Origin of the sequence: Arthrobacter sp. 9MFCol3.1, assembly GCF_000620385.1 — a bacterium.
Classification (GTDB): domain Bacteria; phylum Actinomycetota; class Actinomycetes; order Actinomycetales; family Micrococcaceae; genus Arthrobacter.
In genome coordinates this window covers 57,672-115,342 of the sequence record NZ_JIBJ01000010.1, presented here as the reverse complement: position 1 = coordinate 115,342, position 57,671 = coordinate 57,672, and the positions used below count along the sequence as shown (strand labels likewise).

General features: G+C 67.6%; 45 protein-coding genes (2 of these 45 cut by a window edge). 17 read left to right on the top strand and 28 right to left on the bottom strand.

What is annotated here, in order from left to right; genetic code table 11:
* From C560_RS0112270 to C560_RS0112235, 7 genes are all read left to right on the top strand, one after another.
* A protein-coding gene (locus tag C560_RS0112270; RefSeq protein WP_026538434.1) for a hypothetical protein crosses the window boundary here: on the top strand, positions 1–728 show its 3' portion. The gene continues 523 nt to the left of window position 1, outside the view; only the last 728 of its 1,251 coding nucleotides appear in the window; its start codon lies off the left edge, out of view; it ends in the stop codon at positions 726–728.
* Between the two features lie 123 nt (positions 729–851).
* Positions 852–1,604 carry a glycosyltransferase family 2 protein gene (locus tag C560_RS0112260; protein WP_043423040.1) on the top strand — a complete coding sequence of 251 codons (753 nt, stop codon included), beginning with the start codon at positions 852–854 and terminating at the stop codon, positions 1,602–1,604.
* A complete protein-coding gene (locus C560_RS0112255; protein WP_026538433.1) occupies positions 1,604–1,978 on the top strand; it encodes a DUF2304 domain-containing protein in 375 nt (124 codons plus the stop codon). Before C560_RS0112260 ends, C560_RS0112255 begins: the two co-directional genes overlap by 1 nt.
* Positions 1,979–1,987: 9 nt before the next feature.
* Complete coding sequence (locus C560_RS0112250) at positions 1,988–2,875, top strand: glycosyltransferase (protein ID WP_026538432.1); 888 nt, start codon at positions 1,988–1,990, stop codon at positions 2,873–2,875.
* A complete protein-coding gene (locus C560_RS21700; protein WP_231494331.1) occupies positions 2,872–3,807 on the top strand; it encodes a glycosyltransferase in 936 nt (311 codons plus the stop codon). The genes C560_RS0112250 and C560_RS21700 overlap by 4 nt, the downstream gene beginning before the upstream one ends.
* A gap of 76 nt (positions 3,808–3,883) precedes the next feature.
* Complete coding sequence (rfbA, locus tag C560_RS0112240) at positions 3,884–4,747, top strand: glucose-1-phosphate thymidylyltransferase RfbA (RefSeq protein ID WP_026538431.1); 864 nt, start codon at positions 3,884–3,886, stop codon at positions 4,745–4,747.
* 12 nt (positions 4,748–4,759) lie between these two features.
* Positions 4,760–6,748, top strand: coding sequence for a DUF6541 family protein (locus C560_RS0112235; RefSeq protein WP_155855775.1), 1,989 nt, complete (start codon positions 4,760–4,762; stop codon positions 6,746–6,748).
* Positions 6,749–6,826: 78 nt separating this feature from the next.
* On the opposite strand, the gene C560_RS0112230 is transcribed toward C560_RS0112235, so the two are convergent.
* The 5 genes from C560_RS0112230 to glf all read right to left on the bottom strand — a co-directional run bounded on the left by C560_RS0112230 (position 6,827) and on the right by glf (position 13,907).
* The gene (locus tag C560_RS0112230; protein WP_026538429.1) at positions 6,827–8,986 is read right to left on the bottom strand and encodes an acyltransferase family protein; all 2,160 of its coding nucleotides are present in this window, start codon (positions 8,984–8,986) and stop codon (positions 6,827–6,829) included.
* A gap of 130 nt (positions 8,987–9,116) precedes the next feature.
* Entirely contained in the window at positions 9,117–9,842 is a 726-nt protein-coding gene (locus C560_RS0112225; RefSeq protein WP_018775222.1) for an ABC transporter ATP-binding protein, read from the bottom strand.
* On the bottom strand, positions 9,843–10,724 hold the full coding sequence (locus C560_RS0112220) for an ABC transporter permease (RefSeq protein ID WP_018775221.1): 882 nt from the start codon (positions 10,722–10,724) through the stop codon (positions 9,843–9,845).
* 1 nt (position 10,725) lies between these two features.
* Entirely contained in the window at positions 10,726–12,723 is a 1,998-nt protein-coding gene (locus C560_RS0112215; protein ID WP_018775220.1) for a glycosyltransferase, read from the bottom strand.
* On the bottom strand, positions 12,720–13,907 hold the full coding sequence (gene glf / locus C560_RS0112210) for a UDP-galactopyranose mutase (protein WP_026538428.1): 1,188 nt from the start codon (positions 13,905–13,907) through the stop codon (positions 12,720–12,722). The genes C560_RS0112215 and glf overlap by 4 nt, the downstream gene beginning before the upstream one ends.
* Before the next feature lie 296 nt (positions 13,908–14,203).
* On the opposite strand from glf, the gene C560_RS21695 reads away from it, so the two are divergent.
* Positions 14,204–18,634 carry an FtsK/SpoIIIE domain-containing protein gene (locus C560_RS21695; RefSeq protein ID WP_051533132.1) on the top strand — a complete coding sequence of 1,477 codons (4,431 nt, stop codon included), beginning with the start codon at positions 14,204–14,206 and terminating at the stop codon, positions 18,632–18,634.
* On the opposite strand, the gene C560_RS0112200 is transcribed toward C560_RS21695, so the two are convergent.
* Positions 18,602–19,162 carry a hypothetical protein gene (locus C560_RS0112200; protein WP_231494330.1) on the bottom strand — a complete coding sequence of 187 codons (561 nt, stop codon included), beginning with the start codon at positions 19,160–19,162 and terminating at the stop codon, positions 18,602–18,604. The two genes, C560_RS21695 and C560_RS0112200, sit on opposite strands and share 33 nt — an antisense overlap.
* Positions 19,163–19,401: 239 nt before the next feature.
* Between C560_RS0112200 and C560_RS0112195 the strand changes: the two genes are divergently transcribed.
* Complete coding sequence (locus C560_RS0112195) at positions 19,402–19,650, top strand: WhiB family transcriptional regulator (RefSeq protein WP_003804966.1); 249 nt, start codon at positions 19,402–19,404, stop codon at positions 19,648–19,650.
* Positions 19,651–19,798: 148 nt separating this feature from the next.
* Here the strand turns inward: C560_RS0112195 and C560_RS0112190 are convergent, their stop codons facing one another.
* Genes C560_RS0112190 through C560_RS0112175 form a run of 4 tightly spaced genes read right to left on the bottom strand, consistent with a single transcriptional unit; the run spans position 19,799 to position 28,188 of the window.
* Positions 19,799–21,268 carry a sensor histidine kinase gene (locus C560_RS0112190; RefSeq protein ID WP_018775216.1) on the bottom strand — a complete coding sequence of 490 codons (1,470 nt, stop codon included), beginning with the start codon at positions 21,266–21,268 and terminating at the stop codon, positions 19,799–19,801.
* 36 nt (positions 21,269–21,304) lie between these two features.
* Positions 21,305–26,164 (bottom strand): NAD-glutamate dehydrogenase, encoded by a 4,860-nt coding sequence (locus C560_RS0112185; protein WP_026538427.1) that lies wholly within the window; start codon positions 26,162–26,164, stop codon positions 21,305–21,307.
* 57 nt (positions 26,165–26,221) lie between these two features.
* Positions 26,222–27,547, bottom strand: a complete 1,326-nt coding sequence (locus C560_RS0112180; protein ID WP_026538426.1) for an AAA family ATPase — start codon at positions 27,545–27,547, stop codon at positions 26,222–26,224.
* On the bottom strand, positions 27,544–28,188 hold the full coding sequence (locus C560_RS0112175) for an SAF domain-containing protein (RefSeq protein ID WP_026538425.1): 645 nt from the start codon (positions 28,186–28,188) through the stop codon (positions 27,544–27,546). The genes C560_RS0112180 and C560_RS0112175 overlap by 4 nt, the downstream gene beginning before the upstream one ends.
* A gap of 152 nt (positions 28,189–28,340) precedes the next feature.
* Here C560_RS0112175 and C560_RS0112170 point away from each other — a divergent pair, with 152 nt between their 5' ends.
* Positions 28,341–28,562, top strand: coding sequence for a helix-turn-helix domain-containing protein (locus C560_RS0112170; protein WP_018775212.1), 222 nt, complete (start codon positions 28,341–28,343; stop codon positions 28,560–28,562).
* Between the two features lie 14 nt (positions 28,563–28,576).
* Here the strand turns inward: C560_RS0112170 and C560_RS0112165 are convergent, their stop codons facing one another.
* The gene (locus C560_RS0112165; RefSeq protein ID WP_026538424.1) at positions 28,577–29,146 is read right to left on the bottom strand and encodes a hypothetical protein; all 570 of its coding nucleotides are present in this window, start codon (positions 29,144–29,146) and stop codon (positions 28,577–28,579) included.
* Positions 29,147–29,327: 181 nt separating this feature from the next.
* Here C560_RS0112165 and C560_RS0112160 point away from each other — a divergent pair, with 181 nt between their 5' ends.
* Positions 29,328–30,137, top strand: coding sequence for a LysM peptidoglycan-binding domain-containing protein (locus tag C560_RS0112160; RefSeq protein ID WP_051533131.1), 810 nt, complete (start codon positions 29,328–29,330; stop codon positions 30,135–30,137).
* 185 nt (positions 30,138–30,322) lie between these two features.
* On the top strand, positions 30,323–30,808 hold the full coding sequence (locus C560_RS0112155) for an Rv3235 family protein (RefSeq protein ID WP_026538422.1): 486 nt from the start codon (positions 30,323–30,325) through the stop codon (positions 30,806–30,808).
* 253 nt (positions 30,809–31,061) lie between these two features.
* Here C560_RS0112155 and secA read toward each other — a convergent pair whose 3' ends face one another.
* The 7 genes from secA to mtrA all read right to left on the bottom strand — a co-directional run bounded on the left by secA (position 31,062) and on the right by mtrA (position 41,613).
* Positions 31,062–33,800 (bottom strand): preprotein translocase subunit SecA, encoded by a 2,739-nt coding sequence (gene secA / locus C560_RS0112150; protein ID WP_026538421.1) that lies wholly within the window; start codon positions 33,798–33,800, stop codon positions 31,062–31,064.
* 103 nt (positions 33,801–33,903) lie between these two features.
* Positions 33,904–35,121, bottom strand: a complete 1,218-nt coding sequence (locus tag C560_RS0112145; protein WP_026538420.1) for a winged helix-turn-helix domain-containing protein — start codon at positions 35,119–35,121, stop codon at positions 33,904–33,906.
* 33 nt (positions 35,122–35,154) lie between these two features.
* The gene (hpf, locus tag C560_RS0112140) at positions 35,155–35,880 is read right to left on the bottom strand and encodes a ribosome hibernation-promoting factor, HPF/YfiA family (RefSeq protein ID WP_018775207.1); all 726 of its coding nucleotides are present in this window, start codon (positions 35,878–35,880) and stop codon (positions 35,155–35,157) included.
* Between the two features lie 156 nt (positions 35,881–36,036).
* On the bottom strand, positions 36,037–37,002 hold the full coding sequence (locus C560_RS0112135; protein WP_026538419.1) for a ComF family protein: 966 nt from the start codon (positions 37,000–37,002) through the stop codon (positions 36,037–36,039).
* Positions 37,003–37,185: 183 nt separating this feature from the next.
* Entirely contained in the window at positions 37,186–38,904 is a 1,719-nt protein-coding gene (locus C560_RS0112130; protein WP_026538418.1) for an LpqB family beta-propeller domain-containing protein, read from the bottom strand.
* The gene (gene mtrB / locus C560_RS21690; RefSeq protein ID WP_231494329.1) at positions 38,901–40,829 is read right to left on the bottom strand and encodes an MtrAB system histidine kinase MtrB; all 1,929 of its coding nucleotides are present in this window, start codon (positions 40,827–40,829) and stop codon (positions 38,901–38,903) included. The genes C560_RS0112130 and mtrB overlap by 4 nt, the downstream gene beginning before the upstream one ends.
* Before the next feature lie 109 nt (positions 40,830–40,938).
* Positions 40,939–41,613, bottom strand: a complete 675-nt coding sequence (gene mtrA, locus C560_RS0112120) for an MtrAB system response regulator MtrA (RefSeq protein ID WP_026538469.1) — start codon at positions 41,611–41,613, stop codon at positions 40,939–40,941.
* A gap of 180 nt (positions 41,614–41,793) precedes the next feature.
* Here mtrA and C560_RS0112115 point away from each other — a divergent pair, with 180 nt between their 5' ends.
* Entirely contained in the window at positions 41,794–42,510 is a 717-nt protein-coding gene (locus C560_RS0112115; RefSeq protein WP_026538417.1) for a DUF4166 domain-containing protein, read from the top strand.
* Positions 42,511–42,573: 63 nt separating this feature from the next.
* Here C560_RS0112115 and C560_RS0112110 read toward each other — a convergent pair whose 3' ends face one another.
* The 7 genes from C560_RS0112110 to mnmA all read right to left on the bottom strand — a co-directional run bounded on the left by C560_RS0112110 (position 42,574) and on the right by mnmA (position 51,202).
* The gene (locus tag C560_RS0112110) at positions 42,574–43,617 is read right to left on the bottom strand and encodes a hypothetical protein (protein WP_026538416.1); all 1,044 of its coding nucleotides are present in this window, start codon (positions 43,615–43,617) and stop codon (positions 42,574–42,576) included.
* Positions 43,618–43,619: 2 nt separating this feature from the next.
* Entirely contained in the window at positions 43,620–44,036 is a 417-nt protein-coding gene (locus tag C560_RS0112105; protein ID WP_026538415.1) for a chorismate mutase, read from the bottom strand.
* A gap of 196 nt (positions 44,037–44,232) precedes the next feature.
* Positions 44,233–45,936 (bottom strand): ABC transporter ATP-binding protein, encoded by a 1,704-nt coding sequence (locus C560_RS0112100; RefSeq protein WP_026538414.1) that lies wholly within the window; start codon positions 45,934–45,936, stop codon positions 44,233–44,235.
* Entirely contained in the window at positions 45,933–46,946 is a 1,014-nt protein-coding gene (locus C560_RS0112095) for an ABC transporter permease (RefSeq protein ID WP_026538413.1), read from the bottom strand. Before C560_RS0112095 ends, C560_RS0112100 begins: the two co-directional genes overlap by 4 nt.
* Before the next feature lie 2 nt (positions 46,947–46,948).
* Positions 46,949–48,040: an ABC transporter permease gene (locus C560_RS0112090; protein ID WP_026538412.1), complete on the bottom strand. Its 1,092-nt coding sequence runs from the start codon at positions 48,038–48,040 to the stop codon at positions 46,949–46,951.
* Positions 48,041–48,174: 134 nt separating this feature from the next.
* Positions 48,175–49,803 carry an ABC transporter substrate-binding protein gene (locus C560_RS0112085; protein WP_026538411.1) on the bottom strand — a complete coding sequence of 543 codons (1,629 nt, stop codon included), beginning with the start codon at positions 49,801–49,803 and terminating at the stop codon, positions 48,175–48,177.
* Positions 49,804–50,089: 286 nt separating this feature from the next.
* The gene (gene mnmA, locus C560_RS0112080; protein ID WP_081801692.1) at positions 50,090–51,202 is read right to left on the bottom strand and encodes a tRNA 2-thiouridine(34) synthase MnmA; all 1,113 of its coding nucleotides are present in this window, start codon (positions 51,200–51,202) and stop codon (positions 50,090–50,092) included.
* A gap of 267 nt (positions 51,203–51,469) precedes the next feature.
* Here mnmA and C560_RS0112075 point away from each other — a divergent pair, with 267 nt between their 5' ends.
* Complete coding sequence (locus C560_RS0112075) at positions 51,470–52,708, top strand: NAD(P)/FAD-dependent oxidoreductase (protein ID WP_026538409.1); 1,239 nt, start codon at positions 51,470–51,472, stop codon at positions 52,706–52,708.
* A gap of 41 nt (positions 52,709–52,749) precedes the next feature.
* On the opposite strand, the gene C560_RS0112070 is transcribed toward C560_RS0112075, so the two are convergent.
* Complete coding sequence (locus C560_RS0112070; protein WP_026538408.1) at positions 52,750–53,991, bottom strand: cysteine desulfurase family protein; 1,242 nt, start codon at positions 53,989–53,991, stop codon at positions 52,750–52,752.
* Positions 53,992–54,138: 147 nt separating this feature from the next.
* On the opposite strand from C560_RS0112070, the gene C560_RS0112065 reads away from it, so the two are divergent.
* Positions 54,139–55,140 carry a DMT family transporter gene (locus C560_RS0112065; RefSeq protein WP_026538407.1) on the top strand — a complete coding sequence of 334 codons (1,002 nt, stop codon included), beginning with the start codon at positions 54,139–54,141 and terminating at the stop codon, positions 55,138–55,140.
* On the opposite strand, the gene C560_RS0112060 is transcribed toward C560_RS0112065, so the two are convergent.
* Positions 55,082–55,852 carry a helix-turn-helix transcriptional regulator gene (locus C560_RS0112060; protein ID WP_026538406.1) on the bottom strand — a complete coding sequence of 257 codons (771 nt, stop codon included), beginning with the start codon at positions 55,850–55,852 and terminating at the stop codon, positions 55,082–55,084. The genes C560_RS0112065 and C560_RS0112060 overlap by 59 nt on opposite strands.
* Before the next feature lie 92 nt (positions 55,853–55,944).
* Between C560_RS0112060 and C560_RS0112055 the strand changes: the two genes are divergently transcribed.
* A complete protein-coding gene (locus C560_RS0112055) occupies positions 55,945–56,373 on the top strand; it encodes a hypothetical protein (RefSeq protein ID WP_026538405.1) in 429 nt (142 codons plus the stop codon).
* A 57-nt stretch (positions 56,374–56,430) separates the two neighbouring features.
* Here C560_RS0112055 and C560_RS0112050 read toward each other — a convergent pair whose 3' ends face one another.
* Complete coding sequence (locus C560_RS0112050) at positions 56,431–57,324, bottom strand: diacylglycerol/lipid kinase family protein (RefSeq protein ID WP_043423037.1); 894 nt, start codon at positions 57,322–57,324, stop codon at positions 56,431–56,433.
* A 141-nt stretch (positions 57,325–57,465) separates the two neighbouring features.
* Between C560_RS0112050 and C560_RS0112045 the strand changes: the two genes are divergently transcribed.
* On the top strand, positions 57,466–57,671 hold the beginning of the coding sequence (locus C560_RS0112045) for a J domain-containing protein (RefSeq protein ID WP_026538403.1). 778 nt of this gene lie beyond the right edge of the window; 206 of the gene's 984 nt are visible here — the first part of the coding sequence; the start codon lies at positions 57,466–57,468; the stop codon falls past the right edge of the window.

Sequence of the window (57,671 nt, the reverse complement as noted above, 5' to 3'; positions counted from 1 at the left end):
TTACGACGCTGGTGGCATTGGTCGCGTTCCACCGCCGGTTCGGCGAACCCCGGACCTGGCTGCCCCGGAGCCCGCGGAAGGTCGTGCGGGAGATCGTCCCCACCGCGGGCACGGCAGGCATCAACTTCACGGGAAGCGCCTACGGCTCGTCCCCGGTTCCGATCGCCACCGCGACGGTGCCGTCCGCCGCAGCCACGGCCGGTTTCGCCTCGGCGGACGCCATCTACCGCCTGGGGCTCTTCACGATTGTGGCGCTCGGCAACACGTTCCAGGGCTGGACCCTGGAGCACGACGCCGCCGACCCGCGGCGCCGCCACTTCGCGGCCATGGCCGCCCACGCGGGCCTGGGGCTTGGGGGCGCGATTTTCCTGACGCTGTTCGGCCCGTGGGTCTCCGGGGTGATGTTCGGCGAAGCCGTCCGCGCGGACACCCTGACCTGTCTGTTCTACGGGGTGTCCTTTTTCTTCATCTCCTCATCAACGCCCCTGATCCGGAACCTGCTGATCCCCGCCCAGCGCCAGAAGTCGGTGCTGATGTGGACCGCGGTTTCCGCCGTCGTCGGCGTGCTGCTCATGATGGCAGCCGGACTGGCGGCCAACGTTCCCGGCGTCGCCCTGGGCATGGCCGTGAGCGAAGCCCTCCTGTTCCTTGGCCTGCTGCGTCCCTCCCTCCGGATCCTGCCCGCGGGCGCCCGAGGCCGGGGCCGGAAGGTAGGATCAGCAGCGTGATCGACAGATGCCCGCGCCCGGTCGCCGCCGTCAACGCCGCATTCCGCAGGGTGATCACCAATCCCGAACCGGACGCCGCCCACTCCGTCAGCCGCCTCCGGGCCGTTGATATATTGGAGAACTATGAAAATTCTTGACTCGACCCGTGTGCTGGTCATAATGCCGGCGTGGAACGAAGCCGAGTCCGTGGGGAACACCGTCCGGGAAGTGCTTAGTGTCGGCCGGCCCTACGATGTCCTGGTGGTCAATGATGGCTCCACGGATGCCACCGCGGCGGTCGCGAAAGACGCTGGCGCCACCGTCCTGACGCTGCCGTTCAACCTCGGGGTCGGCGGCGCCATGAGGGCCGGCTTCAAGTACGCCCAGCGCCTCGGTTACCAGCGCGTGATCCAGGTGGACGCCGACGGACAGCACGATCCCCGCAATATCCACGAGGTCCTGGCAGGCCTGGAGCACGCCGACATCTCCATCGGCGCCCGCTTTGCCGACCGCGGCGACTATTCGGTCAGCGGCCCGCGCAAGTGGGCCATGCAGCTCCTCGCCAAGGTCATCTCAGCACTGGCCAAGACCCGGCTCACGGACGTGACCAGCGGCTTCCGGGCCGCGAACGGGCGCGCCATCAACCAGTACCTGGACCACTACCCCGCGGAGTATCTGGGCGACACCATCGACTCCCTGGTGGTGGCGATCCGCTCCGGCTGCCGGGTGACCCAGGTCCCGGTGGAAATGCGCCCGCGCCAAGGCGGTACTCCCAGCCACAACCCCGTCAAGTCCGCCGTCTACCTCGGCCGGTCCGTCTTCGCCCTCATGTTCGCCCTGACCCGTAAGCGGTCCACCATTTCCGACCCCGCGCTGGCCGCCAAAGGAGCCGTCTAATGGGCAACTGGCCCGCCTTTTTCCTTGCCCTGGCGATCGTCGGCGTCGTCTTCGAGATGCTCCGCCGGAAGAAGCTTCGCGAGAAATACGCAGCACTCTGGCTCTTCGTCGGAATCGGCACGCTGGTTCTGGCCGCATTTCCGAGCCTGCTGACGATCGTGGCCGAACGCGTCGGCGTCCAACTGCCCTCCAATCTGCTGTTCATCATCAGCATCCTGCTGCTGCTCGGTGTCTGCCTGCACTTGTCCTGGGAACTGTCCGTGGTGGAGGACGAGACGCGCACCCTCGCGGAGGAAGTGGCCATCCTCCGGACCATGGTCGAGGACATGTCCGCCCAGGACGGCGACGCTCCGGCGACGCCGACGACGAAGTAGGAGGCCCCGGTGGCACTGGACATCTTTATCCCCTACTGGGGCGACGTTAACTACATGAAACAGGCCGTCGACAGCGTCCTGGCCCAGACCAGCCCGGACTGGCGCCTGACGGTGGTCGACGACGCCTACCCGGGCGACGACGTCAGACGCTACGTCGAAGCCGCGGACGACCCCCGGATCACCTATATCCGCAAGGAAAAGAACGAGGGCATCACCGAGAACTTCAGGACCTGCGTCTCGCTGGCCAGCCAGGACGTCCTGGTGGTCATGGGATGCGACGACCTTCTGCTACCGAACTTCGTGGACGTCGTGCTGCGCGCCCACGCCGAATTCCCCGACGCCTGGATTATCCAGCCCGGCGTCCAGATCATCGACGAGGACGGCAAACCCTCCGTCCCCCTGGTGGACATCGTCAAACAGCGGCTGGTCAAGCCGCGCGGCACCGGGTCGCGGCTTGTGGGCGGCGAGCGGCTGGCGGTAAGCCTCCTGCACGGCGACTGGCTCTACTGGCCCTCCCTGGCCTTCCGCCGCGACCGGATCCGGGACTACGACTTCCGTGATGGCTTCCCCGTGATCCAGGACCTCGCCCTCGTCATGGACATGGTGCTTGGCGGGGCCGAACTGTTGATCGTCCCCGATATCTGCTTCGAATACCGCCGGCACACCAGCAGCGCGTCGTCGGCGAAACTCGTCGACGGGTCCCGGTTCGTCGGTGAGCGCGACTTCTTCGACCTGGCCGCGGCGCTGTGCACGGCGAAGGGCTGGCGCAAGGCGGCCCGCGCCGCCCGGCTGCGGCTCACGTCCCGGGCCCACGCACTCCTGATCCTCGCCGGCACGCTCCGGCAAAGTGCCTCCGGGACGCTCGGCATCCTCCTGCGGCACTCCTTCGGAAAGTGAGCGATCCCCACGTGACTGGCGAGTCCTCCGTCCCTGCCACGGGCGCCACCGGCGTCACCGGCGTCGTCACCGCATTCCGGCCGACGCCGGCGCTGATCGGCAACGTCGAATCGCTGCGGAAGCAGGTGGACGCCGTCGTGGTGGTTGACGACGGCGGCGGCCCCGGCTACGAGCCGATCTTCGCCGCGCTGGCCGCGGCCGGCGCAGAAGTGGTGCGCCTCCCGCAGAACGCGGGCATCGGCGCCGCCTTGAACGCCGGCATCCGCACGGCCCGCCGGCACGGCAACCCGGACTACATCCTGACCTTGGACCAGGACTCGCTGCTGCCCGCGGGCTACGTTCAGGCCCTGCGCCGCGCCGCCGCGGACGCGCGGGCCGCCGGCGTCGAGCCCGGCCTCATCTCCCCGTCCAGGATCCACGGAAACCCGGTGCTGCGCGCCGGGACCCGGAACGGCGTCGCCCTGGGCCGGGAGCCGATCCAGTCGGGCCTCCTGATCCCGGCCGGCACGCTGGACGTCCTTGGCGGGTTCTGGGAAGAGCTCTTCATCGACCTGGTCGACACCGAGTACTACTACCGCGCACTCGCCGCGGGCCTGCCCACCGTTCTCGCGGCGGCAGAGTTCGACCACTCCCTCGGAACGATGGTGGAGGCCAAGGTGTTCGGCCGGCCCGTCGCGGCGGGCGGCCGCCCGCTGCAGGTGCGCACCGCCGCGACCTGGCGCTACTACTACATCTTCAGGAACCGCCTCGTCACGGGCCGCCGGTACGCGGTCCGGTATCCCGCCTGGGTGGCCGCCGGGATGTGGGGCGATCTGCGGCATCTGCTGATCGTGACCCTGCTGGCGCCGGGCCGCTCCGCCCGGCTCGGCTCGGCGCTCCGCGGCACCGCCGACGGCCTCCGCGGCCGGACCGGGCGCCGGCATTCGGCCTGACACAGCCCAGGACCCGGGGCCACCGGGCCCTCCACGGGTTTGGCCGAGTGCAGACCGGTAGGGGAGGATGTATACCATGCGCGGAATAATTCTTGCCGGCGGGACCGGCTCTCGTCTCCATCCCATCACCCACGGCATCAGCAAGCAGCTCGTCCCGGTATACGACAAGCCGATGATCTACTACCCGCTGTCGACGCTGATCCTGGCCGGCATCCGGGACATCCTGATCATCACCACCCCGCATGACGCCGAGCAGTTCAAGCGTCTCCTCGGCGACGGTTCACAGTTCGGCATCAGCCTGACTTATGTCCAGCAGGCGTCCCCCGATGGACTGGCGCAGGCCTTCATCCTCGGCGAGGAGCACATCGGCAACGAGACTGTCGCCCTGGTGCTGGGTGACAACATCTTCTACGGCCAGGGGATGGGAACCCAGCTGCGGAAGCACAAAGACATCGACGGCGGCGCCGTCTTCGGCTACTGGGTCAAGAACCCCAAAGCCTACGGCGTCGTGGAGTTCGACGACGCCGGCCAGGCCGTCTCGCTGGAGGAAAAGCCGGAGCGGCCCAAGTCGCACTACGCCGTCCCCGGCCTGTACTTCTACGACAACGACGTCGTCGGGATCGCCAAGGATCTCAAGCCCTCGCCCCGCGGCGAGCTGGAAATCACCGACGTCAACCGGACCTACCTCGAAAGGGGCAGGCTTCGCGTCGAAATCCTGCCCCGCGGCACGGCCTGGCTGGACACCGGAACCTTCGATGACCTCAACGACGCGTCGAACTTCATCCGCACGGTCGAGAACCGGCAGGGCCTGAAGATCGGCGCCCCGGAGGAGATCGCCTGGCGGCAGGGCTTCCTGAACGATGACGAACTCCGCCAGCGCGCCGAGCCGCTGGTCAAGAGCGGGTACGGCGCGTACCTCCTCGAACTCCTGGAGCCGTAACCCTCCATGTGGATGTCCGTCTTACCGCAGGTCCTGATCGCCTGCGCTGTCTTGATCCTGCCCGGGCTGATCATCTCCGTTGCCCTGCGGTTCAGGGGATTCAGCGCCCTGGCGCTTGCCCCCGCGTTGACCGTCGGAGTTGTGGTTATCACCTCCACGTTGGCCCCGTTCCTGAAGGTGAGGTTCGGGCTGCTTCCCGTGGCCGCGGTGGCGGTGGCTCTGTCCCTGCTCGGTTTGTGGGCGGCGCGGTTCCGTCCCTCCGGCCCGGCCGCAGCCGGCCTGAACCCGCTGAGGGTGACGGATGTCCGCGGCGACCTCACGGCGCTGGCCGGAGCCGTCATCGCCGGAGCGCTCCTCGCCGTCCACAGCGTCCACCTCATCGGCAGCCCGCAGGCCATTTCCCAGACGTATGATGCCGTGTTCCACCTGAATTCGGTCAGGTTCGCCCTGGACACTGGCCAGGCGTCGTCGTTGACCCTCGGTGCCATGACCGGCGGCGGCGCCTACCCGGCCGGCTGGAACGCTGTAGCCACCCTCGTCGCCATGGCGACGGGCGCGAGCGTCCCGCTCGCCGTCAATATCACCAGCATCGTCCTCGCGGCCGTCTTCTGGCCGTTGGGGTGCCTCCTGCTGGCGCGGTCCGTGGTGGGGGGACGCCCGGCCGCCCTGGTCGCCGCAGGCATTGCGGCGGCGTCGCTGGGTGCCTTCCCGCTGCTTATGATGGACTTCGGGGTCCTGTATCCCAACCTGCTGGCCATTAGCGTCCTGCCCTCCAGCGTCGCCCTGGCAGCGGCGTGTGCCGGGTTGACGCCCGGACTTGTCCGCCGCGATCTCGCCTCGATACTGGCCCTGCTGCTGGCGCTCACCGGCCTGATTGTCGCCCATCCCACGACGTTCATGGCCTGGCTGACGTGGACGCTGCCCATGGTGGTGACGCTGGTGTGGCGCTCTGCGGCTGCCCTTCGGCGGAAGCAGGCCCGCGCCCGCTCGTATGTTTTGAGGCTGGCGCTGCCGGTCGCCGGGTACGCCGTCGCTTTCGACCTGCTGTGGACCAATTTGCGCCCACCACCCGAGGCGTCGTTCTGGGGCCCGTACCAGAGCATTCCGAAGGCCATTGGCGAAGCCGTGACCATCTCCCCCGACGGCCTCGCACTGGCCTGGCTTGTGGCACCGCTCGTATTCCTCGGCCTCTGGGCCTGCTTCCAGGACCGCTGGCAGCGGGTGTGGATCGCAGGCGTCTTCGCATTGTTCACCTACCTGTTCGTTGTGGTCTCCGGCTTTACCAAGTCGGAAACCCGGGACTTCCTCACCGGCGTCTGGTACAACGACAGCTACCGGATTGCCGCCCTGCTGCCGCTGGTTGCGGTCCTGCTGGTCGCCGTCGGCGTTGACTGGGCAGGGCGCCGCATCCTGGCGATGCGCGGCCGGTCGAAGGCCATCGGGCTGGCCCTGGACGGCTCTCCGCGCTGGGGGCGCGCCGGAACGGCAGCCTACCGGTCCGTGGGCATCGCCGCCGTCGTGCTGGCCGCCATCGCCCTGGGACAGCAGGGCGGCCTGGAGCTGGAGGTCGAGCAGGGCTCAAGAAACTACAGGCTCGCCGCCGATTCGCCGCTGGTCTCCACCGACGAACTCCAGCTCATGAAGCGCCTGCCCCAAACTGTTCCCGAAAATGCGCTGCTGATCGACAACCCGTACACCGGTGCGGCGCTGTCCTACGCGCTGGGCGAGCGCAAGTCCGCCCAGCTCCATGTCATGAGCTACGTCTCCCCGGAGGTGAAGCGGATCTACGATTCGATGGGCAACGTGACGACGGACGCCAGCGTGTGCCAGGCGGTCCGCGCGGCGAATGCCTACTACATCCTGGACTTCGGCCCGGTCGAGGTCCACGGCGGAGACCACACTCCCGCCGGGCTGCGCAATCTCGCAGCGAACCCCGGCGTGCAGCTCATCGACAGCCAGGGCGAGGCGAAGCTCTACAAGGTCACTGCCTGCGGGAACTGAACCCAGCAGCCTGCCCTGCCGCCGCGGGGCAGGTTCCGCAGCCTGCCCCGGCGCCTACCCCGCGGCCGTGGCCGTGACCTAGAAGCTGAGCTGCCGGGCCAGCGCCGGTGCCAGCGTCTTGGCAAAGGTGTTGGTCATATGGTTGTCCCGGTACACGAGCACGTTGCCGATGACGGCCGGGCAGATCCCCTGCCGGCAAAAGTAGGCGGACATATCGAGAACTTCGACGCCGGGCACGAGTGCTCCGGCCAGCTGCAGGGGGTCTGCGGCGGCGTCGGGTGCCGTGAACTGGCACTCGGGCGCATCCCGTCCGTTGACCTGAACGCAGTCCGGCGCCGAAAAATCCGGATACGGCGTGTCAGGCACCACAGCCACGCGGATCCCGGCTTCCCGGAGCGGCTTCAAGAGCTGGACATAACCTTTGACGAGTTCTTCCGGGCTGCCCCACGTCCAGTTGAGGGCTTCGCGGTAGCCGGCCGGCGCCATTCCCGATACCACCACCAACCGCGGCCGCACCTGCAGGATGCGCTGCAACGTGGCCTTGTTCTGTTCGGAGCAACTGCGGTGCACCGTGGCGCCATTCATCGCCGGCGCTGCCGTGAAGGGGCACCCGTTCCGGACCATGGCCTGCACCTTCCAGCCCCCGGCTGCGCCGGCAATCACGAGCGGATCCACGTACTGCGCGGCGTGTGAGTCCCCGACGACGACCACCGTTTGGGTGGCGTCCGGCGCGCCGAAAACGCATTGGTCAGCCCCGGTGACGGCCGGATTGAATTTCCCGCACGTCTCCGTCCAGGTCAGGGGCACATCCTTCATGGCGACGGCGGGATCGGGCCGGACGGGCACGCCGTCGGGGACGGCGGCGGGCCGGACGGGATCAAACGCCGTGGCGCCAGGATAGTCGCGCAAATCCAAGGCCCCGTTCAGCTGCTGCGACTTGGCTTCGACGACGCCCCACGGCACCGCAGCCGCCACCGTCGACGCAACGAGCAGTCCTGCCGCCAGGACGAAGGCGTTCCGGCGCAGCAATCCCCGCCGTCCAGGCCGCGGCGACGGCCCCTGGACGGCCGGCGCGTGCCGGAACTTCTGCTCGACGAGGTGGTACGAGGCGGCCGCCAGCGCCAGGCTGACGGCCACCATCGCGGTGCCCTGGAAGACGCCCGGAGCCCGCCCGAGGTGGAAGACGTAGAACACGACGACGGGCCAATGCCACAGGTACAAGGAGTAGGAAAGATCACCGATGTAGGTCACTGGCCGCAGGCTGAGGACCCGGCTTGCCGAGTAGCCGACCGGGCTGCCCGGGGTGGCCGGTCGGGCCGCCGGCGAACCGGCCGTGAGCAGCAGCAATGTCCCCGCGACGGGCAGGAGGGCGATGCTGCCCGGGAAGTCCATCGCAACGGAGAGGGTCATCGCGGAAAAGACGATCACGCCCAGACCGATCCAGCCCGAAAGCCAGGCCCGCACCGGGCCCAGGCGCAATTTGGGAATCAGCAGGGCGCCGATGCCGCCGGCGCCCAGCTCCCAGATCCGCGTGGTGGTCGCAAAGTACGCCATGTCGTGCTGGGCGGACGAGAAGGCGACGCTGTGGACGAAGGACGCCACCGACACCGCCGCCAGGATCCACAAGGAGACGGTTTCGATCCGGAGGCGCCGTTTCACCGTGACGGCCACTCCCGCCAGCAGGATGACGGGAATGATCAGGTAGAACTGTTCTTCCACCGCCAGGGACCAGAAGTGCTGCACCGGGGACACCAGGGCGGTCGCCGCGGCGTAGCTGTCCACGCTGAAGGCCTGGTTCCAGTTCTGCACTTGCAGGGCGGACATGATGACATCCAGGGAAATGGACTGCCAACGGTTCTGCGGGAGCAGGACCACGGCGCCCAGCATGGTCGCCAGCAGAACCGTGGTGGCAGCGGGCAGCAGGCGCCTGATCCGTTTCGCGTAGAAGATGGCGAGCCGGATGCGTCCCGTGCGCGCCAGTTCCTGGACGAGCGATCCGACGATCAGGAACCCGGAGATGACGAAAAAGACGTCGACGCCGACAAAGCCGCCGGGGAGAATACCGGGCCAGACGTGATAGATGATCACCATGCCCACCGCCAGGGTGCGCAGCCCCTGGATGTCCGGCCGCCGGCCGTTCCTTCCCGCGCTGGAAGCGCCCGCAGGGCTGGCGGGGCCGGTACGCTCGGGGGAACCCTGGGGCTGGGGCAGGACAGCCGCCGACGGCAAAGAGGTCACGGTTCTCTTTCTGTGTTCAAACAACGTCATCGTTATTTTGCGCTAAGTGCGCTTGCCGGGAACCTGAAGGGACCATGTCCAGTGGACATGGTCCCTTCAGCTGCGCTGCCGTCACCGGCTGCGGTACCGCCTAGGCCCGCAGCCGGGCAACGGCCTCATCAATAGGTCCGTCGAATAATACGTTGCCATGCTCGAGATAGACACCCCGGGCGCAGATGCGCGACACCAGGTCAAGGTCGTGGCTGACAACCACCAGCGTCTTGCCGTGCCCGGCCAGCTCCTGGATCTTGGCTATGCACTTGCGCTGGAACGGTTCATCTCCGACGGCGAGGATCTCGTCGATCAGGAAGACCTCGGGGTCGGTGTGCACGGCCACGGAAAACGCCAGGCGCAGGTACATGCCGGACGAATAGAACTTGACTTCCGTGTCGATGAATTCGCCGATCTCGGAGAATTCGACGATCGCGTCGAAGCGTTCGTTGATCTGCTTCTCCGTCATCCCCAGGATCGCTCCATTGAGGTACACGTTGTCGCGGCCGGACAGGTCAGGATGGAAACCCGCCCCGACCTCGATCAGTCCGGCCACGCGGCCACGCGTATAGACGCTGCCGGAGTCCGGGAGCATCACGCCGGAGATGTGCTTGAGCAGGGTGGACTTGCCGGAGCCGTTGAGGCCGAGCAGCGCCACGGTCTCCCCCGTTTCCACCATCAGGGAGACGTCCTTCAGGGCGTGGAACTTCTTGGAAAGATCACCCTTGCGGCCCTTCACGAGCCAGACAACCGCCTCTTTGATGGAACGGGTGTGGCGGAGCACGAACTCCTTGCTGACATTGGAAACTTCAATCGCGTTTGCCATTTAGAGCTCCTGGGCAAAGCGGCCTTCAAGCCGCCGAAAAGTTAGCTGTCCCAGAGCCAGGACCACCAGCGAAATGACCATGCCGACCGGCAGCCACAGACTGAACAGGTTCGGCGGCATCGCGGCCGAACCGTCAGTTGTGGGGTACCAGAAGGCATAGTGGAACAGCTCGACGCCCACCGTGATGGGGTTTGCCTGGTAGAGGGCGAAGAATCCCGGGCCCAGCTTTGATTCCACCATCGTCCAGGAGTACATGACGGGCGATGCCCAGGTCGCCACCATCAGGAGCATGTCAACGAGGTTTTCCGAATCACGGAAATATACGTTGGCGGCCCCGAACAACAGCCCGAGCCCAGTGGCCAGGAAGCCCACAATGGCGAATCCGCCTACCGCAGCCAAGAGCTGGAACGCGTCCGGATGCCACCCGGCAACGACGCATCCGATCACCAGGACAACGAGCTGGGGGAAGAAATGCACGGCCGACACCCAGACCGACGCCACTGGAAACAGTTCCCGGGGAAGATAGATCTTCTTGATCAGGTTGCCGTTGTTCACGATCGATCGCGCGGAGTTCCCGAGGGCTTCGGAGAAGAAGTTGATCAGCACGATTCCGGAGAAGAGATACACGGCGTAGTTCGAGAGGCCGTCCGGGTTGCGTGCACTGCGTTCCAGGCCCAGGAAGACGCCCAAGGCCACATAGAACACGATGAACTGCACGGCGGGCTTCACATAGGACCAGAGGAGACCCAGAACGGAGCCGCGGTAGCGGACTTTCAGTTCCTTCCGGACCAGCAGTTTCAGCAGAAAACTGGACTGGCGAAGATCCCGAAATCCACCACCGAGACCCGGGCGGGTCAGTTCCCCGGAAATCGTGGTTGTCACGCTATTTCACTTCACTCTGGGTGTGTTCTTCGAAGATTTTCTTCCAGGAATCCAGGGACGTGAGCTCCGGCATCGCGGCCTTGTACTGCTTGCTCAGTGACTGCCAGTCCTTGAGCAGGGCAGCGTGCAGGCGGCTGCTCTCGGTGAGCATCTCCCTCACACGCTTGGGGTCCCGCTTGTACCAGGAAGCGCCGGTTCCCTCGGCGTTGGAGACGATGGCGCTGTCGAACTGCGCGATCCGCCACCAGCGGTTGTCCTGGTGCGCAATGTTGGTCTGCGGACGTTCCGCACTCGTCTTGGTGACCGGGCGGAACAACTGGCGTGCGACCGTCTTGGCAGCCCAGGGAAGGAGGGTGACCCTGGACGGCTGCGACACGCCGTGCCCGCGGCGCGGCGGCTTGTCCATCTTGGGCGTCGGGAACTCGTCCGCGTCGGCCCGGAAAATCGAGTCCGAGTAGCCCGCCATCATCTTACGGATCTCGGGCAGTTTCGAGGGCAGCAGGTCCGGCAGATCGGCCGGGCCCTTGAGAACATCCTCGAGCGCCCAGCCGCGGCCGTGCGCGGTCGCGTACTGCATCGACACGAGGTGCTTGATGTCGGCATACTGCGATTCGCGCACAACTCGGCCGCCGTGCTCGTAAGGGCTGTGGAGCAATGCCGCCACGATCCGGTTGCGGGCATGGAAGTAGGCCTGCCAGCCCACGAGGTCGTCCTTGTCGATCCAGGACACATGCCATACGGCCGAACCCGGCAGCGAGACTGTCGGGAAGCCGTGCGCCTTGGCGCGCAGCCCGTATTCCGAGTCGTCCCACTTGATGAAGAGCGGCAGCGAGAGGCCGATTTCCCGGATGACCGAGGTGGGGATCAGGCACATCCACCAGCCGTTGTAGTCCACATCGCAGCGGCGGTGCAGCCAGGAGGTCTGGCGCAGGTTCGAGGACAGGAAGTCATGCCCAAGGACCATGTCCTCGCTCGGCAATGACGGCTGGAAGCGGTAGGGGTTGACCACCTCGCCGAACGTGTGGAGAACCGTCCGGTTGTAGAGGTCGAACATGTGGCCGCCGACGATCGTCGGGGTCTTGCAGCGGTCCGCGAACGTGAGCAGGCGGATGATGCTTTCGGGCTCCACCACGATGTCGTCGTCCATGAGCAGGACGTAGTCGCTGCCGTTTTCGACGGCCTCGAACATGCCCCGGGCAAAGCCGCCGGAGCCGCCGAGGTTCGACTGGTTGATGATCCGCAGCTTGCCGCCAAGCGACTCATGGACTTCGGCGAAACCGTCCGCGTCCTCGACCTTCTGCGTGCCCTGGTCAACCAGCAGGATTTCCTGGACATGTTTGAGGGCATCGGGGTTCTCGGCCAGCAGCCGAAGGTTGTTGAGGCAGAAGTCGGTCTTGTTCAGCGTCGTGATCTGCAGGGTGACGGAACCGGGCGTGCTCTCAACAGCGGGGCCCTGCCATTCGGCGTCGACCATCACAAGCGGTTCGGAGCCCGCCACGAGGTCGAACCAGTACCAGCCGCCGTCACCGAAAGGCGCAAGGGACAGCTCGAAGGTGTTCTCGGCCGAGCCCTCGACGCGCCGCGTGTCGACACGCTGCAGGGACCCGCGGGCGTTGGACTTGTAGACGATGACCGATCCGGCGCCCTGGGTGCGGACCTGAAGCCGGATTTTGTCCACGGTGGTCCAGCGCCGCCAGTAGCTCGCCGGGAAGGCGTTGAAGTAGCTGCCGAACGAGACCCGCTCCCCCGAACGGACCTTGGTAGAGCTGCGGGACAGGAAGTCTTCAACGTGGGCTTCCTTGGTGGAGCTGCTGAAGGACTGTGCCCTGGCCTTCTTGCCGTCGCCGCTGCCAACCGTGGGAAGCTGGATGCCGGTCGCGGTGCCCATGTCCATGTACAGGGGGACCGTGTCCATCTGGCTGGCGTTGGGCAGGATGACCCGCTGGAGGGTGTCCCACTGCTGGGCGGACTCTACCTGGGTGTCGGTTGCGGCGCTCATGCGTCCACTCCCCCGCTTTCAATCTTGGCGCCGCCCTCGAAGTGCGGGCGGATCTTGTTGTCGAACATGGTCAGGGCCGAGCCGATCGCCATGTGCATGTCCAGGTACTTGTAGGTACCGAGGCGGCCGCCGAAGAGGACATCCTGCTCGGCCGCGGCCAGGTCGCGGTACTTGAGGAGCCGATCGCGGTCCGTGGGCGTGTTGATCGGGTAGTAGGGCTCGTCGCCCTTCTCCGCGGCACGGGAGAACTCACGCATAATGACGGTCTTCTCCGTCTGGTAGTCGCGCTCCGGGTGGAAGTGCCGCGGCTCGATGATGCGGGTGTACGCGACGTCTTCGTCGTTGTAGTTCACTACCGACGTGCCCTGGAAGTCCCCGACGTCGAGCACCTCTTCTTCGAAATCGATGGTGCGCCAGGACAGATCGCCTTCGGCGTAGTCGAAGTAGCGGTCAACGGGTCCGGTGTAGACGACCGGGATGTTGCCGACCACCTTGCCCTTGCTGTACTCGTGGGACTCATCGAAGAAGTCCGTGTTGAGCCGGACCTCGATGTTGGGGTGTTCGGCCATCTTTTCGATCCACGCCGTGTAGCCGTTGGTCGGAAGGCCCTCGTACTTGTCGTTGAAGTACCGGTTGTCGTAGTTGTAGCGCACCGGAAGGCGGGAGATGATGCCCGCGGGCAGGTCCTTCGGATCCGTCTGCCACTGCTTGCCGGTGTAGTGCTTGATGAACGCCTCGTAAAGCGGGCGGCCGATCAGCTGGATGCCCTTGTCGTTCAGGTTCTGCGGATCGGTGCCGGCCAGTTCGCCGGCCTGCTCCTTGATCAGTTCCTGGGCCTGCCCGGGGGTGAGGTTGGCCCGGAAGAACTGGTTGATCGTGGCCAGGTTGATGGGCAGGGAGTAGACCTCGCCCTTGTGCACGCCGTAGACCTTGTGGACGTAGTTCGTGAACGTCGTGAAGCGGTTCACGTACTCCCACACGCGGTCGTTGGACGTGTGGAAGAGGTGGGCACCGTAACGGTGCACCTCAATGCCGGTCTGCTCTTCCTTTTCGCTGTAGGCGTTGCCGCCAATGTGGTGCCGGCGGTCGATGACGACTACCTTCAAGCCCAGCTCAGTGGCGGCCTGTTCTGCGATTGTCAGGCCGAAAAAGCCCGACCCTACGATGACGAGGTCAGCGGTCACAAACTCTCCTGGTTCGAATGCGGGCAGCGCAATGTTGTGCATTGTCTGCTGGTCTAGCCTACCTGAGACCCGGCGGGTACCGGCGAATCGCGCCTCGCCCCACGGTCCGATACCACCCCCATAACGGGTCCGGGAGTCCCGCCTGGCAGGGGTGGCCGCGCCGCTCCAAAGCGTTTTCCACATGGATCATTTTCCCGGGCGCGGCCGGGCCGGAGCATCCCTACTGTGGAACCGGGCCTGTGGGACCGGGCCTGTGGGACCGGGCCGCCGCACGGGAAAGGAAAAGGAGGTCGCGGATGATTTACCACTGCACTCTTGTGCCCAGCACCCTGATCCAGAGCGCGCCCGCGGCGGGTTCGACGCCGGACGGGCAGCTCATTGAGTTGTCCGTCGAGGTCCCCGACCCGTGCCCGGGCGCGGACCTGGAGGCTGCCGTCGCCCGGCGCTACGGGACCGGTGGGCTGTCGGTCCGGGGAGCGCCGGTCGCCGCCATGACCGTTGGCGTGCCTCCCCTGGTCCAGGGTGCCGTACTGGTTGATACGGCGGTGTTTGTTGAGGGTGCTGGGCTGGTTGAGGGTGCCGGGCTGGTTGAGGGTGCCGGGCTGGTGAGCGGATCGGGCTCGGCCTTCCGCTCCGGGCCGGGCAAACCGGACACTGCCACGTTGCTGCTCGCCGTGGACAGCGGTCCCGGCGCGGGCATGCTTGTCGCGCTGCGGAGGGGACGGTTCCGGATCGGACGCGGCGGCACCGAGATCGTAATCCCTGATGCTGCGCTCTCCCGGGAGCACGCGCGCCTGGACGTCGCGGACTCGGACGTCACGATCCAGGACCTCGGCAGTGCGAACGGCACCAGCGTCGATGGCCGGAAAGTGCGAATGGCAACGGTGACGACGGCGTCCTCGATCCGCTGCGGCGATTCCACCATCTCGCTCCGGCTCGGGCCGCCGGGCGTACCCGGTGCTGCGGGGGATACCGTGACGTCGCTGGCCGGCTCCAGCGTTGCCGCGCCGCTGGTTGTCCGCGGCGCCGCCGCCCCAGGCCACCGGACCGCCGTGGCGCTGGCCGCGGTGCTGCCGCTCCTGGCCGGGGTCGGCCTGGCACTTCTCACCGGCATGTGGATGTTCCTGGCCTTCACCGCAGTCTCTGGCGTGTCCGTCCTCGTCCCGTTCCTTGCGGGCCGCCGCCAGCGCCGCGAGCTCCATGCCGCTGTGGCGGAAGCCGCCCTGCAGGACCGGGAACGACGCCGGCAGGCCGCACCCTCCGCGGCGGACCTGACCATTGGTTGCGCGGCCGCGGTACCCCCGGCGGCCCGTGCACGTCACGGGGAGCCGCCGGACATCTGCCTGCGGCTCGGGCTGGCGGACCAGAGGGCGAATATCCGGCTCGAACCACCCGACTCCGGCTTCCGGCCACCCCCGCTCGGCCAAGTGCCCCTGACCTTGGACCCGGTCCCGGCAGTGGTGACTGTCCACGGCCCCGCGCCCGCGACGGCCGGGCTGATGCGCTCGTTCATCCTGCAACTGGCCGCCTATCCCCTGGCGGGCAGCACCCGCCTGCTGCTGCACGGCCCGGCGGACACGGTGCCGTTGCCAGCGCGTTTCCTGCCCGGCGTCACACTGTCCGCAAATGACGCCACCACCGCGGCCCTGCTGGCTGCCGGTCCGGGCAGTACCGGCAATCCCGTGAGTCCGGGCGGTCCTGCATATCAGGGCAGTCCTGGCGGTCCCGGCAGGACCGGGAGTACCGGTGGTCCGGGTCCGGGCGAGGGCTTCGATGGGGGGTTCCTCATTCTTTGGGACACTCCGGCGCGGTCCGGCAGCGCCCCGCCCGGGCCGGGCGCTGCCGGACCGGGCACTGCCGGCGCCGGCCCGGCATTCAGGGCACTGGCGGCGGCACACGGGTGGAAGGTGATCGAGTGCTCGCCGGAGCCGGGTCCCGGCGTGCACCCCGGCATTGTCCTCGGCCGGCACGGCGCTCTGATCAGGAGTGGGTCCCCTCCCCTGGACTTCGTTCCGGATCTGGTCCCGGCCGCGGTCTTTGACCGCTTTTGCCGGGGGTTCAGTGCCACACGGCGCACGCCGGCGACTCCCCCGCCGGCCATCCCGCAGCACTGCAGCCTGGCCGACGTCCTTCCCCTCGCGGCATCGGACATCTCCCGGCGCTGGTCCCGGAGCGGGGCGGGGGCCGGGCTGGGTACGCCCGTCGGCGCGGCGATCCGGGGCGCCATGCGGATCGATCTGAAGGCTGACGGTCCGAACTTCCTGGTCGCGGGGACCACGGGTTCCGGGAAGTCGGAGTTCTTGCGGACTCTTGCCGCCGGTCTCGCGGCCAGCCATCCTCCGGACCGGGTCAACCTGCTCTTCATAGACTTCAAGGGCGGCTCCGGACTGGGCCCGCTTACCGGCCTTCCGCACTGCGTCGGCATACTGACCGATCTGGGCGCCACGCAGGTGGAGCGCACACTGGTTTCCCTGCGGGCCGAGGTCCGGCGGAGGGAGGAGCTGCTCGCCCGTGCCAATGCACCGGACCTCACAGCCTACGAGGCGTCACCGGCCACCGGACCGCCCGTCCCCTATCTGGTCATCGTCGTTGACGAGTTCAGGATCCTGGTGGACGAAGCGCCCGGCGCCCTCTCCGAACTCATGAGGATTGCCGCCATCGGCAGGTCATTGGGGATCCATCTCGTCATGGCCACCCAGCGCCCGCAGGGAGCCCTGAACGCCGACATCAGGGCCAATGTCACCACCTGCATCGCGCTCCGGGTCCAGTCCGGCCCCGAATCGTTCGACATTATGGGCTCCTGGCTTGCGGCCGCCATTCCCATTGGCCGCCCCGGGCGGGCGTACCTGATCCGCGGTGCACAAGCTCCGGAGGAGTTCCAGACGGCCGCCCTGACGCCCCGGACCGACCCGCAGGCAGAGGGAACAATCACGGTTCGCGCGGTCACAGACGAGCTGACGCGGCCACCGGCAGCCGCCGGTCCCCGCGGCGGCGGCTCCGCGGGACGCGACGCTGACGACGGCGCGGCCCCGACACCGGTGGTCCCGGTTCCGGTCCCGACTCCGGCACAGGGATCGGCCGCGCTCATCGACGCCGCTGTGGCCATTTGGGAGGATCTCGGCGCGCGGCGGCCCCGCCGGCCGGTGGCAGATCCCCTGCCGGCCCTGCTGCCGCATCCAGGTCCCGGGCACGCCGAGCGGGACACAGTCCGGCTGGGGCGGGTGGACCTGCCGGAACTCCAACGCGTCGCGGAGCTGGGCTGGAGTCCTGCCGTGCACGGGCATCTGGGCCTTGTCGGCGCTGAGGCCGGCACCGGCGATCCTGTATTGGCCCTAGCAGTCGATCAGCTCCTGGCCGGCAGTGTCGAGTCGCACCTGTACATACTTGACGCCGCCGGCGCTTTCAGCGGCGCCGCGGCGGAGCCCCGGGTCGGCGCGGTGGCCGGGCTGCAGGAAGTGCGCCGGGCCGCCAGGGTGTTGCGGCGGGTCGCCGAGGAAGCCACGTCACGGCTGGGGACGCCTGCGGGCGGGCCGCGGCCCGGACTGGTCCTGGTGCTCAGCGGCTGGGGCGCCTGGGTTTCAGCATTCCGGTCCGGCCCGCTGGCCTGGGCCGAAGACCTCGTTCATGACATCGTGCGGGACGGTTCCCGGGCAGGGATCACTGTCATCGTCTCGGGCGGGCGTGAGCTCGTGACCGCCAGGTTCTTCGCGGGCCTGCCCAACCGGATCTTCTTCCCTTTGGGGTCTACCGACGAAGGCCGGCTTGCATGGCCGCGGCTTCCGGCGCTGGAACCCGTCCCCGGCCGCGTGGCCGTGTTCGGCGCCTTTGTTCCCACCCCTCTGGCAACCGGGCATGCGGCCCAGCTGTTCGAACCAGCAGCCGCGGGCGGGCGGCACGCCACGGGTGGAGCCGTCTCGACGAGGCCCTTCCGGGTGGACGCGCTGCCTGGGGTGGTGACCGTGGACGAGGTGCTGGCCCAGTGCGGCAGCTCCGGTCCAGGGCAGAGGATTCCGGCGCCTGCTGCCGGGTCCAGCGCCTTGCCCGGCACTGCGGACGTCCCGGTCCCGGCGGCCGCGTTGGTCCTCGGGGTCGGCGGCGACGAACTCCGGCCCCAACAGATTCAGTTGCCGCCCGGCGGCGTCCTCGCGGTCCTCGGCGGCCCCGGCTCGGGCAAAAGCACGCTGCTGGCCGCGCTGCCGGGGATGAACCCTGCTTGCGCCTGGCTCGCGCCGCGGCCGGGGACCGATGCCGGCCAGTACTGGTCCGGACTCCACGCCAGCGCGCTCGCAGGCACGCTGGACCGGTCAGCGATCGCGCTCGCAGACGACGCCGATCTGCTCTCACCCGAGGCCAACAGGGCCCTGGCGGCCCTGAACAGTCTGGGCTGGAGGGTGATCCTCACCGCGGGATTTGGCCCGGCCTTCGGGCAACGGGTGGATCTAGCCGCCACCGTGCGTGGCCAGGGACGGGCGGTCCTGATACGTCCGCGGGGGCCCATGGACAGTGAGCCGTTCGGGGTCCGGTTCGATCCGGAGCGCAGTTCCCCGCCGGGACGCGCCGTCGTCATTTCCGACGGCCGCGCGACGCCGGTCCAGCTGGCTGCGCCCCGCCATGCCGTCCGGCCGGATTCTCTCCGGCCCAACGGCGGGGCCGAGCGCATCTCCCCCGGGCGGCACGCCGCACGGGACGGACCGCTACAGGGCGGGCGGGGCTCCGGCTGCCCGTGAGGCGAACGCTATGACCCGCTTGTCGAACAGAAGCACGATCGCCGTCACAGCGGGGATCAGCATGGCCAGTCCGGCCACGGGATAGCCGCCGGTCAGGGTGGGGAACCCGATGGTCAGCAGGAAGAGTTGGGCCACCAGGGCACCGGCCCGAGTCCAGCGGAACCCCCGCAGCAGGAAGCGTGCGACGGCAAAGAGCCAGACGGAGAAGGCCAGCAGGAGGCAGAGCGTAAAGACCGCACCCCAGAAAGAAAGCACCGGCGCCCCGGTCAAAAGCTGGGTCCCGTACCAGATGGCCGCCACGAGCAGCGCAGCGGCTTCCAGTGCCACGATCACGGCGATGACAACAATTCCCCTTGGCCGCACGGGGCTTCCGGCCGGGGCTTCGCCCGGATTCCGCAGCGAATCTGCTGCGGGAGGCCCGCCGGCATTTTCACGGAGACTGTCGCCGGGGTTTTCGCGGGGATTCTCACCGGAGTTTTCGCCGGTATTTTCGCGGGGGTCTTCAGGGTTCACAGGGGGCCTTGACACACTGGCACACTACCGGACATAGTCGTCTAGATGTGAGGACTCCGCCACTGAATGTGATGCATCGCTCACGGTCTCGAGGCATCTTGGCCTCAATTACCCCTTGTTTACACAGCGTTAACATGACACGCTTAATCCAGATGACCGAGGGGGCCCCAATGGGCCCTTTTCTTATGAAGCCTCTAGTGAATAATTTCACAAAGGCATTTAACGAGTTCCCAGGAATGGAGTGACTGATCAGCATGGATTGGCGTAACCGCGCAGCCTGCCTTGACAAGGACCCGGAGCTGTTTTTCCCCGTAGGAAACACCGGCCCTGCCCTCCTGCAGATCGAGGAAGCGAAAAGTGTTTGCCGGCGCTGCCCCGTCGTGGACACCTGCCTGCAATGGGCATTGGAATCCGGCCAGGATGCCGGAGTGTGGGGCGGCATGAGCGAGGACGAGCGCCGCGCCCTCAAGCGCCGCGCAGCACGGGCACGGCGCGCCTCCTAAGCCTGCTGCCGGAGTTCCGGCAGCCACCGCCTTGCCTGCAGCAATGGCCGCGGACCCACAGGTCCGCGGCCATTCTCCGTTTAAGCCGGCGCCAGCGCGTTAAGCCGGCGCCAATGCGGCGCCAAGCTGTCAGCGCGGCGTCAGGCTGTCAGCGCGGCGTCAGGCTCAGGACAATCTGGACTGCGGTTCCCCCGCCATCCCTTCCCTGCCAGTGGATGGTGCCACCGAGTTCACTCATGACCAGCGTGCGGACAATCTGCAGGCCCAGGCCCTCGACATACGGCGTGTCCGGCAGTCCGACGCCGTCGTCCTCCACTGTCACGGTGAGAAGTTCATCCCCGTCCTCGCTCTCAGACCGGTCGGCGAGCAGCCAGACAGTGCCGGTCCTCCCCTCCAGCCCGTGCTCGACGGCGTTCGTGACCAGTTCGTTGATGACGAGGGCCAGCGGGGTGGCGAAGTCGCTCGGCAGTTCGCCGAAGAGGCCCGAACGCTGCGTCTTGACCTGCTGCGAAGGCGAGGCGACCTCGGCCGAGAGCCGGAACTGGCGACCGATGAGTTCGTCAAAATCAACACTCTGCGTCAGGCCCTGCGAGAGCGTCTCATGCACGAGGGCAATGGTCGCCACCCGCCGCATGGCCTGCTCGAGTCCCTGCTTGGCCTCGTCACTGACCATGCGCCGCGACTGCATCCGCAGCAGGGCCGCGACAGTCTGCAGGTTGTTCTTCACCCTGTGATGGATTTCGCGGATCGTGGCGTCCTTGGTGACCAGCTCCATCTCCCGGCGGCGCAGCTCCGAGACGTCCCGGCACAGGACCAAGGCGCCGAAGCGCTGCTGCTCGTCGCGCAGCGGGATCGCGCGCAGCGAAAGACTCACGCCGCGTGACTCGATTTCACTGCGCCACGGCATCCGGCCGGTGACGACGAGGGGCAGTGTTTCATCGACCATGCGCCGGTCCCGCAGAAGCCCGGCAGTGACCTCGGCCAGGGACCGGCCCTCGAGCGACTCGCCGTCGCCGAGGCGGCGGAACGCCGAGACCCCGTTGGGGCTGGCGTACTGCACGATCCCCTCGGCGTCGAGCCTGATCAAACCGTCACCCACGCGGGGAGCGCCCCGGCGCGAGCCCGTGGGCGACGCGAAGTCCGGCCACAGCCCCAGGGTTCCCATGCGCAGCAGATCGTACGCGCATTGCCGGTAGGTGAGCTCGAGCCGGGAGGGCATCCGCGAACTCGAAAGGTCCATGTGGGAGGTCACGATCGCCAGGGTACGGCCGTTGCGGACCATCGGGACCGCCTCAACCCGCAGCGCCATGTCGCTGCTCCAGTTGGTCTCGTTGGAGCGCTCGATCGCGCGGCTCTCCCACGCCTTGTCGACCAGCGGCTGCAGGTCCGACCGGATCCCCTCCCCCACGAAGTCGGCGTGGAACACCGTGTGCGTGGTGGAGGGGCGGACGTGGGCCAGTGCCACATAGCCGAACTCAGGATGCGGAAACCACAGGGCAAGGTCGGCGAACGCGAGGTCGGCGACCATCTGCCAGTCGCCGACCAGGAGATGCAGCCATTCGGCGTCCCCCGGGCCGAAATCAGCATGTTCCCTGATTGGGTCCGTAAAGATTGCCACAGCACCTCCATTTGCGACGCCAGGGACGGCAGCCCCTTAGCGTCGGACGATTGACCTCAAGAGCCTCAATGCTACCGACAGTGAGGCCATGTCATCGGCCTCGAGCGCATTGACCTCGTCAAACATTGACTTCGCCCGGCCCAGCTGCTCCGCGTTCTGGCCCTCCCAGACCGCCAGCCGCTCCTCCGCGGGAGTCCCGGCCGGGGTGCACTCCAGCACCGCCGTCGTCATGTCCGAGACGGTGGAGTAGAGGTCATCGCGCAGGGCTGCACGGGCCAGGGCCTGCCAGCGGTCCTCCCTCGGCAGCTTGGTGATGCGTTCGAGGAGGGAATCTGCATGGAAGCGGTTGAAGACGGTGTAGTACACGTGGGCAATATCGGCCACGGATTCCTTGCTGCCGTGGACGATCTTGGCGATGTCCAGGAGCACGAAGCTCTCGAACAGTTCCGCCCAGCGGTGAGCCAGGTCTTCCGGAAGGTCCCAGCTGCGGGCCTTCTCCAGCCATTCGGCCACGCGGGCGCGGTCGTCGCCCCGGAGGTAATCGAGCAGCCGGGCACGCATGGGATCCATCAGCGGCTTGAATTCGGCCACGATCTCGGCGATCGGACGGGACGCCGAGCCCTGGCCGAGGAGCCACCGGACGGCGCGGTCCAGCAGCCGCCGGATGTCCAGGTGGACGGTGCTCCAGTGTTCGGTCGGGAACGACGCCGGCAGTTCGTTGAGTTCCGCGACCATGATGTCCAGCTCGTAGACCTCGCGGAGGGCCACGAACGCCTTGGCGACGGCCGCCTCCGTGGCCGAGGTTTCCTCGATGGCACGGAACGCGAAGGTGATGCCGCCGAGGTTGATCATGTCGTTGGCAACCACGGTCGCGATGATCTCGCGGCGCAGCGGGTGGGTGTCCAGCTCGGCGTCGAACCTCTCCCGCAGCTGCTCCGGGAAGTAGGCCCGCAGTGTCGTGCGGAACCACGGGTCCTCGGCGAGGTCGCTGTCGCGCAGCGCGGTGGCAAGTTCGATCTTGGCGTAGGCGGCCAGGACCGACAGCTCCGGGGAGGTCAGCCCCTGGCCCTGTTCCAGGCGCTCCCGCAGCGTGTCCGTGGTGGGCAGCGCCTCCAGGTCCCGCTTGAGGTCCGCAGACTTTTCCAGCCAGTCCATGAGCCGTTCGTAGCTGGGGCTCCATTCGGAGACCCGCATCCGGTCGTTGAGGAGCAGGATGTTCTGGTCGATGTTGTCCTCGAGCACCAGCCGGCCAACTTCGTCGGTCATCGAGGCCAGGAAGTCCGCACGCTCGGCGGGCTCAAGCTTGCCTGCCGCCACCATCCGGTCCACGAAGATCTTGATGTTGACCTCGTGGTCCGAGCAGTCCACGCCGGCCGAGTTGTCGATCGCGTCCGTATTGAGGATGACGCCCTGCAGCGCGGCCTCGATGCGTCCGCGCTGGGTCATCCCCAGGTTTCCGCCTTCCCCGACCACCTTGACCCGCAGTTCGCGGCCGTCCACGCGGATGGCGTCGTTGGCCTTGTCACCGACCTCGGCATTCGTTTCGGTGCTGGCCTTGACGTAGGTGCCGATGCCGCCGTTGTAGAGCAGGTCGGCCGGGGCCAGGAGGATGGCGCGCAGGAGCTCCGGCGGGCTCAGCTCCGTGGTGCCCTCCGGGAGGCCGAGGGCCGCACGGACCTGCGCGGACACGGGGATCGACTTGGCCTGCCGGGCAAAGACGCCGCCGCCTTCGCTGATGAGCGACTTGTTGTAGTCATCCCAGGAGGACCGGGGCAGTTCGAAGAGCCGCTGGCGTTCCGCGTAGGACGTTGCCTCGTCCGGGGTGGGGTCGAGGAAGATGTGCCGGTGGTCGAACGCCGCCAGCAGGCGGATGTGCTTGGAGAGCAGCATGCCGTTGCCGAACACGTCGCCGGACATGTCGCCGACGCCCACCACGGTGAAGGGCTCGGCCTGGGTGTCGAGGTCCAGTTCGCTGAAGTGGCGCTTGACCGACTCCCACGCGCCGCGGGCGGTGATGCCCATGGCCTTGTGGTCGTAGCCGACGGAGCCGCCGGAGGCGAAGGCGTCGCCGAGCCAGAAGCCGTATTCGCCGGCCAGTCCGTTGGCGATGTCGGAGAAGGACGCCGTACCCTTGTCGGCCGCGACGACGAGGTAGGAGTCGTCGTCGTCATGGCGCACGACGTCGGCCGGGGGCCGGACGGTTTCGCCCTCGGGCGTCACGATCAGGTTGTCCGTGATGTCCAGGAGCCCGCGGATGAACGTTTTGTAGCTCTCGACGCCTTCGGCCATCCAGGCGCTGCGGTCTGCCGCGGGGTCCGGGAGCTGCTTGGCATAGAAGCCGCCTTTGGCACCCGTCGGGACAATGACGGCGTTCTTGACGGTCTGCGCCTTCACCAGGCCCAGGATTTCGGTGCGGAAGTCCTCGCGCCGGTCCGACCAGCGCAGGCCGCCGCGGGCCACTTTGCCGAAGCGCAGGTGTACGCCCTCGACCCGGGGCGAGTAGACCCAGATCTCGAACATGGGCCGCGGGAACGGCAGGCCCTCGATCAGGGACGGATCCAGCTTGAAGCTCAGGTGGGGCTTGTTCTGGAAGTAGTTCGTGCGGAGCGTGGCCTGGATGAGGTTCTTGAACGTGCGCAGCACGCGGTCGGCATCGAGGGTGGCGACCTGCTCGATCGCTGCATCCAGGCCGGCGAGGACCTCAACTTCCCTGAGCACGCGGTCGGCGTCGCTGAGCGCGGGGTCGAAGCGTGCCGCGAACAGGGCGCTGAGTCCCCTGGTGACATCCGGGTTCGCCAGCAGGGTGTCAGCCAGGAATCCGAAGGAGTTGGTGTTGCCCATTTGCCGCATGTACTTGGCGTAAGCGCGCAGTACGACCACCTGGCGCCAGTGCATGCCTTCCCGCAGCACCAGCCGGTCGAAGCTGTCGGATTCCACGGCGCCGGTCACGGCGGCGCCGAAGAACTCGCCCAGCAGCTGGCCGGTGGCTTGGGGATCTACGCCGGCGGGGTACTTGAGGCCAAGGTCGTAGAGGAAGAAGTCCCGGTGATCCGCGGTCTCGATCTCGAACGGGCGTTCGTCCAGGACCTCGAGGCCGAGGTTGTGGAAGTACGGCAGGATCTGGCTCAGGCTCTTCGGCTCCAGCATGTAGAGCTTGACCCGGGCGTCCTCTTCCAGTGTGGCTCCGGCGCCATCGGGGAGGTACACGTGGACACCGGGGTGCTCCTTGACGGCTTCGCCGGCCCGTTCGGCCGCGGCACCGTACTTTTCGAAGCGGTCGATGTCCTGCAGCGCGTCTTCGATCTCGTAGTCCACCCGGTAGCCGGCCGGGAACGCTTCCGCCCAGACGGCTGCCAGTTCCTTGGTGCTGGCGTCTCCGCCGTCGCCGCGGGCGCGCAGAACTTCGGAAATGCCTTCACCCCAGGAACGGGCGGCCCGGACCAGGCGCTTCTCCAGCTCGTCGCTGTTGACGTTGCTGACGTCGGCGTCCTTGGGCAGCCGGATCCGGAAGAAGAGGCGGGCCAGAGCGGACTCTGTCATGCGCGCCTCGTAGTCGATGGAGACGGCGTTGAAGGTCTCCCGCAGTTCCTGCTCAATGCGCAGGCGGACGTTGGTGGTGTAGCGGTCGCGGGGCAGATAGACGACGGCTGACATGAAGCGGCCGTAGATGTCGGGGCGGAGGAAGAGCCGCGTCCGGCGACGCTCCTGCAGCCGCTGGATGCCGGTGGCGATGGCGGCGAGGTCCGGGATTTCGATCTGGAAGAGCTCATCGCGCGGATAGGTTTCAAGGATGCCCAGCAGGTCCTTGCCCGAGTGGGAGTCCGGCGGGAAGCCGGCGTCGCTGAGGACGGCGGCCACTTTTTCCCGGACGACGGGGATATCGCGGACGGATCCGGCGTAGGCGGTCGTGGCGAACAGGCCGATGAAGCGGCGTTCCCCGTTGACGTTGCCGGCGGCGTCGAAGCTCTTGACGCCGATGTAGTCCAGGTACGCCGGGCGGTGCACGGTGGAGCGGGAGTTCGCCTTCGTGATCACGAGCGCGCGCTTCTCGCGGGCCTTCTTCCGGCCGGCCTCGGTGAGGTGCTGGACCTGTCGGGTGTCCGCGCCGGCGCGGAGCAGGCCAAGGCCGCTTTCCTCGCGCAGTTCGAGGACATCCTCGCCGGATTCGTTCACGAGGTCGTATTCGCGGTAGCCGAGGAAAGTGAAGTTCCCGTCATCGAGCCAGCGGAGCAGGTCCTGGGCCTGCCGCAGCTCGGCAATCTGCGCCCGGTTGGCCACCCGGTCCAGATCCGCGGAGATCTCCAGGGCCTTCGTGCGCATCTTGGGCCAGTCTTCGACGGCGGCGCGGACGTCGCCAAGCACGCGGGAGATTCCCTTGACCAGTTCCGCGCGCTTCTCGTCGTCGACGAGGTCGATCTCGACGGCGATCCAGGATTCCATGTGCGAGGCGTTGTCGCCCTCGGCAATGAGGTGGGAGAGGTTCGGCATGGCCGCCGTGTCACCGCTGGAGATGCCCAGGTGGGAGGGGACGCGCGCCACCTTGACGAGACCGCCGGTCTCCCGGTTGCGGGTCACCACGAAAAGCGGGTGCAACACGAGGTGGATGGGCGCGTTCTGGCGGACCAGTTCGGCGTTGACGGAATCCACGAGGAAGGGCATGTCATCGGTGACGATGTACAGGACGCTGCAGTCGGCCTCGTCACGGAGGGCGATGTTCGCGATGCCCGGCTTCCGCGTCGCCGCGATCTGGCGGTGGGTTTCGGTCCTTGCCGTCAGGACTTCCTGGGGATAGGCCCGGAAATCCTCCTCCGCGAGGTGCTCGTAGTAATCCCCGAGGTAGCTTTCGCTACTACCGATCGAAACGGGCTGATCCTCCACGCTGGACCCAGACGACATCGAAACGCCTCCATAAAAGAAGTTCACAGCCGCCTCTTTGCGGCCCTTACGTTGACACTAACCCTTTGCCCGGCGTCGTGCTGTGGAAGAAAAGACAAAGGATTTCTTGATTCGCTGGGCAGGTGCACAAACCAATGTGGCGATCGCCTGCCGCAGCTCGGATTCAGGGGCGGATTCGAGCAAAAGTGCCCCCGACAGGAGGGCGGCATCGCTCACCGCGGGGTCGGAGGGCAGGAACGCCGACAACGGCGCCGAGGGGCCGTACCGCTCCCAGGCGGCCCGCAGTTGACGTTCGGGCGAGCGTCCAACGGCGGAGGTTCTGACTTTGTTCAGGACCACGTGGGGCGATGCCTGCGGGACGGCTGTCCGGAGTTCGGCGAGGCCACGGACCAGCCTCGGCACGCCGATGGAGTCCGCTGCCCCGACGGCAAAGACCGTGTCGGCCAGTTCCAGGCTTCGCAGGGTCGCGGCGTTGCGGCACGGCGCGCCACTGTCAAAGCCCAGCGCGTCATCGGTTTCGAGGCAGAAGCCGGTGTCCACCACAGTGACATCCGCAATCTCCCGGGCACGGTCCAGCACCAGCGTGAGGGCCGCAGCGCGCAGTTCCGTCCAGCGGTCCGCCCGCGTGATGCCGGTGAGCACCCGCATTGTCCCGGCCTTGGTCGGCACCGTCGTGGCGATCCTGAGCAGGGCATCGGCGTCGAGCAGACCCTGGTCTGCCAGCCGGCAGGCCTGGGCCAGCCCGGCGGCCTCGTCAAGCAGACCCAAGAGGGCGGCCACGCTGGCACCGTAACTGTCGGCGTCGACCAGGAGCACGGATTGGCCTTCCGCGGCCAACTCCCCCGCGATGTTGGCGGCCACCAGGGTCCGGCCCGGTGCGCCGGCCGGGCCCCAGACCGCAATGATCCGGCCCTTCGCGGCTGGACTTGCGGTGACCGGGGGCGCCCCGGAAGACCTCGGCATCTGCCCTGCGGCCGCGACGGCGGCGGACGAGGCGCCGCCACCCGCGGCCAGCCCCGGCCCGTGTCCGGCGCCGCTGAGCTGCGCCACCGCCGCGGAAATCCGCGCCGCCAGGGCCGCGGCATCAATGGCGCGGGCTTCCGCTGCCACGCCAATTGTCCTCAGGCGGACCGTTTCCTCAGGGTTGTCGGTCAGGGCGATAACGACGACGCCAACGGCGGACAGCCGGTCCACCAGCGAGGCCGTCAGCTCTTCGCTGCCGGCCGCTACGACGGCGGCGCGCGCCAACCCGCTCTGGCAGGCCGCCAGCAGTTCAGCCAGTTCGCTGCACCGCCGGACAACGGATACGGGCCCGTGCAGCCGCTCGAGTCCGCCGACCAGGTCATCACGGGAGTCCCCCACGGTCACCACGGGAATGCTCATCGCGCGGTACCGCCCGGGTTCCACACGACCGCGATCTTTGCTTTGTTGGCCTGGGCCCCCAGCAGCTTGGGCATCTGGGCGTCCGGGACGAGCACCATGACCACCGTGGAGCGGGAGGAGCCCAGGGCCGTACTGCCCGGGGTGATTTGGGCAATTTCGGCGCCGGAGAGGAGCAACGCAGGCTCGCTGAAGCCGTTGCGGGTATCCGGCAAGGCTACCCAGACATCCACGCGCGAGCCCGCCACCGCTTGGGCGGGAAGGGTCTCCTCGACGGTGACGGCGACCGGCTTGCGGTCCAGCCCGTCCAGTTGACCGACACTCTCGCGCGGCAGCAACTGGTCCTTGCCGATCCGCTGCACGGCCACGAGTCCGGCATCCAGACCGGCCTCCGGGGTCAGGTAGTGCTGTTCCAACTCCCCGAGCCGTACCTTGACCCGGTGCAGTTTGTCGGCAGTCAGCGTCTCCCCCACGGCGATCGGCTCCCGCGCTGCGTACGCTTCCGTGGTCTGGTCCGCGGCACCGACCAGCGAGACCACGCCCACTACGGATGCCAGGACGAGCAGGATTCCGACGAGGAGCCGGGGGTCTTTCCAGGACGGCCTTTTCAAACGGGCCCCTCCGGCTGCCGCGCTTCCACTCATGCGTCCGCTCCCCCTGTCGTCGCCGTCCGTTCCCGGGATGCCGGGCACCCCTATTGTTGCGCCCGGGCCGCCCTGGTGGAAGATCCAAGGCCAAACAGGCGCAAACTGTGGATAACGGCACCAGTAGGCCTCAACGGTGGCAAAATGGATTCATGCCCCGATTCCTGACTCTCGCTGACGTTGCCGAGCAGCTCCAGATCAACTCTCCGGCCGCCTACGCGCTTGTTCGCAGCGGCGAGCTGAAGGCAATCCAGGTGGGCGGGCGCGGCCAGTGGCGCGTCGAGGAGAAGATGCTCGAGCAGTACATCCAGGAGCGCTACGCCGAGGCCAGCCGCATGATCGAAGAGGCCAAGGCGAAGTCCGCCGGAAGTTGAACCTGGCGGGCTGACTAGCCGCCCGCGGCACCAACGGATCTGATGCCCGCGAGGGCGCCGAAGGGAATGGCCACCACCTGCCGGGCGTTCCCCGGAGGCCGTTCCTCGCCCTCCCGTCTCACGACCAGGTCCAAAAAGTCCCTGCCGACTGTGTCAATGACGCCATAGAGCCCGGCATCCGCCCCATCGTGAGCGACAAATATCGTCACCGGCGCACGGTTTCTCGCGAGTCCCCGCAGGGCGCTGCCCAAACCGAGCCGCCGACGGACAACTGACGGTTCGGAGACCGCCACCCGCGAAAGACTCCCATAGTGCGCCGCTGCGGCGTAGGGAATGAGTACCTGGTGCTGGGGCTCGTCAAGGACCAGGGCTTCGCTGCCCGCATGGCTCAGCACTCCCTCGAATGCCCTCCCCGAGGACAGCTGCACGCGGATGCTGAGCCCGAGGGACCCCCGGAGCCGGTCCGCGAGCTCCACTCCCGCAGAGTCCACCAGTGCACGCTCGGCTATTTCGGCCTCAAATTCCAGCCGCTGGTGGCCAGCCAGCTGTCCCTCCATGTCCTCAAACAAGGCATCCCACCGCATGGCGCCAGCGTAGGCGGGCCTCCCGCGCCGGTCAATCCGTAGGCAACCCTATCCACAGGCACGGACTGCACCTAGACAACCAGGGCGCAATGGGATCACACTTCGTTAAACAGGATTAAAAACAATCAAACGATATCAAACAGCATCGAAAGATATTCATTCTGACTGGAGGAAACAGCCCATGGACCGGACAGCAACACCGCAACCCGGGGCCCGCCCCCTGCCCGTCCGCCTGCCCAGACAGACAGTTCGGGCCGACGCCGCCATGGCCGCCGTCATCCTGCTGCTTGGGATCTTCCTCGCGGCTACGGGAAGTTTCCTCATTCAGCGCTGGCAGTCCGGCTCGGCGCGCGGGCAGTCACTGTCCTTCGAGGACCAGATGGGGATCGTGGCAAATACGGCCGGGCTGATTGTCATCACCTGGTGGGTGATGTCGCTCGCCATCGCCGTCGCAGCGGCACTGCTGGACCGCTTCGGCAGGACCCGCGCGGCGGCGGCCACGGCCCGGTTCAGCCCGGCGTTCATGCGGCGGCTGGTGCTTGCCGCCGTCGGGCTGCAGCTGCTGACAGCGCCGCTGGCCAACGCGGCCACTGCGCCCGGCGTGGCCGGGCCGGCCCGGCCCGGCCACGCAGCGGTGTCGGCTTCGTGGACACCGTCGCCCGGGCAGGCCGTGGCGCCGGACCCGCTAGGGCCGGAAGCCGGTACCGCGCCGGATCCGCGGTGGAAGCCGCTGAGCCCCATCGTGGATGCCGGACCATTGGCTGCATCCCATGTGCGCGCGCGGGACATCCCCGGCGCCCGCAGGGAGGTCACGGTCCGGTCCGGCGATTCGCTGTGGAGCATCGCCGCGGCGGCGCTGGGGCCGTTGGCTTCCGACGCCGACATCGCCAGGGTGTGGCCCCGGCTCTATGCGGGCAACCGCAACGTTATCGGAGCCGACCCGCACTTGCTGCGGCCCGGACAGGTCCTGGTCCTCCCGCCGCCACACTAGGCGCCGCCCGCCGCACCACAGGCCGCAGCCACGGCCACAGACCCTGCCCCGCGCCCGGTTTGGCTCCGGCTCCGGCTACACCGAAGACCACAGCACGGGGCCAGCCGGAAGTTCATCCGGCACCAGCTAGCCGCACACGCACTAGCCACCCGCATCAGTCATCAGCCATCAGCAAAGGAACCGTCATGAACGCAGCCACCGGGATCCGCTCAGCCGCGGCGACCCCCGTCCCGCACGCCCCCGCCCTCCGGGTTGTGTCCGGCACGGCAACACCAGCGGCCAACCACGCCGCCGCGGCCCCGCCGCCGCTGCGCGTTGTTGACGAGGCCCGCGAGATATGCGCGATATCCCGCAGCACCGTGCAGGCAGCGATCGAAGTGCTGGCCGGCACGCGGCCCGCACAGCAGCTCTCCCGGCGCCTGGACCCGCGCTGCCTGGCCGCCCTCCAGCACCGCGCCGCACTGACCCGCCGGGTTGCCTCCGGCAGCTCGCCAACGGCGGGCAGGCTGCACCGCAACCCGTCCGTCCGGTCCGTCCGGGCCTGCCGCGTAGCGGATGACGTCTACGAGGCCAGCGCGGTGGTGGTCGAGGAAACACGGGTCCGCGCGGTCGCGCTGCGGCTGGAGCGCGGCACGGCGGCCTGGCGCGTCACCGTGCTGGAGATCGGCTGAACCTGCACGGCACGGCCGCAGGCAGAAAACAGGCTGAGGGCCCGCAGAAGACAGGCAGAGACCCGGCAGAAAACAGTAGCGGGCCGAAGGCGCCACGGGCAGGAACCTGCGGGACCGGCCCCGGCCCGCAAGGGAAAGCCCGGCCTGCAAGGGAATGCCCGGACTGTCTAGGGCCGGACTGTCAAGGAGAGGAGGCGCAAACACGGGAGGACCGGAGCAAATGCTCCGGTCCTCCCATACGTTGGCGTCGTGCCTAGCGCCGCTTCTTCTTCGCAGCGCGGCGGCCGATGTCCTGCGCCGCGGCCTTGGCCGGGTTTCCCGAACGACCGGAGACCTTCGCCTCGATCCGGGTCTGGGCGGCACCGTCCTCGCCAGGGGCGGTGTACTGCAGCTGTGCGGGTTTCTCCGGGGCTTCGAGTCCGGCAGCATGGATCTGCGGCTCGTGGTGTTCGGTGTGCTGGCCCTGGGCGTCCGCCACCACAACGTCCTCGGCCGGTGTCACTTCGACGTCGAGGTTGAACAGGAAGCCGACGCTCTCCTCGCGGATGGCCTCCATCATGGCCTGGAACATGATGAAGCCCTCGCGCTGGTACTCCACCAGGGGGTCACGCTGGGCCATGGCGCGCAGCCCGATGCCCTCCTTGAGGTAGTCCATCTCGTAGAGGTGTTCCTGCCACTTGCGCCCGATGACGGACAGGACAACCCGGCGCTCCAGTTCACGCATGCTCTCGGAGCCGATCGCCTGCTCCCTGGCCTGGTACACCAGACGGGCATCGGAGAGGATCTCTTCCCGGAGGAACTCGGCCGTGATCCGGGACTTGCCGCCGGCCTCGTCAATGACGTCGCGTGGAGAGAAGCTCACGGGGTAGAGCGTCTTGAGATTCGACCACAGGAGGTTGAAGTCCCAGTCATCGCCAGTGCCCTCGGCTGTGGCTGCGTCGATGAAGGCGTTGACGGTGTCTTCCAGGAAGTACTGGACCTTCTCGTGGAGGTCATCGCCTTCGAGGATGCGGCGGCGGTCACCGTAGATTGCCTCGCGCTGGCGGTTCAGGACGTCGTCGTACTTCAGCACGTTCTTGCGCTGTTCGGCGTTGCGGCCCTCCACCTGGCCCTGGGCCGAGGCGATGGCGCGCGAGACGAGCTTGGATTCGAGGGCGACGTCGTCCGGCACCGAGCTGTTCATGAGCCGCTCGGCCGCGCCGGAGTTGAACAGGCGCATCAGGTCATCGGTCAGCGAGAGGTAGAACCGGGACTCGCCGGGGTCGCCCTGGCGTCCGGAACGGCCGCGGAGCTGGTTGTCGATGCGGCGGGACTCGTGCCGTTCAGTGCCGAGCACGTAGAGTCCGCCCAGGTTCAGGACTTCCTCGTGCTCGTCCTTGACGGCCTGCTTGGCGGATTCAAACACCTCGGGCCATGCGGCCTCGTATTCCTCGGAGTTCTCCTCCGGGTCCAGGCCGCGCTTGGCCATTTCGGCGACGGCGGTGAACTCCGCGTTGCCGCCGAGCATGATGTCGGTACCGCGGCCGGCCATGTTGGTCGCGACCGTGACGGCGGCCTTGCGGCCGGCCTGGGCCACGATGGACGCTTCACGGGCATGGTTCTTGGCGTTCAGGACCTCGTGCCGGACGCCTTCCTTGGCCAGCAGCCGGGAGAGGTATTCGCTCTTCTCGACGCTGGTGGTGCCGACGAGGACAGGCTGGCCCTTTTCGTGGCGTTCGGCGATGTCCTTGACCACGGCGTCGAATTTGACGGTCTCGTTCTTGTAGACCAGGTCGGCCTGGTCGATCCGTGTCATGTCACGGTTGGTGGGGATGGCAACGACGCCGAGCTTGTAGGTGCTCATGAACTCGGCGGCCTCGGTCTCGGCCGTGCCGGTCATGCCCGCGAGCTTGTCGTACATGCGGAAGTAGTTCTGCAGCGTGACGGTGGCGAGCGTCTGGTTCTCGGCCTTGATCTCGACGCCTTCCTTGGCTTCGATGGCCTGGTGCATGCCTTCGTTGTAGCGGCGGCCGGCGAGAATGCGGCCGGTGTGCTCATCGACGATCAGCACCTCGCCGTCGAGGATGACGTAGTCCTTGTCGCGCTTGAACAGCTCCTTGGCCTTGATGGCGTTGTTCAGGAAGCCGATCAGGGGCGTGTTGGCGGACTCGTAAAGGTTGTGGATGCCGAGGTAGTCCTCGACCTTTTCAATGCCGGCCTCGAGGACACCGACGGTGCGCTTCTTCTCATCGACCTCGTAGTCGGTCTCGGCCTGCAGGCGCATGACCACCTTGGCGAATTCGCTGTACCAGCGGTTGGTGTCCCCCTGCGCCGGTCCGGAGATGATGAGCGGGGTGCGGGCCTCGTCGATGAGGATCGAGTCCACTTCGTCGACGATGGCGAAATGGTGGCCGCGCTGGACCAGTTCCGAGCTGTCCCACGCCATGTTGTCGCGGAGGTAGTCGAAGCCGAATTCGTTGTTCGTTCCGTACGTGATGTCCGCGGCGTACTGCTCGCGGCGCAGCGCAGGGTCCTGGTTGGAGAGGATGCAGCCGCTGGTGAGGCCGAGGAAGCGGTAGACGCGGCCCATGAGGTCGGACTGGTATTCGGCGAGGTAGTCGTTCACGGTGACGACGTGGACGCCTTTGCCGGTGAGGGCGTTGAGGTAGGCCGGAGCGGTGGCCACCAGGGTCTTGCCTTCACCGGTCTTCATTTCGGCGATGTTGCCCAGGTGCAGGGCGGCGCCGCCCATGAGCTGGACATCGAAGTGGCGCATGCCGAGGGTACGGGACGAGGCCTCGCGCACAGCCGCGAAGGCTTCGGGCAGCAGATCGTCGAGCTTCTCGCCAGCCTGGTGGCGTTCGCGCAGACGGTCAGTTTCTTCACGGAGCTCGGCATCCGTGAAGGTCTGGAAGGAGCTCTCCAGGGCATTGATGGAATCGGCATAGTTCCGCAGTTGCCGCAGGGTTTTTTTGTCACCCGTGCGGAGAAGTTTTTCGATAAGTGATGCCACGTGAAGTTGCTCCCAGTCTCAAGCTGCCGAATTCTGGCGTGTTTAGTCTACGGGAGAGACGCCGGGCCGGTGGCGCCTGTTCCCTCACAGCGGATAGTGCGGTTCACCGGGCAGCCATGGCTTCGGCGAGCGCCGGCGCAAGGTTCCCCGTTGGCGAGACAACTACGTCGTCCAGTCCCAGCCACTCTGCCATGAGCTGCAGTTCCGCGGCGAGTTGGACGGCGGTATCCTCCGGCGCGCCGGGTTCCGCATGGGCGGCCCTGGCCAGGAGCCGCCCGCCGGCACGGTCCGCTTTGAGGTCGACCCGTGCGACGATCGCGTCGCGGAGCAGGAACGGCAGGACGTAGTAGCCGTACTTCCGCTTCGGCTCGGGCGTGTAGATCTCGATCCGGTAGTGGAACCCGAAGAGCTCCTCGAGCCGCCGGCGTTCGAACACGAGGGAGTCGAAGGGGCTCAGGAGCGCCCGGCCGGTGGCTGAGCGCGGCAGTTTCGCCTCCGTGTGGCGGTACAGGGGCCGGTCCCAGCCGGCTACCGTGACCGGCTGCAACCGGCCGCTGTCCACAAGGTTCCGGACAGCCACGGCGGCGTCCTTCTGCGGGGTCCGGAAGTAGTCGGCGAAGCACCGCACGGTCCCAATACCGTGGGCCTGGGCCGCGGCGTCGATCAGCCGGTCCATGGCGGCGGCCGCATCCGGTTCGGGTGCCGCCGCTTCCCCGTCCGGTCCGGGCAGCACCCGGGAGGTGAGGGTGTAGCGCCGTTCGAAGGATTCGGTCCGCGAGGATGCGGAGACAAGGCCCTCTTCGAAGAGGTGTTCCAGCACCCTTTTGACGGCGTTCCAGTTCCAGCCCCAGTTGTCCCGCTGCTGGTCTTCCACGTGCCCGAGCCGGGCTGTCAGTTCGGCGGCGGTCAGCGGCTTCCCGCCGGCCAGGGTTTCGAGCACCTTGGCCGCCACCCCGTTGCGCAGTTCGGGGTCCATCGCATGCGCGCCCACCCATTTGCGGCTCTGCCACTGCACGAGATCGTGGAAGTGGTCCGGGCGGATGAAGCAGGCCTCGTGGGCCCAGTACTCCATCATCCGGCGCGGGTGGGTCCCCGCCATGCGCGCCAGGATGGTGCGGTCGTAGTTGCCGAGCCGCGAGAAGAAGGGCAGGAAGTGGCTGCGGGACACCACATTGACGGAGTCGATCTGAACCAGGTGCAGCCGGGCAAAGGTACGGCCCACCGCCCGTGCATTCACGGGTCCGGTGGGCCGTTCCTTGTCCAATCCCTGGGCTGCCAACGCGATCCGCCGTGCCTGTGCCAGGCTCAGCGATGCTTGCACGTTAGTCCCTTCGTCGGAAAAGTCTGCACCAGCTTATGCGCTGGCGGGCTCATCCTCTGAACGGTAGGCCAGGATTTTCTCTTCCAGACTCGAATGTCCGGGCTCGCACGTCTGGTCCAGGGAGATGACCCCGTACGTCCAGCCGTCACGGCGATAGACGACCGACGGCGCCTTGGTCTCCTTGTCCACGAAAAGATAGAAGTCGTGACCCACAAGTTCCATGTTGTCGACGGCGTCATCGAGGGTGAGCTGGGACGCGGCGAACACCTTGCGGCGGATCAGCACGGGCGAGTCGCCGGCCGGAATATCGTTCTCGACCTCATACGGCGACTTCTCTGCCGCCGTCGCCTGGCTCTCCTGCTGCTGCGCCGCCTCGACGTAGAGGGGTTCGCTGGGGCTGGCCGGCTCCAGGGCTGCCGTCGCCTCGGTGACGGACTTGGGGGTATGCCGGCCGTGGTGGACCTTTCTGCGGTCCCTGGCCCTGCGCAGGCGTTCAAGAAGCTTGTTGTAAGCGAGATCGAACGCAGCGAACTTGTCGGCGGCACTCGCTTCTGCGCGGATTACTGGGCCGCGTCCCAGGACTGTCAACTCAACCGTGAGCGATTCGGCGGTCTGGCGGGCCTTGGTCTCTTTGGTGACCTTCGCGTCTACCCTCTGGACCTTGTCTCCCAACGACGCGATCTTTGAGATCTTGTCGTCGGCATATTCGCGGAACCGGTCTGAGACCGTCAAGTTGCGTCCGCTGATCATGAACTCCATGGTGCCCTCCAAATGACTTCGGTGACACGACGGCGGTACTTCCCGGGGGCCGATCTGACTGACAGTCGAGCCCCTTTCCGAGCCGCTATCGACAGGTACATCTGTTCTTGGTACCCATCTTCGACGTTAGTTCATAGACACCTGTTATTCATCCTTTTACGGTTTATTTTTTTGGCTCCCGCCGATCGTCCGCGCCGCCGCGGGGCTGACGGCGCCGACATCGGCGGCGGCCGGCGGGCGTGTCGCGGCCAGCACAACGGCGCCGCTGACAATGGCCCCCGCGGCCCGGAGCGCACGGGCCGCCTCCTCCAGGGTGGCGCCGGTAGTCAGCACGTCATCGACGATGATGCAGGGACGTCCTTCGACTCGCGCCGGCCACGGACCGGACCTGGTCCGCATGGATCCGCGCACGCGCCGGGCACGCTCACCCCGGCCCAGTCCCTTCTGTCCGCCGGGCAGGGAGCGGGCCCCTGTGGGGCCGGCCCGTAACCGGTCCCACAGGTGCAAAGCCGGGGGTTTCGTGGTCCGCGCGGGCGGCACGGATTTCCGCAACGCGTCCGCGACGGTGAACCCTGCGAGTTCATTGCCGCGGACGAGCCGACGGAGCAGGAGATGGACGGGGCTGAAGCCCCGCATGCGGAAAGCGGCGCCGCTCGTGGGCACGGGGACGAGGACGAGTCCCTGCCCGGGCCCGGCCGCGGCGTGGAGGGCGCGCGCCAGGCCCCGGGCCAGTTCGGCGCCCAGCCGGGCCTGCCCGTGGCGTTTAAAGGACAGCAGGCACTGTGCCAGCTCGGCCCGGTAGGCCCCGGCCGCCACCACGGGCAGCAGCACGGAGCCGTCCATGTCCATCAGGGCCGGAGCCTGGGCCTCTGCCCGGAACGGCCTGAGCGTCAGCTGCCGCAGCTTCCGGGAGCACGCGCCGCAGAGTGCCGAGTCCTCCGCCCCGCAGCAGACGCAGTCGACCGGAATGGCCAGGGCGAGCACCTCAGCCGCCGCTTCGGCTGTCCGGTCCCCCAGCCTCGCCAGTGGCCGCGCGTAGCTCCCGCGGTGTCGCGCCGCCCTGGCCGCGGCCGGGGCGAGGTCAGGATCGGCGGACGGGACGCGGGTGGTGTGGCTGCCCATTCTCCGATCCTGGACCGGGTGCGCCCCCGGTAGTAGCCCGGTGGGCAGCTATGTGGACAACACCCCGGCCGGAACCGTCACCGGATCCCGGTGATGGCGGCCCCGCCGTCGGCGGCGGGCCGGTCGGCGTCGGCGTCGTCGTCGCCGTCGTCGTTGCAGGGGGCGCCGTCCGAGGGGCGTCGGTCAGCCGGGGAACGACGGGTCGATGGGGCCCTTGAGCTGCGGTGACCAGCCGTTGCCCAGCCGCTGGAAGATCCCTTCCGCGGACTGGCCGTAGATCTCGGCTGGTCCGTTGCCTGCGCTGAGGGCGGTCAGCCCGGGCCACGGCGCCAGCTGCTGCGGCTGTGCCGAGGTCAGCGACAACAGCTCGGGAGTGACGGCATCGCTGGCGGAGGCCTTCATGACCGCGACTGTGGTGTCATCCACCCAGACGCCTTGATCCGGATCCCGTGGAGTCAGGAGGGTCAGGGGCACGGTCAGGTCCCTCGGCGTGCCGTCCGCGTTCCGGATGATCCCGGTGATCTGGACCTTGCTCTTGCCGTTCTGCTGGGAAATGACGAGGGCACGCGTGCCGTCCCGGGAAATCCGGAACTCCTTGACCGTCCGGCCCGAGAGCCACCCCGGCGACAGGGTGACGGTGGGTACGCTGGCGTTCTCCGCCACACCGACCGGCCGGTAGGCCACCACCTCGGTGGCGCCGCCGGCACCCGGCCCGGCGGTCCAGACCCAGTCGTACCGGCCGAACGAAGGCCGGGACAGCGCGGCCCGGGTGGTCAACGCCCTGGCGGGCTGGCCCGGAACGATCGAGTACAGCGTGGTGCGGGCGGCGTTGAGGAACGCGGCCGCCTGCGACTCGGTGGACTCCGCAGGCGCCCGGGGTGACAGGGCTGCGACGGACCGGACGTCCGGGAGCGGTGACAGCCTGTTGTTTTCGTACCGGACCAGGTCATTGTTGCTGACGGCGATCTGGTAGGCGGGGACGCTTTCGTTCTGGACCGGAGGCAGAACCGTGCCGTTGTCCTCGACGCGCACGAGGTCCTGGTTGGCCCGGAGCTCGACATTGATCACATCGGGCTGGCTGCGGAACGTCAGGGCCAGCTGCGTCTGCATCCGCAGCCGGTCCTCGTTGGAGGCCTCGACCAGGTCCTTGGCGGTGAGATCCACCTGCGCGGCGCCGGAAACCACGGGCACTGACTCGCGGGCCAGCTTGATGCCCGAAGGGAACGCGCTGACGACGGCGCCCTTGAGGTAGGGGGCGGGTCCGCCCAGGAGGGCGCTCGTCATGGCTTTGACGGTCTTCTTGCGGATGAACCACCGGACATCGGGCACCGCGTAGGTGAACGTGGGGTCGTAGAAGTAGATCGGGTAAGCGCCGTAGATGACTTTGAAGGTCTCTTCCGGAATGGCCGTGCCGTCCGGAAGATCGGAGATTCGCCACTCACCGTCCACCTGGGTCACGGTGACGGGTATGTTTTCGGTGGTGCCCTCGGGAAGCTGCGTGGCCACGCCGTCGGCGTCCACCGAATAGGCGAGGTCGAGCTGGTAGTTGAAGACGTTTTCGACACCGGTGGCCACCACAGTGGCCTTGCGGAACACGAGCGCCCGCTGGTCCGGCTTCCACGTCACCGACGAACCCTGGGTGAGGTATTGCCGGGCCACGGCGTAGTCGTCCTCGTAGCCGCTGCCGGCGAGGTAGAAGTCTTCGATCACCGCTTCGGGTCCGGCGCCGGGACGCGGCGCGGCCGGGAAGAAGACCGGGGCGTTGGGGTTGCCCGCGCTCTCGTCCGTGCTCTTGCCCACCGGCCCCGAGCGCGGAATCTGGGCGCACGAGGTCAACAGAAGCAGGATGAGTGCCAGCAGCGCAGCCCCCACGCGGGTGAACTTGCCCGAAACCACACTCATGCCCTGCCCTCCGTCCCGGTTCCCCGGGTTCCGGCCGAACCGCCGTCCGGGATTGCCCCGCCGGCGGCACCGCTGCCGCCGTCGCCAGAAAAGTCGCCATCGAAACCGTCGGCGTATCCGCCCGCGGACCCCTCAGCACTGGTCCCGCTGCCCGCGGTCCGTAGCGGGTCCGGCAACACCACGGTCCGCTGGCGGCCTGCCTCGGGGAGCCCGACGTTGACCGGTTCGAGCTGGAGCGGGGACCTGGTGATCGGCTCGTCCCGGCGCAGGGGAAGGGTCAGGCGGAAATTCGACCCGTGCCCCTTGCTCCCCCAGGCCTGCAGCCAGCCGTCGTGGAGCTTGGTGTCCTCGGCGGCAATGGACAGTCCCAGCCCGCTGCCGCCGGTGGTGCGGGCACGGGCCGGATCGGCGCGCCAGAAGCGGTCGAACACGCGCGCCGCCTCCGCCGGGGTCATGCCTATTCCGTGGTCCCGAACGGCCACGGCCACGGCGGTGTCGCTGGCGGCCACGGAAACGTTCACCGGCCGGCCCTCGCCGTGTTCGAGGGCGTTCAGGATAAGGTTGCGCAGGATCCGGTCGATCCTGCGGTCGTCCATATCGACAATGACGCTGCCGGCCGGGGCGTTGAGGGTGACGGCAGACCCGTATTCGGCGGCGACGGGCGCCACCCCCTCAATGACTTGCGCGACAAGCTGCACAATGTCGGTGGGCTCGGCGTCAAGCGTGGCGGCGCCGGCGTCAAAGCGGGAGATTTCCAGCAGGTCCGCAAGGAGCGACTGGAACCGTTCCACCTGGTTGTAGAGCAGCTCCGCGGAGCGTTTGTTGATCGGGTCGAAGTCGTCGCGGGCGTCATAGAGGACTTCGGCGGCCATGCGCACCGTGGTGAGCGGCGTGCGGAGCTCGTGGGAGACATCGGAAACGAACCGCTGCTGCATCTGGGAGAGCGTGGCCAGCTGGGTGATTTGCTCCTGGAGGCTTGCGGCCATGTGGTTGAACGAGGCACCAAGCCGGGCAACCTCGTCCTCGCCTTTGACCACCATGCGCTCCTGCAGCTGGCCGGCGGCGAGCTTCTCGGAGACGACGGCGGCATGGCTGACGGGGCTGACCACGTTGCGGGTCACATACCAGGCGACGCCGCCGATCATGAGCACCAGCAGCGCGCCGCCGGCCAGCAGGACATTCTGGATCTCGTCCAGCGTCTTCTGCGCCGTGTTGAGGTCATAGATGAGGTACAGCTCGTAGACGGTGCCGTTGAAGGTCACCTTGTTGCCGACGGCGATGCCGGGCCGGTCTTCGGTCCCCACGGGGAACTGGGTGGACGCCCAGTACTGGTCCTTGCCCGAGTCCTGCACAGCCTTGCGCAGGTCCGGGGGGATGACGCCGATGGTGAGTTGGTCCGAGGCCCGGGATTCCACCCAACGGTTGCGCGGCTTGGTCTGCTCCGGCATGGCCTCGAAGACGTAGCGCCGCTGGATCACGGATCCGCGGCCTTCGACCGCATTCAGGGTGTCATAGACCAGGGTGATGACGCTGGACTGGTCCGTGACCTGGGCGCCGTCGAACGTGTCCTGGACCTGTTTGACGTTGTAACGCGTCTCCGATTCGGCCTGGGCGAGCCGTTCCTGGAACAGGTTGTTGGCGATCTGGTTGGACAGGTAGGCGCCCACAACAGCGAACGAGCCCATGGCCAGCATCAGCGTGGTCAGGACGGTCCGGAACTGCAGGGACCGCCGCCACTTCCGCTGCACCGCCCGGAGCAGGTACAGGATGCCGGGCCACAGGCGCTGCATCCCGGTGCGGACCAGCCGCGCGACCCGGACGCCCACGATCCTTGCGCGCTTGGCCCACAACCGGGTCCGGAAGGCGAGACGGCGCAAAGGGTCCGGCCCGCCGCCGGCCGGCGGCGTTTCGGACGCGCGGGGCATCGAAGTGCCTGCTGATGACTCTGGCGATGGCGCCGCGGATGGTTCGGCCGGCCTCGTGTCCGGCGACGTATCCGTTGCTATGGCCTGCCGGACACTGCGGTCCGCAGGCTCAGGAACCTGCTTTATAGCCGACACCACGGACCGTCAATACAACTTCGGGGGCTTCCGGGTCGCGTTCGATCTTGGACCTCAACCGCTGGACATGGACATTGACCAGCCGGGTGTCGGCAGCGTGCCGGTAGCCCCAGACCTGCTCCAGGAGCAGTTCGCGGGTAAAGACCTGCCACGGCTTGCGGGCCAGGGCAACGAGGAGGTCGAATTCCAGCGGCGTCAAGGAGATCCGGTCGTTGCCGCGGCTGACCAGGTGGCCGGCCACGTCGATCGTGACGTCGGCGATCCGCAGGGTTTCCGGTGCCTTCTGGTCACCCGGGCGGAGCCGGGCCCGGACCCGGGCGACGAGCTCGGCGGGCTTGAACGGCTTGGGCACATAATCATCGGCCCCGGACTCGAGGCCGCGGACCACATCCGAGGTATCCGCCTTGGCGGTGAGCATCACGATCGGGACGTCGGACTCGGCACGGACCTGGCGGCAGACTTCAATGCCGTCCATCCCCGGAAGCATGAGGTCGAGCAGCACGAGGTCCGGCTTGGAGGAGCGGAATACGTCCAGCGCCTGTGCGCCGTCAGCGCAGAAGACGGGTTCGAAGCCGTCATTGCGCAGCACAATACCGATCATCTCGGCCAGTGCCTCGTCATCATCCACTACCAGAATGCGTGCCTTCATAGTTATATATTCCCCCATTGAATTGGCTTTGTCGTATCGGGCGGCCCGCCGGCATGGTGCAACCGGGCCTGCCACCGCCGCCGGAACCCCGCCGCCGCACGGGACGCTGTGACAATTGCCGCGTTGTCCTGCATGCTGTGGACAGGCCCAGTGAACCGGCCCGGACCGCAGGAGGAACCCGTGAACACCCCGATCTACGAGCGCGCCCTGGGCAGCGACTTTGCCCGACTGCAGCCGGAGCTTCAAGAATACTTTGCTTTGGCGCCGGGATCCGGCCACTACGGCGTCGGCGAGGGGGTGTTCGACGTCGTCGGCTGCCGGCAGGCCTGGCTGCGCCCCCTGCTGCGGCTCACCACCGGCGAGCAGGCCTTCTTCCCCGAATACGGCGAGGGCGTGCGCTTCCGGATCGAGAACCACGCCCACCTGGACCCCTTCGGCCGGTCAAGCCTGACGGCCCGCCGGGAAATCTTCTTCCCGGGCACCACCCGGCTGTTCCAGGACACCACCAGCTTTGATGACGGCGATGACGGCGGGCACGGGCCCGGGCTCGTGGACTATGTGGGCCGGTACCGGCGGCTGGTCACCGACCTCAACCTCAGCGTCACACCGGAGGGCCGGCTGCGCGGCGTGTCCGAGGCGTCGCGGCTGTTCCTGGGACCGCTCCGGATCCCGCTGCCGGCTGCCCTCGATGCCAAGGCCTACGCCGAGCAGTGGTGGGAGCCGCAGGACGGCGGCCGGCACCGGATCCAGGTCAAGGTGATCCAGCCCCAGCTCGGCCTGGTGCTGGTCTACGCCGGCCATTTCGACTACCGGCTCGAGCCGTACCCCGGCGGTATTGCGACGCCGGGGTACCTGCCCGGGCACGCCCGCCCGGACGGCTGGGAAAGCAGGGTCTGACCGGGTCCCCGGCGGCCGGGGCCCGGTTGCGGCCCGGACCCGGCGGGGGCTGAAGGTGCCGGGCTAGCCGAGGGCGAGCTGGTTGAGGCCGTCCGCGACCTGGGTCAGGCGGGTCAGGACCGCTGCCGCAGTGGCGGGTGAGTGCCGTGCCAGGCCCTCCGACGGCGTGACCCGGAGGGCACCGAGCGTGGACGCGGGGAGACCCAGCTGCCGCCATGGGCGCCACACGTCTTCCACGACGTCGCGGACCCTTGGCAGCGACGCGGCAGGGTCGGCCACGTCCAGCGCGCCGGCCCAGAGCCGCTTGCCGGCCTCCACCGCGCCCGCGAGTTGTTCCCACTGGCGCGAGGTCAGTGCCCGAAGCGGCACGGCGATTCCATCCGCGCCTGCCGCCAGGATCCGCTCGAACGGCGCCTCGACCTCGGAGACCGCCACGACGGTTTCGACGGCGCCCGCGGCCCGGAGCGCGTCGATCACCAATTGCCAGGACTCGGTAACCTCCCGGCCCGGCACCGAGCGCAGGGTCCGGTAACCGCTGGCGGTGGGAATGGTGCCGGCCAGCACCGAGGCAATTTCAGGTTCGTCGATCTGGACGACGATCCGGGCACCGGGGGCGGCCGCCGCCACCCGTTTGAGGTAGCCTTCCACGCCTGCCGCGAGCGAGTCTGCGATGTCCCGGCGGGCGCCGTAGTCGATCAGGGCCCGCTCACCGTTGTGCAAGTGCAGGCCGGCGGCAAGGCTGAGCGGCCCGCGCAGCTGGATCTTGATATCGTCCGACGGCAATTCCTCGACGCCGATGACGTCCGCCAGGATGTTGATGTCGGTGGACAGGGCCGACTTGGCCCGCTGCAGGTCCTTGCCGGGCCGGTCCACGAACCGCCATCCATGCGGCTGGACGTCGACGGCGAGTTCCACGAGCAATGAGGCGGTCCGGCCCAGGGCATCGGAGCCGACGCCGCGGTCGGGAAGCTCGGCGAGGAACGGCAGGTGCGGGCTGCCCAGTTCACCGCGGATGATGCGCGCGGCCTCGGCCGGGTCCTCGCCCGGCCAGGGGCCAAGGGCTGTCGCGGTCACCTGGCCCGGTGCGGGAGCCTCTGGTGCGGCCATGGCTAGGCGCCCGCGGCGCGGGCGGGGTCCGCGGAGCCGGAGGCCTGGGCGGCCTGGTGGTCCTCGGCGATGGCCTCGTGGTGGCGGATGACCTCGCCGATGATGAAGTTCAGGAATTTCTCCGCGAAGGCCGGGTCCAGGTGGGCCTCGGCGGCGAGGTGCCGCAGCCGCGCGATCTGCGCCGTTTCGCGGCCCGGGTCCCCGGCGGGAAGTTGGTGGGCGGCCTTGAGGAAGCCGACCTTCTGGGTGGCTTTGAAGCGTTCGGCGAGGAGGAAGACCAAGGTGGCATCGATGTTGTCGATGCTGGAGCGGATCGACAGCAGCTCCGCCATGACCGCGGGATCCACGGAACCGGCCAGGGAGCTTGCCGCCGGGTCGTAGGAATCGGCTTCGGGAAGATTGGGGTTCTGCTCGGTCATTGACCCAGTCTAGGGGTTCTGCGGCCAATGCCTCCCGCTGTTAAGCACCGTTGCAGGCCGCCCGCGGAGACACCAATGGGCATGCCCACCGTTCGTGGCGAACGGTGCGCATGCCCATGTGGCTGCGGCCCTGCCGGAGCCCGGGCCGGAGCCGGAGCGGGCCGCGCTCAATCGGGCCGGTGCCCGGTTCTGGCGGTTAGCTGTGGAGCACGGCCTTGAATGCCTCGCGGCGCCTTGCCTGTTCGTCGGGGTCCGGAACGGGCAGCGAGGCGATGAGCTTCTTCGTGTAGTCGTGCTGCGGGTGGCCCATCACCTGGTTGCCGAGTCCCTGCTCCACCATTTTGCCCTTGTAGAGCACGCCGACCCAGTGGGAGAGCATGTCCACCACGGCGAGGTCGTGGCTGATGAACAGGCACGCGAAGCCGAACTCCTGCTGGATCTCCTTGAACAACTCCAGCACCACGGCCTGCACGGACACGTCCAGGGCCGACGTCGGCTCGTCGGCGATGAGCAGCTTCGGGTTCAGGATGAGCGCCCGCGCCAGGGAGGCACGCTGGCGCTGCCCGCCGGAGAGTTCGTGCGGGAACCGGTCAGCGTACGACGCCGGCAGCTGCACGGACTCGAGCAGCTCGCCGACCCGCTTGCGCGCCTCGGCCGCGGTCGGGTTGGAGTGGATGATCAGCGGTTCCGCCACGCAGTCGCCGATGGTCAGCTGCGGGTTGAACGAGGCCGCCGGGTCCTGGAACACGAAGCCGATCTCCTTGCGGAGCGGCTTGAAGGTGCGCTCCTTGAAGTTCAGCATCTCGTAGCCCAGCACCTTCAGGCTGCCGCCCGTGGTCCGGTTGAGCCCGGCGATGGCCCGGCCGATGGTGGTCTTGCCGGAGCCCGACTCCCCCACGAGGCCGAAGACTTCGCCTTCGGACACGGTGAAGCTGACGCCGTCGACTGCCTTGAACCCCGGGCTGCCGAGCCGCCCCGGATACTCGATGGTCAGGTTCTTAGCCTCGACCAGCACCTTGCCGCCCTGATGGGCGCGTTCGACCATGCCCTCCGAGGCGGAGTTGCGGCCCAGGTGCGGGACGGCGGCGAGGAGCTTCTTGGTGTAGTCCTCCTTGGGCTCGGCGAACAGCACCCGTGAGGATGCCTCCTCCACGACGTCGCCCTGGTACATGACCACGACGCGGTCGGCGAGGTCGGCGACGACGCCCATGTTGTGCGTAATCAGCACGATGGAGGTCCCGTAGTTGTCGCGCAGGTCCCGCAGCAGTTCCAGGATCTCGGCCTGCACGGTGACGTCCAGGGCGGTCGTGGGCTCGTCGGCCACGATGAGTCCAGGGTTCAGGGCCAGGGCGGCGGCAATCACGACGCGCTGTTTCTGGCCGCCCGAGAACTGGTGCGGATAGTAGTTGACCCGTGTTTCCGGGTCCGGGATGCCCACCTTGCGGAGGGCCTCAATGGCCCGCGCCTTGGCCTCCTTGGCCGAGACCTTGCTGCGGCCGCCGCTGCCGGCATGTGCACGGATGCCCTCGGCAATCTGCCACCCCACGGTGAAGACCGGGTTGAGGGCGGTGGATGGCTCCTGGAACACCATGGCCACGTCGCGGCCGCGGATCTCCCTCAGCTTGGCTTCACTGACGCTGATGACGTTGTTGCCGTTGATCAGGACAGCGCCCTGGCTGATGGCCGTCTCCGGCAAAAGTCCCAGGATGGTCTTGGCCGTCACGGTCTTGCCGGATCCCGACTCGCCAACAATGGCGACGACTTCGCCCGGGTTGACCTCGAGGCTCACGTCCTTGACGGCGTATACGTCCCCGGCGTCAGTGGCGAAGGTGACCTTGAGGTTCTCGATATCAAGGACCGGGCCCGCACCTGCGCCAGGCTTGTCGATGTTGGTGGTCATGGAAGTCTCACTTCTGCTTCGGGTGCGGCCTGCGCGCCGGCGGTGGAGTCGGGTCCGGCCTTGCCTGCCACTGCCTTCTTGCGGCCCCGCAGGCGGGGATCGTTGAGGTCGTTGATGCTCTCACCGACGAGGGTCAGCCCAAGCACGGTCAGGACGATCGCCGTACCGGGGTAGACACCGGTCCACCAGATGCCCGAGGAGGCGTCTGCAATGGCCTTGTTCAGGTCATAGCCCCACTCGGCGGCGGAGGTCGGTTCGATGCCGAACCCCAGGAAGCCAAGGCCCGCCAGGGTCAGGATGGCCTCGGACGCATTCAGCGTGAAAATCAGCGGCAGTGTGCGGGTTGCGTTCTTGAAGATGTGCCGGCCCATGATGCGGATGCTGGAGGCACCCACCACCTTGGCCGATTCGACGTACGGCTCCGCCTTGAGCCGGATGGTCTCGGCACGGATGACGCGGAAGTACTGCGGGACGAACACCACCGAGATGGAAATGGAGCAGGCAACAATGCCTCCCCAGAAACTGGACTGGCCGTGGCTGATGACGATTGACATCACGATGGCCAGCAGCAGGGACGGGAAAGCGTAGATCGCATCGGCGACCACCACGAACACCCGGTCGAGCCAGCCGCCGAAGTAGCCGCTGACGAGTCCGAGGGCTACGCCGAGGAAGATCGACATTGCGACGGCGACGATGATCACCACGGCGGCCGTCTGGGCACCCCAGAGCACCCGCGAATAGACGTCATAGCCACCAACAGTGGTGCCCCAGATGTGGGCCGGGCTGGGGGGCTGCTGGGTCGGGAAGGGACCGGCGGCGTCGCTGAGCTGGGCAAACCCGTAGGGCGCGATCCACGGCGCAAACACGGCGACGAGCAGGAAGACGGCGGCCAGTACCATGCCCGTGACGAGCATGCCGCGTTGCAGCCCGACGCTCGAGCGGAAATGCGAGATCACCGGCAGCCGGTAGACGAGGGGCTGCTTGCGCCCGCTTACTTTGGTTGCATTCATGGCTAGTACCTCACTCGCGGGTCGATCAGGGCTGCGACGACGTCCACGATGAAGTTCGTGACGGCAACGATGACCGCCAGCATTACGACGATTCCCTGGACGGCCACGAAGTCGCGGGCGTTCAGGTATTGCACCAGCTGGTAGCCGAGGCCCTTCCACTCGAAGGTGGACTCGGTGAGGACGGCGCCGCCGAGCAGGAGGGCAATCTGGAGCCCCATGACCGTGATGATCGGGATGAGGGCAGGCTTGTAGGCATGCTTGGTCACGAGCCGGTAATTGCTGACGCCACGGGACCGGCCGGCCTCGACGTAGTCCTTGCCGAGCGTGCCGATGACGTTGGTGCGGACCAGCCGCAGGAAGACCCCTGCCGTCAGAAGCCCGAGGGTGAGCGCGGGGAGGACTGAATGGGCCGCGACGTCGCCGAACGCGGCCATGTTGCCGCTGCGCAAGGCATCCAGCCAGTAGATCCCTGTCGGTGCGGCCAGGCTTCCCATGGCCAGTTCGGTCCTGGTGGAGGCCCGTCCTGCGACGGGCAGCCAGCCGAGCCAGACGGAGAAGGCCAGCTTCATCAGCAGGCCGGCGAAAAACACCGGGGTGGCGTAGCAGAGGATGGCGAAGAACCGCAGGACGGCGTCGGGTGCCTTATCGCGCTTGTAGGCGGAGATAAGCCCGAGCGGGATGCCGACCAAGAGCGCCACGATGAGGGCATTGATGGCCAGTTCCAGGGTTGCCGTGCCAAACGTGATGATCATTTCGACCACGGGCCGGCGGTCGGTGATGGTGGTGCCGAAGTTGCCGGTCGCCACCTGGCCAACGTATTCGAGGTACTGCACGAGGATCGGGCGGTCGTAGCCGGCATCGTGGATGCGCTGCGCGAGCGCCTCCGGGGGAAGCCTGCCGCCCTGGGCGGCGGTGATGGGGTCGCCGATGACCCGCATCAGGAAGAAGACCAACGTCACCAGGATGAATATGGTCGGAATGATCAGGAAGAACCGGATCAGGATGTAGGTCCCCAAGCCCCCACCCGAGGATTTTTTCTTGGACGGAAGAAGTCCGTCGGCGTCGTTTAGCGGCGCCTCAGTCAATGTTGTCATTGGTACCTAAGATTGTGCTGTCGCGGCCTTGGGCGGGCCGGCGTGGACTGCAGGGTGCGGCAATGACCAGCAAAGGCGGGGCGCCTCGAGGGCGCCCCGCCTGGCAGGCTGGTCAGGTCAGCACAGGTGCAGCCTTACTTGGAAATAGTTCCCAAACGGAACTTGAAGGAGGCATCGAGGGTGGTATCGACACCCTTGACACCGCTGCCGGAAATGGCAACCTGCGCGCCCTGGAGCAGCGGAAGCGTGGAGATGTCCTTGGCGAGGGCATTCTGCGCATCCTTGATCGTGGACTCGCGTTCAGTCTTATCGACGGTGGTGAGCTGCTTGCTGATCAGGTCGTTGACGGTCGGGTTGTTGTAGTGGTTCTTCAGGAAGCCGCCCTCCGGGAAGAACGGGGTCAGGTAGTTGTCGGCGTCGCTGAAGTCCGGGAACCAGCCGAACTGGAACAGGGGGTATTCGTCGGCGCGGCTGGCCTTGCTGTAGGTGACCCATTCGGTGGACTGCAGGTTGACCTTGAACAAACCGGACTTCTCCAGCTGGTCCTTGATCATGGCGTACTCGTCGCCGGAGGACTTGCCGTAGTGGTCCGGGTTGTACTGCAGGTTCATCGAGACGGGGGTCGTCACACCGGCGTCGGCCAGGACCTTCTTGGCCTTGTCCAGGCTCGGCTTGCCGGCGTCGCCGTAGGCGTCCTTGAACGATTCGTTGGCGCCGAGGAAGCCGCTGGGAACGTTGGAGTACAGCGGCAGGTAGGTGCCCTTGTAGACCTGGTCCGCGATGGACTGGCGGTCAACGAGGTTCGCGATGGCCTGGCGGACGGCGAGCGCCTTGGCCGGATCGGCGTCGGCAGCCTTGGCACCGAACGGCATGGTGTCGTAGTTGAACGTGATGTAGCGGATTTCGCCGCCGGGGCCAACGTTGACCTTGACCTTGGAGTCCTTCTTCAGGTCATCGACGTCGGTGGCGCTCAGGCTGCGGTTAGCGACGTCGATGTTCCCCTGCTGGATGTCCAGCTTCATGTTGGTGGGGTCGGCGTAGTACTTGATGGTGGCGGCGTCGTTGGCCGGCTTGCCGAGGACTCCCTGGTAGTCCGGGAACGCCTTGAAGCTGATCAGCTCGTTCTTCTTGTACGTGTCGATCACATACTGGCCGTAGAAGGCCTTGGCCTTGACGATCGAGTCGTCGTCAAGCAGCTTGTCAGCCGGGAAGACTTCATCGTCTACGATCGGCGCGGCGGGGCTGCTGAGGATCTGGGCGAAGGTCTGGTCGTTCGCCTGCTTCAGCTTGAAGACCACGGTGTTTGCATCGGGGGCGGTGATGCTTTCGACGTTGGTCAGCAGGCTTGCGGGACCGGCGGGATCATTGATCTTGGTCTGCCGGTCGAAGGAGAACTTGACGTCCTTGGAGTCGAGCGTGTGGCCGTTGGCCCACTTGAGGCCCGGCTTGAGCTTGACCGTGTACTCGGTCGGCGAGGTGAAGGACGCGGACTCGGCCAGGTCCGGCACGGGATCTGCGCTGCCCGGCTTCGAGTTGAGGAGGAAGGAGTAGATCTGGTTCATCACCATGAACGAACCGTTGTCGTAGGCGCCCGCCGGATCCAAGGCGGTGACCTTGTCCGTGGTGCCGTAGGCGATCGGACCGCTTGCGGCGGCTGATGACCCGCCAGCGCCGCCGGTCGGCCCGGTGCAGGCCGTCAGTGCAAAGGCGGAAACCCCGGCGAGCGCGATGACGCTCTGCCAGGCCTTTTTGTTCATTGCCATCTGTGAACTTTCTGTTCGATGCGTTCTAGCGCAGCCCGAAGTGAAACGAAGGACTCGTCGGGCGGCACGCTTTGCTGATTCCTAGATTCAACCAGACAATCATTCGGTGAAACGTTGCATTTTGTGAGTTGAGACACAAAATTTACACGATTCGAAGGTTTCTCTCATTTTCTTCAGGATTCCGCCCGGATCTTCGGCAGGGTCGCTGGCCCGCCGGCCGTGGGGTGAACGACGAAGGGCCCCGCCATCTGGCGGGACCCTTCGCTGGATTCGGTGTGGCGGGCGGCTAGAGCGCGGCCCGCTGCAGTGAGCGCGCGGCATCGATCGTGGCTTGGCCGAGCACGCGGCTGCCCTGGTAGAGCACGACGGTCTGGCCGGGGGCCACGCCGCGCAGCGGCTCGGTGAGGGTGACCACCAGCTCGTCCCCCGCCATGTGCGCGCGGGCCGGGACGGGGTCGCCGTGGGCGCGGACCTGGGCGTAGCAGTCGAACTCTTCGCCCGTTGCCACCTCGGCGATGGGCAGCCCCGCCCAGGAGACCTTGATGCCGCGGATTTCGTCGATGGCGAGCAGCGCCTCCGGGCCCACCACCACCTTGTTCTCCTTGGGCCGGATCTCCAGCACGAACCGCGGCTTGCCATCCGCGGCCGGAGTGCCGAGCTTCAGCCCGCGGCGCTGGCCCACGGTGAACGCATTGGCGCCCGGGTGCTCGCCGACCTTCGCGCCGGATTCGTCCACGATGTCCCCCGTGGTCATTTCAATCTTCTCGGCGAGCCAGCCGGCGGTGTCGCCGTCGGGGATGAAACAGATGTCGTGGCTGTCCGGCTTGTTCGCCACGGAGAGGCCGCGGCGCTCCGCCTCCGCGCGGACCTCAGCCTTGGACGGCGTCTCGGCCAGCGGGAACATCGAGTGCTTGAGCTGTTCGTGGGTCAGCACGCCGAGCACATAGCTCTGGTCCTTGGCCCAGTCCGCAGCGCGGTGCAGTTCGGGGTTGCCGTCGGCGTCGGTGATGACCTTGGCGTAGTGGCCGGTGCACACGGCATCGAAGCCCAGGGCGATGGCCTTCTCCAGCAGGGCGGCGAACTTGATCCGCTCGTTGCAGCGCATGCAGGGATTGGGGGTGCGGCCCGCGGCGTATTCATCGATGAAGTCCTGGACGACATCTTCCTTGAACCGCTCGGAAAAATCCCAGACGTAGTACGGGATCCCGAGGATGTCGCAGGCACGCCAGGCGTCGCGGGAGTCCTCGATCGTGCAACAGCCCCGGCTGCCGGTTCGCAGGGTGCCCGGCATCCGGGACAGCGCGAGGTGGACGCCGACGACGTCGTGCCCCGCCTCGACGGCGCGGGCGGCGGCAACGGCGGAATCGACGCCGCCACTCATGGCTGCAAGAACTCGCATACTGGCTTTCTCTAGGGTTCGGGGGGTCGCAGGCTCCGGGGATGCTGTTCACAGCTGCGGTACCGCTGGGCTTCACAACTGGGCTCAACTGGTCTTAACAACTGGGCTGGTACTGCCGCCCCCGGAAATAGCACAATGCCTGCTACGCCATTCTATCGCCACGCCGAATCCTCCCCAAAAGGCCTTGACGGGGCCGCGTCCCCCTTCTAGCGTCAAGATAAGCGGTTTTAGAAAACGGGAATGCGCACTCGCGGGAATCGAGCGGACATGGCTGTCGGGAACATCGTGATCGTGGGCGGCGGGCTGGCCGGTGCCACCGCCGCCAAGACGTTGCGGGCGGAGGGATTCGGCGGCCCCGTGGTGCTGGTGGCCGCCGAGTCCCACCCGCCTTACCTGCGCCCCCCGCTGTCCAAGGAGTACCTGCTGGGCAAGGCCGCCGACGACACCCTGCCGGTGGTGCCCGAGGACTGGTACGACGCGAACGACGTCGACCTCCGGCTCGGCGTCCAGGCCACGGCGCTGGACCCGGCGGCCCGGGCGGTGGTTCTGGAGGACGGGCAGCGGCTGGAGTACGGCTCGCTCCTGCTCGCCACGGGAGCGCGGCCCAGGACCATCCCGCTGCCCGGCAGCGGGCTCGACGGCGTCAGCACGTTCCGGACGGTGGAGGATAGCCGGCGCCTGCACGCCCGCCTCGCCGGAGGTGGCCTGAACGTGGTCATGGTCGGGTCCGGCTGGATCGGGATGGAACTGGCCGCCGCCGCCAGCACCTTTGGAAACACGGTCACCCTGCTGGGACTGGAGGACGTGCCGCTGGGCGCGGCGATCGGCCCGGACCTGGGTGGCTTCTTCCGCGAGCTGCACGAGGCCCACGGTGTACGGTTCAGGCTTCCGGCGTCTGCTGCCGGGATTCAGGGGCGATCGGGACGGGCGACGGCAGTAGTCACCGATGCCGGCGAAGTGCTGCCCGCCGACCTGGTGGTCATCGCCGTCGGGGTCGTGCCGGAGGTCGGCTTGGCCGAGGCGGCCGGCCTCGGGATCCGCAACGGCATCCTCACCGACGCGTCGCTGCGGACCTCCGCGCCCGGGATCTTCGCCGCCGGCGACGTTGCCAACGCCCTGCACCCGTTCACCGGCGAGCACCACCGCAGCGAGCACTGGGCCAATGCCCTCAATGGCGGCAAGGTGGCTGCCAAGGCGATGCTCGGCCTCGACGCCACGCTGGACACCATCCCGTACTTCTACACGGACCAGTACGACGTCAGCATGGAGTACTCGGGCTTCCCGACGCTCGTTGCCGGGCCCCCGGTCATCCGCGGCTCACTGGCGGACAAGGAGTTCATTGCGTTCTGGCAGCGCGAAGGCCGGGTGATCGCCGGAATGAACGTCAACTGGCCCCGCGCCGCCAAGCCGCAGAAGGCGATCAAGGCCCTCATCAACGCCCGCACCGCCGTGAGCACGGACCTGCTTGCCGACTCCTCGGTACCCCTGGACCGGCTCCTGGATTAGCGCTGGATTAGCGCTGGATCAGCTCCTGGATTAGCTCTGGATCAGCTCCTGCCGGAAGCCTGACGGGCAGACTCCCGCGCGACTGTTCCCGCGGTCTGGATGCTGGACTCATGCCCGGCCATGCCCGCCTGGCGGGCCCGCGCATAGGCGCCCGGCAGCGCATTGAGCAGGGCATCGACGTCGGCGTCGGTCGAGGAATGCCCGAGCGTAAAGCGCTGCGCGCCCCTCGCCGTGTCCTCATCCAGGCCCATCGCCAGCAGCACATGGGAGGGCCTCGGAACACCTGCGGTGCAGGCGGAGCCCGTGGAGGATTCGACGCCGGCGAGGTCCAGCAGGAACAGCAGCGAGTCCCCTTCGCAGCCGGGGAACGTGAAATGCGCATTGCCGGGCAGCCGCCCGGGGCCCGGGGCACCCCGCAGGACGGCCTCGGGGACGGCAGCACGGACCCCCTCTATCAGCCGGTCCCGAAGGGCAGCGATCCTGGCCGCTTCCTCGGGGAGTTTCGCGGCAACGGCCTCGGCGGCCGCGGCAAACGCGGCGATCGAGGCGGTGTCCAGCGTCCCGGAGCGGACGTCGCGTTCCTGTCCGCCGCCATGCTGGACGGGGGTCAGCTTCACCGCCCGGCCCAGGATCAGCGCACCAACGCCGACAGGTCCACCAATCTTGTGCCCGGAGACGGACATGGCGTCCAGGCCCGTCCCGCGGAAGTCAACGGGCAGGGAACCGAAGGCCTGGACGGCGTCGGAATGGACCGGTACGCCGGCAGCGTGGGCCAGTTCCACAACCCGGGCGACGGGCTGGATGGTGCCGACCTCGTTGTTGGCCCACATGACGCTCACCAGTGCGATCGAGCCCGGATCCCGGGACAGCTCGGCTTCGAGCACGGCCAGGTCCACGACGCCCGCGGCATCGACCGGGAGCCAGCAAACCTCGGCGCCCTCATGCCGTTCGAGCCATTCGACGGTATCCAGCACCGCATGGTGCTCGACGGCGGAACACAGGATGCGGTTACGCGCGGGATCCTCGGCACGGCGGGCCCAGTACAGGCCCTTGACCGCCAGGTTGTCCGCCTCGGTGCCGCCGGAGGTAAAGATGACCTCCGAGGGATGGGCGCCGGCGGCCGCCGCGAGTACTTCCCTTGCGTCCTCCACGGAACGCCGGGCACGGCGGCCCGATCCATGCAGCGAGGAGGGGTTGCCGGTCCGGGTCAGTTCGCGCGTCAGTGCGGCCAGCGCTTCCGGGGCGAGGGTGGTGGTGGCGGCGTGATCGAGGTAGACAGGCACAGCCCAATTCTACCTGCGTGCACCCGGGCTGCCGCGGCGCCAGGGCGAAGCCGCAGAGCTGGGGCGAAGGCATAGTCCCGGGGCGAAGGCCCCGGGCGAAGGCCCCGGGCGAGGGCGCAGAGCACGGTGCTGGTGTACATTCAAGCGGTGAAAGCGCCCCTCTGCCTTGTGCTGGCGACCCTGTTCTGGTCCGGCAATTTCGTCGTCGGACGAGCCGCCGTTGCCTCCATGTCCCCGCTGGAGCTGACCTTCTGGCGCTGGACCCTGGCCGCCGTGCCGCTGCTGATCCTGGCCCACTTCATCGAAAAGCCCGGCTGGGGCGCCGTGCTGCGCCACTGGCGGGTGCTCCTGCTGCTGAGTGTCCTGGGCATGAGCGGCTACACGCTGCTGCTCTACGGTGCGCTCGGATTCACGTCCGCGATGAACGCCTCCCTGATGACGGCCGCAAACCCGGCCCTCATCGTGGTCATGGCGATCATCCTGCTCGGCGAGAAGACCACGCGGCTGGGCTGGCTCGGCATCTGCCTTGGCCTGCTGGGTGTGCTGCTCGTCCTGACCCAGGGCGACCTGGCCCGCGTGGTCAGCCTCTCCATCAACACCGGTGAGCTCATGATGATCGGCGCGATCATCGTCTGGGGCTTCTACACGATCATTGCCCGCCGGCTGACTGTGCCGCCCATCGCGGCCACAGCGGTGCAGGTGGTGATCGCGACCGTGACGCTGGCGCCGTTTGCCCTCGCCATGAACGTGCAGTTTCCCGACACCGCGGCCGAGGGCTGGTCAATGGCGTACATCGCACTGTTCCCGTCCCTTGGTTCCTACCTGCTCTGGAACCTGGCGCTGAAAACCACCCCGCCCGGGACCGCGGGAAACTACCTCAACCTGATGGTCGTCTTCACCGCGATCATCACCGTGCTGCTCGGGACGCCGCTCACCCTCGTGCAGATCGGCGGCGGCCTCTTGGTGATCGCCGGCGTCCTGCTGACCGGAATCAAGGGCCAGGCCCGCAGTGCCGGCCGGCCCGCCGGCAGGGCCCCGGCCGGGACGGTCGCCGCCGCTTCGGGCGGGCAGGGCCACGCAGGCAGCCCGGTCACAATGGCAGAATACGGGCACAGCACTGCCCGGGCTGCGCGCCGCCCTGCTCCCTGAGATCTTCGATGGCGAGCGCTTCGATCCGGCCCGGGTCGATCCCCAGGGCCGTTGAGGCCCCGCCGAGGAAGGCGCCGTTCATGGCACACACCACGTCTGCGTGCCCGGCGGCGAGCCGGTGGAACGGGCAGTTCAGCAGCACCAGTCCCCCGCCGCCGTCGTCCGCCGGGCAGTAGCCCTGCCCCGCCAGGAAGTCCGCGAACGGACCGGCGCCATCGGGACCACCGGCGGAGTCCGCCTCCGCCGCCCCGGCGGCCCCCTCCGGCTCGCGGCCGGCTGCGCGGGCTGCCGATTCACCCGCTGACTGCCCCCTGGCGCGGGCAGCCCGGAGCAGGGCCTCCCGCGGCGATCCGCCGCCGCTGGTTGCGTCCTCGATCGCGGACACCAGCAGTTCGGCGGCGAGGTCATAGTGGCGGTCGGGAACGGAGGCCGCGACCTCGCCCACGGCGGCCCGGTACAGCTTGGCCGGCCGGCCGGAACCGGGGCCCTCCCGCCCTCCGAGCTTGCGGAACTCCACGGCCAGCAGCCCATCTTTCACCAGCCGGTCCAGATGGAAGGAGGCAGTGCTCCGCGCCAGGCCCACGGCCCGGGCTGCATCGTCCCGGCCAACGGCATCCGCCGCTGAGGCGACGAAATCAAACAGCCTCCTGCGGCTCTCGTCTCCCAGCGACGCGACCGCCGCAAGCCTGTTGTTCCACGGAAGCTTGGTCATGAGACAAGAATATCTCTAAAAACAAGAATCATTGCTTAATCCTCTCGCGGGCCTCTAAAATCGAAGTATCCACTTTTAGAAGGAGCAGTGCCATGAAAGTTTCCCCAGCCCTTGCCACTCCGACGCCTCAGCTCACAAGGGACCGCCAAGCCTTCCTGTTGCTGCGGACCGTCTTCACGGTTGCGCCGATCCTGTTCGGCCTGGACAAGTTCACGAACCTTTTGACCGACTGGACCATGTATCTGGCCCCCGTGGTGACCCAGGTGGTCCCGCTGCCGGCCCAGACGATCATGTACATCGTTGGCGTGGTGGAAATCGCCGCCGGTGTAGCGGTGGCGCTGCGCCCGCGCTTCGGATCGGCGCTTGTGGCCGCCTGGCTGCTGGGCATCATCATCAACCTGCTCATCCTCGGCGGCTTCTATGACGTCGCTCTGCGTGACTTCGGGCTGCTCGTGGGCGCCCTGGCACTGAACAGGCTGTCCCCGCGCAAGGCCGCGCCGGCCGCTACGCCGGGCAGCTAGGTGTACTGGGTCATGAGGTTGGTCCCCAGCAGTTAAGCGACAACGCCGGGCACGCCACTACGCCAAAACGCAGACGGCCCGCGGGACGACCTCCATGGTCATCGGGAGCGCCCCGATCCGCTCGCCGTCGGCGTAGGCCACGATGTTGCTGGCCGACAGTTCCACGGTGCGGACCCGGCGAAGCTGCACGGCGGGGTGATCCACGTGCTTGCCGGCAAATACTTTCGGGAACACGGCCAGCAGCCCGGTCCGGGACAGCCGGCTGACAATGAACAGGTCCAGGTAGCCGTCATCGAGGACGGCTTCCGGGACAATCCTCATCCCGCCGCCGATCGACTGGCCGTTGGCGACGGAAATCAGCATGGCGCCCTGCTGCCACCGCTCGCCGTCGGCCGTCACCGTGTAATCGATGGCCCGGAACGACGCCAGTTCCCGAAGCATGGCGAGCTGGTAGCGGAACTTGCCGCGCGGCCAGCGCCAGTCATTGGCCCGCTCATTGACGGCGGCATCGAACCCGGCCGATACCACGCCCGCAAACAAGCGGGAGGATCCTCCGGCGGTGATCCTGCCGGCGTCGATCATCCGGCCGCCGTCGGCCAAAGACTCCAGGGCCCGTTCGCAGGCCGCCGTGAGGTTGTGCAGCGGCAGGCCCAGCGCCCGGGCCGTATCGTTGCCCGTCCCGGTGGGAATGATGCCCAGCGGAACCCGACGGCCGGCACCGGCAATCGCATTGAGCCCGAGGTGGACCATGCCGTCGCCGCCCACCACCACGAGGGCATCCGCGCCGGACTCCAGCGCATCCTCAACGGCCTGCGCGAGCCCGGCATAGCTGTCCTCGCACAGCAGCAGGACCTCCGCCCCGGCTGCACGGAAGTGCGCCGCCGCGTCCTTCCCGGCGTGCCGCGCCCGGCCAAAGGATGCGCGCGGGTTGACGGCGACGGCGATCAGCATGCGCGCAATTATGCCAGCCGCCGGGAACCATCCCTGTACACGCAGTCGTTATCCCTCCAGCCGGTTAAACTGGGCACGCCGGACGCCCACGAACGGTCCGGCATTCGCACCGCCGGCACCATCAATGAAAAGGATCTCTGTTTGACGCAGGGCAGCAGCTCGCACTACCAGGTCCTCGGGATCCCCGTGACGGCGACGGAGAAGGACATCAAAGTGGCGTACCGCAAGGCCGCCCGGACCGCCCACCCGGACCACGGCGGCGATCCTGCCGCGTTTCGGCGCGTCACCCTCGCCTACGAGACACTCATCGACACCAAGAGCCGCGCCGACTATGACCGCTCCTACGG

Excerpts from the sequence above, each read along its gene's own strand:
- C560_RS0112260 (WP_043423040.1), top strand. The coding sequence starts at position 852 with ATGAAAATTCTTGACTCGACCCGTGTGCTGGTCATAATGCCGGCGTGG.
- C560_RS0112255 (WP_026538433.1), top strand. The coding sequence starts at position 1,604 with ATGGGCAACTGGCCCGCCTTTTTCCTTGCCCTGGCGATCGTCGGCGTC.
- rfbA (WP_026538431.1), top strand. The coding sequence starts at position 3,884 with ATGCGCGGAATAATTCTTGCCGGCGGGACCGGCTCTCGTCTCCATCCC.
- C560_RS0112235 (WP_155855775.1), top strand. The coding sequence starts at position 4,760 with ATGTCCGTCTTACCGCAGGTCCTGATCGCCTGCGCTGTCTTGATCCTG.
- C560_RS0112225 (WP_018775222.1), bottom strand. The coding sequence starts at position 9,842 with ATGGCAAACGCGATTGAAGTTTCCAATGTCAGCAAGGAGTTCGTGCTC.
- C560_RS0112215 (WP_018775220.1), bottom strand. The coding sequence starts at position 12,723 with ATGAGCGCCGCAACCGACACCCAGGTAGAGTCCGCCCAGCAGTGGGAC.
- C560_RS21695 (WP_051533132.1), top strand. The coding sequence starts at position 14,204 with ATGATTTACCACTGCACTCTTGTGCCCAGCACCCTGATCCAGAGCGCG.
- C560_RS0112195 (WP_003804966.1), top strand. The coding sequence starts at position 19,402 with ATGGATTGGCGTAACCGCGCAGCCTGCCTTGACAAGGACCCGGAGCTG.
- C560_RS0112185 (WP_026538427.1), bottom strand. The coding sequence starts at position 26,164 with ATGTCGTCTGGGTCCAGCGTGGAGGATCAGCCCGTTTCGATCGGTAGT.
- C560_RS0112180 (WP_026538426.1), bottom strand. The coding sequence starts at position 27,547 with ATGAGCATTCCCGTGGTGACCGTGGGGGACTCCCGTGATGACCTGGTC.
- C560_RS0112175 (WP_026538425.1), bottom strand. The coding sequence starts at position 28,188 with ATGAGTGGAAGCGCGGCAGCCGGAGGGGCCCGTTTGAAAAGGCCGTCC.
- C560_RS0112170 (WP_018775212.1), top strand. The coding sequence starts at position 28,341 with ATGCCCCGATTCCTGACTCTCGCTGACGTTGCCGAGCAGCTCCAGATC.
- C560_RS0112165 (WP_026538424.1), bottom strand. The coding sequence starts at position 29,146 with ATGCGGTGGGATGCCTTGTTTGAGGACATGGAGGGACAGCTGGCTGGC.
- C560_RS0112160 (WP_051533131.1), top strand. The coding sequence starts at position 29,328 with ATGGACCGGACAGCAACACCGCAACCCGGGGCCCGCCCCCTGCCCGTC.
- C560_RS0112155 (WP_026538422.1), top strand. The coding sequence starts at position 30,323 with ATGAACGCAGCCACCGGGATCCGCTCAGCCGCGGCGACCCCCGTCCCG.
- hpf (WP_018775207.1), bottom strand. The coding sequence starts at position 35,880 with ATGGAGTTCATGATCAGCGGACGCAACTTGACGGTCTCAGACCGGTTC.
- C560_RS0112135 (WP_026538419.1), bottom strand. The coding sequence starts at position 37,002 with ATGGGCAGCCACACCACCCGCGTCCCGTCCGCCGATCCTGACCTCGCC.
- C560_RS0112130 (WP_026538418.1), bottom strand. The coding sequence starts at position 38,904 with ATGAGTGTGGTTTCGGGCAAGTTCACCCGCGTGGGGGCTGCGCTGCTG.
- mtrB (WP_231494329.1), bottom strand. The coding sequence starts at position 40,829 with ATGCCCCGCGCGTCCGAAACGCCGCCGGCCGGCGGCGGGCCGGACCCT.
- mtrA (WP_026538469.1), bottom strand. The coding sequence starts at position 41,613 with ATGAAGGCACGCATTCTGGTAGTGGATGATGACGAGGCACTGGCCGAG.
- C560_RS0112110 (WP_026538416.1), bottom strand. The coding sequence starts at position 43,617 with ATGGCCGCACCAGAGGCTCCCGCACCGGGCCAGGTGACCGCGACAGCC.
- C560_RS0112105 (WP_026538415.1), bottom strand. The coding sequence starts at position 44,036 with ATGACCGAGCAGAACCCCAATCTTCCCGAAGCCGATTCCTACGACCCG.
- C560_RS0112100 (WP_026538414.1), bottom strand. The coding sequence starts at position 45,936 with ATGACCACCAACATCGACAAGCCTGGCGCAGGTGCGGGCCCGGTCCTT.
- C560_RS0112095 (WP_026538413.1), bottom strand. The coding sequence starts at position 46,946 with ATGAATGCAACCAAAGTAAGCGGGCGCAAGCAGCCCCTCGTCTACCGG.
- C560_RS0112090 (WP_026538412.1), bottom strand. The coding sequence starts at position 48,040 with ATGACAACATTGACTGAGGCGCCGCTAAACGACGCCGACGGACTTCTT.
- C560_RS0112085 (WP_026538411.1), bottom strand. The coding sequence starts at position 49,803 with ATGGCAATGAACAAAAAGGCCTGGCAGAGCGTCATCGCGCTCGCCGGG.
- mnmA (WP_081801692.1), bottom strand. The coding sequence starts at position 51,202 with ATGCGAGTTCTTGCAGCCATGAGTGGCGGCGTCGATTCCGCCGTTGCC.
- C560_RS0112075 (WP_026538409.1), top strand. The coding sequence starts at position 51,470 with ATGGCTGTCGGGAACATCGTGATCGTGGGCGGCGGGCTGGCCGGTGCC.
- C560_RS0112060 (WP_026538406.1), bottom strand. The coding sequence starts at position 55,852 with ATGACCAAGCTTCCGTGGAACAACAGGCTTGCGGCGGTCGCGTCGCTG.
- C560_RS0112055 (WP_026538405.1), top strand. The coding sequence starts at position 55,945 with ATGAAAGTTTCCCCAGCCCTTGCCACTCCGACGCCTCAGCTCACAAGG.
- C560_RS0112050 (WP_043423037.1), bottom strand. The coding sequence starts at position 57,324 with ATGCTGATCGCCGTCGCCGTCAACCCGCGCGCATCCTTTGGCCGGGCG.